Raw genomic sequence first — 57,671 nt, forward strand, 5'->3', positions numbered from 1 at the left:
AAGCCGATGGAGTAATTGCAGGTATTGTTGTAGATCCGACATTTACGCATATCGGACTCACACCAGGTACAGCTCATAAATACCGTGTGCGTGCTTTGACAGATACCAATACAAGTGCGTGGACAGCCGTACTGAGTCAAAATACGCTACCAGGTTCTGTTGCAGGACTAACAGTGAACTCTGTAACCAATGCGGCTATAGCGTTAAAATGGACAACTGTAACTGGAGCCACTGGATACGATCTTGAAATCGACGGTACGGTTGTCTCTGTCACCGGCGTTGCCTACACGAAGAGTGGTCTTGCAGCCAACAAAGATCACACCTTCCGCATCCGGTCGAAGAATGCTGCCGGTGTAGGAGCATGGAGTGATTTGATTAGCGGAACCACATTATTAAATACACCAGTTTTGAAAGCCGCATCGGAAGAAACGGCTATTAATCTGACATGGGCAGAAATCGCTGACGCTACGAAATATGAAGTAGAAGCCGATGGCGTGGTCGTGGGGACAGTGAGCGAACCTTCATACACGCACAGCAGTCTGCTCGCAGGGACAGCACATAAATATCGCGTACGGGCTTTGACCGACACCAACACAAGTGCATGGACAGCCATTTTGACGCAAAGCACATTGCCGACCTCTGTTACTGGGCTGACTATTAACACCGTAACGAATGCAGCAATAGCATTGAAATGGAATGCAGTAACCGGAGCAACGGGGTATGACCTGGAGATTGATGGCGCCGTAGTATCCACTACCGCCACTGCCTACAACAAGAGTGGTCTTACAGCAAATACAGACCACACCTTCCGTATTCGTTCCAAGAATGCCGCAGGCGTAGGAACATGGAGTGATTTGATTAGCGGAACCACGCAATTGAACACTCCTGTATTGAAAGCGACGTCCGAAGAAACGGCTATCAACCTGACGTGGGCAGAAATCGCCGACGCTATGAAATATGAAGTGGAAGCTGATGGCGTGGTAGTGGCGACAGTGAACGAACCTTCGTACACACATAGCGGCTTGCTCGCAGGAACAGCACATAAATATCGTGTACGTGCTTTGACGGATACCAATGTGAGTGCATGGACAGGCATTTTGACGCAAAGTACAATCCCAGCTTCCGTCAGTGGACTGACTATTAGCTCGGTAACGAATGCAGCAATAGCTTTAAAATGGAATACAGTAACTGGAGCGACAGGTTACGATTTGGAGATCGACGGAACAGTTGTCGCTGTTACTGGTGTTGCCTACACGAAGAGTGGTCTTGCAGCCAACACAGATCACACTTTCCGCATTCGCTCGAAGAATGCTGCAGGTGTAGGAACATGGAGTGATTTGATTAGCGGAGCTACGCAATTGAACACTCCTGTATTGAAAGCCACATCGGAAGAAACAGCTATTAACCTGACATGGGCAGAAATCACCGACGCTATGAAATATGAGGTGGAAGCTGATGGCGTTGTAGTAGCAACAGTGAACAACTCTTCATACACGCACATCAGCTTGCTGGCAGGAACAGCACATAAATATCGCGTACGTGCTCTGACCGATACCAATACAAGTGCGTGGACAGCCATTTTGACGCAAAGCACAATCCCGGCATCCGTGAGCGGATTGATTATTACCTCGGTAACAAATACAGCAATAGCTTTAAAATGGAATGCAGTAACTGGAGCAACGGGTTATGATCTGGAAATTGATGGTGTATTAGTATCCACTACAGCTGCTGGCTACACGAAGAGTGGTCTCGCAGCCAATACAGATCACACCTTCCGTATCCGCTCCAAGAATGCCGCAGGAGTAGGAACATGGAGTGATGTGATCAGCGGAACGACGCAATTGAACATCCCAGTGTTGAAAGCGACATCGGAAGAAACAGCTATTAACCTGACGTGGGCAGAAATCGCCGACGCTACGAAATATGAGGTAGAGGCCGATGGCGTGGTCGTGGGGATCGTGAACGAACCATCGTATACGCACAGCAGCTTGCTCGCAGGAACAGCGCATAAATATCGCGTACGTGCTCTGACCGATACCAACACAAGTGCGTGGACAGCCATTTTGACACAAAGTACAATTCCAGCATCCGTGAGCGGATTGACTATTAGCTCGGTAACGAATGCAGCAATAGCTTTGAAATGGAACGCAGTAACCGGAGCAACTGGTTACGATCTGGAGATCGACGGAACAGTTGTTGCTGTCACCGGAGTTGCCTACACGAAAAGTGGTCTTGCAGCCAATACAGATCACACTTTCCGCATACGCTCGAAGAATGCTGCAGGTGTAGGAACATGGAGTGATTTGATTAGCGGAACTACGCAATTGAACATTCCTGTATTGAAAGCGACATCGGAAGAAACGGCTATTAATCTGACATGGGCAGAAATCGCCGACGCTACCAAATATGAAGTAGAAGCTGATGGAGCAGTAGTAGCAACAGTGATCGAACCATCGTACACGCACAGCAGCTTGCTTGCAGGAACAGCACATAAATATCGCGTACGTGCTCTGACCGACACCAACACAAGTGCGTGGACAGCCATTTTGACGCAAAGCACGTTGCCTGCTTCCGTTAGTGGATTGACTATTAGCTCGGTAACGAATGTGGCGATTGCACTAAAATGGAACGCAGTAACTGGAGCTACCGGATATGATCTGGAGATTGATGGCACCGTAGTATCCACCACTGCTGCTGCCTACACGAAGAGTGGTCTTACAGCCAACACAGATCACACCTTCCGCATCCGTTCCAAGAATGCCGCGGGAGTAGGAGCATGGGGTGATTTAATCACCGGAACCACGCAATTGAATACCCCAGTGTTGAAAGCGACATCGGAAGAAACGGCTATTAATCTGACATGGGCAGAAATCGCCGACGCTACCAAATATGAAGTAGAAGCTGATGGCGTGGTCGTGGGGGCAGTGAACAACCCTTCATATACGCATAGCAGTCTGTTCGCAGGAACAGCACATAAATATCGTGTACGTGCGCTGACCGACACCAATACAAGTGCGTGGACAGCCATTTTGACGCAAAGCACATTGCCTGCTTCCGTTACTGGATTCACTATAAACTCCGTCACGAATGTGGCAATAGCTTTGAAATGGAACGCAGTAACTGGAGCAACTGGTTACGATCTTGAGATTGATGGCGGCGTAGTGTCGACAACTGCTGCTGCATACACGAAGAGTGGTCTTACAGCCAACACAGATCACACCTTCCGCATCCGGTCGAAGAATGCCGCTGGCGTAGGAACATGGAGTGATTTGATTAAAGGAACAACACAATTGAGCACCCCAGTATTGAAAGGGGCCCCAGACAGTACGGGTATTGTATTAACATGGGATGCAGTCATTGGTGCCTCTTCGTATGAAATTGAAGCAGATGGTCAAATCGTAGCGACAATAAATGATATAACCTTTATTCATTCTGATTTGCTTCCATCAAGCCTTCATAAATATCGCATTCGTGCACTGAATGATCAAAATATGAGTGCATGGACTTCTGTACTAAGCATCAAAACATTGAATTAAGGATCTAGATCAGGGGTATAGGTTGCGCATACATGCACCCTATACCCCTTTTTTATTCGCAAAGAGGCTATGGACTTGAAGTGAGAAAATAAGGTAATGTATAGTTATTATCCATTTCGGAATAGGAAGTTTGAGAGGGGCGTTTTAGCGATGAATCTGGGTAATTGTCCGCGTTGTGGCAAATTATATGCGTTGAATTTTCGGGATGTATGCTCGAACTGTATCAAGGAAATTGAACTGGAATACCAGACTTGTGTGGATTATCTACGCGAAAACAAGGGCACTAACATACAGGAACTGTCTGATGCAACAGACGTTTCAATTAAAAATATTACCAAGTTCATTCGTGAGGGACGGATTTCCATCGAAAACGCCCCCAATATGATGTATCCTTGTGAAGTGTGCGGAACCCTGATCCGTGATGGCCATATGTGCGACTCTTGCCGGAATCGTTTGACGAAAGATTTGGCTGGAGCGGCTCGAGAAGTAGGTCAGAAGGATAACGGCAGCATAGGCGGACGAACCTATAATGCTGTCGACAAACTACGGGATCTATAGGAACGAGGGCTTAAATACAAGTTTTGCTATAACAAATGTTTTGGAACGTACCGATAAACTTATTAAAGATTATCGGTTTTTTTTATTATCCTAATCGTTCGACAATATAAAGATAATGTGAAAAATCTTAAGGTGGAAGGAAGTGCAATTCGTATGAAAATCAATGAACCGAGTAGAATTGGTGCAATCAATTCATATCAGAGGAACGTTGAATCCAATCAGCAGGCTGATGCCAAAAAGAGCCGCCGTAAGGACGAGGTATCCATTTCTCCGGAGGCGATGAAGATGCTTGAGGAACAAGGTCGTACACAGGATGCAGGACGATTACAACGGATACAGGAACTGAAAGAACAGGTAAGTTCGGGAACTTACCAGGTAGACAGCAGTAAACTTGCTGACAAGTTACTGCCGTACTTTAAGTCTACCGGGGAACAATAGGAGGCAACCATGGCGTTAGCTCAACTTTTTAATGTTCTAGATCAACTTGATGCTGCTCATCAGACCATGTTGCATTGGGGAAAATCCAAAAGAACTGCAATAATGAATAATCAAGTCAGTGAGCTGATTCAAATCAATAATCAGGAATCAAGGGTCCTTAAGGAGATACTTCGCCTAGAAGAAGAGCGAGTTAATTGCTGTCACTTGTTTTTACAAGAGAAAGGGATTAAATCCGCTCTGAACTTAAACCTTACAGAATTATCACGTTTGGTATTTGATCCGAAGGATAAGGAAATCTTGCTTGGGAAGCAACAGCAGTTGGCTAATTCATTATCAGAGCTTAAGGCATTAAATGATATGAACCAAACCCTTGTTGAGCAATCACTTCAATTTTTGGATTATTCTATGAATCTGTTTAGTGGAGTTCCTGATCAAGAAGTAACTTACCAACCTCCTGCTGGAAAACAAGTCGGAGGAAGTCGCATAGGAATGTTTGATACTCGCGCGTAGAGCGCATAAGGGGGAAGTATATTTCGATGGTATCTACATTTCACTCCATTGAAACGGCGAAGAGGAGTTTGTTTACTCATACAACTGCCTTAAGTACGACTGGACATAACATCGCAAACGCAAACACGCCGGGATACTCTAGACAACGTGTTAATATGAATGCTTCTATATCAATAGATGCACTGGGAATGAATCGTTCTATGGCCCCGGGACAACTCGGTACAGGGGTGGAGTTCAATTCAATCACTAGAATAAGAGAAGCGTTTTTAGATACTCAATATAGAGGAGAAGCAAATGCCTCTGGTAGTTGGAATATCCAATCTGATTCTCTTAGTAAACTTGAGGGCATATTTAATGAACCATCAGACACAGGCATTCGAACAGTAATGGATCAATTTTGGAAATCGTGGTCGGAGCTAAGCAAAGATCCTGAAAATGAGACAACACGTAAAATTGTGAAGGAAACGGCAGTAGCCATGACCGATGCTTTCAACTATATGAGTCGCCAATTAGATAGCCTCAGTCAGGATTTAACAACGAACGTTGGAGTAAAAGCGAACGAGGTTCAGAACTATCTCACATCTATTGCTGATTTAAATGATTCTATTAGAAAGCTGGAGTCCTTGGGTGATAACGCGAATGATTTGAGAGATCAAAGGGACCTGTTTACTGACAAATTGTCACAAATTGTGAATATTACTGTTCAAGAAACTGACCAAGGGTACACGATTTCCATGGGGGCCCAACAATTAGTCAATGGAACAGCAGTTACGCAGGTAGACAGTGCCTTCTTAGAGAATGCATACAATGCAGGCGGAATTACTGGCGGTGAAGTCTATGGTATGTTGTATTCACGCGATGTATATGTTGCGGATTATCAGCAACAACTTAACAATATGGCTAACACGCTTGCTAATGGTGATGTACAGGTTACCCTTCCTAAAGGTTCCGTTCTTCCCCCAGGAGTGACTGTAGCTGGAGTAACCGGTAGAAACGTTACCGAAGACACCGTTGTTACAGTTAAAGGACTTAATGGCCTACATCAATTGGGATATACTTTGGATGGGACTACAAAGGGTGGTTTGCCGTTTTTTGAAGCTCAAGGTGGAGGGGCAATCACAGCAGGTAATATTCGTTTAAATGCGCAAATTGAGGAGAATCCGAAATTGATTGCTTCTTCAATGCGTACAGTAGGTACAGAACCTAATGAACAGGTTGTGGCTGGTAGTAACTCACTTGCGCTTTTAATTTCAAATTTAAAAGATCTTAAATTCCAATCACCTGGGGGAACTCAAACAGGAACAATTGATTCTTTGTATAGTTCTCTGGTGGGTCAGTTAGGTGTGCAAGGTCAAGAGGCATCGCGTCAGACAGAGAACGCATCACTTTTGTTACAACAGGTAGACAGCAGACGCCAATCGGTAAGTGGTGTATCCCTGGATGAAGAAATGTCCGATATGATTAAATTCCAACATGCCTATAATGCATCTGCACGTTTTATGACCACATTTGATGAAATGCTCGACAAATTAATTAATTCAACTGGCGTAGTTGGCCGCTAATATATGAAGAAAGGGGTAGTGAGTCGTGCTTAGAGTAACCTCAAATATGATCAGTTCCCAACTCATGCATAACTTGAACCGTAATACGGTACGTATGAGTGAGACGCAAAATCAATTGGCTACAGGACGCAAACTGAACAAGCCCTCCGATGACCCTGTAGGTATTACGTATTCTCTCCGGTACCGTACTGAATTATCAGCTAATGATCAATACTCTCGAAATGTGAATGATACTTTATCCTGGTTGGATCACAGTGACCAGATGTTAGATCAGACAGGTAATATTATTCACAGACTCAAGGAGTTAAACGTACAAGCCGCCAGTTCTACTAATCCTCAATCTGCACTAGATAGTATAAAAACAGAAGTCATGCAATTAAAAGAGCAGTTAATCGATATCGGAAACAGCAAATTGAATGGCAAATATGTCTTCAATGGTCAATCTTATACGCAAAAACCTTACGACTTCGTTAAGGATGCTAATGGTAATTCGATAACGACAGATGTTCTACCTACAGATAATAACAACATTATTTATTCGGTTGGGGAAAGTGTACAAATGGGCATTAACGTTACGGGATCTGCTATTTTTGGCTCAACAGGTGATACATCCGAGGATGATCAATTGTTCACAACAATCGATCGTTTAACGGAAGCACTTACGAATGGGGACTTCGAAGCAATCGGCGCTCAATTGGACAAGTTCGACAGTCGATTGGAGAAAATCACAACGATTCGAGCTGAACTTGGTGCCAAAACCAACCGGGTAGAACTGATGCAAAGTCGTCTCCAAGACTTGGGTATCAATCTGACAGATCTGCAGGCCAAGACGGAAGATGCTGACTATGCAGAATTAATTATGAATTCTTCAATCCAAGAGAACATATATAATGCGACTCTGTCAGCCGGTGCTAAAATCATTACGCCTTCACTTGCCGATTTCTTAAGATAGGAGGTGCATCTTGAGTATACCTCAGATACAAATCCATCAGCAGCCATCTATTTTAAGTATTGTAGCTGAACTAGGAAGCTATTCGATTGAACAGCCGCGTGCGGAACAGACAATCCGTTCCACCCCTGCGCAGCTGAATATTCAGAAGCCTGTTTCGACGCTTGAAGTGAATCAAGAAAGCGCCTGGAAGGCATATAATGGTGGGGCTACACTTGAGATGAATCAGCGGATCTATTCTCAATTGTCATCGATCTTTCTGCAGGGAATCGCTAGACGAATGCAGGAAGGACATCAAATGGCATCCATTCATATTCCGGGAAACACCATTTCCAACATCAAAGGGAAGTCTTGGGATAAGGATGGTTTTGTAGAATTTCGGGGTCCGGCTTCTTTTGATAATGTAGATATTCGCTTTGATCTTCAGAAAGCAGAATATCAATATGTAGAGGGCTCGTTAGAGATAGACGTTCAGGTGAGGCGTCCTGAAGTTGAATATACCCGAGGCAGATTGGACATCGCAGTACAACAATACGCTAAGGTAGAGATTACACCACCGAGTTTTGAGCAGTGGATGGGTTAGGGTTGGAATATATTGAAGCTGTAGAGGTATAATGAATGCCATCTATAGCTTTTTTTCATTTAATAAGAGAGTGGGGGATGATGATGGTCGTAGAGACTACTTCATCGGTTACAGAGGATTTTTCGGAGAATCTGATTTTTCATTTTACTAAAGGCATTCCCGGGTTTGATCAAGTTAAGGATTTTGCATTTATTCCTTTTCCGGAAGGGCCATTTGCTTATTTACAGTCCGTTGAACACGAAGATATATCGTTGGTTATAGCAGACCCGTTCGTATTTTATCCGAATTATCAATTTGAGCTGGCAGATCATGTTGTGGAAGAGTTGTCTTTGCAATCCAATTTACTTGTGCGTTGTGTGGTAACGATGAACAAGGATGTGGGCAAGTCAACGTTAAACTTGTTAGCGCCTATCGTACTTAATCTGGAAATGCGATCAGGTAGGCAAGTTATACTTCAGCAATCCCCATATCAAACCCGACATCCGTTATGGAGAGAAGCAGAAGAACAGCGGAGTATGGCTGATAAGGATGGTGAATAGTATGCTAGTCCTGTCCCGAAAGAAAGGCGAATCCATAATCATTCAGGATGAGATTGAAATAACTGTCTTAAGTGTTGAAGGAGATAACATTCGAATTGGAATTAAAGCACCCAAGGATATCGAGATATTCCGTAAGGAAGTGTATCTGGCTATTGAAGAAGCGAATCGTGAATCGGCAGCTCAACAAGTGGATCAGATTGAAACATTGATGAGACATTACAGAGAGCCAAAATAAATTTTCTAAAAAACTATATTTACTATAAAGTCAGAGTCATATTCGGTCGATATATATATTAGACGCTAGTTCGGAGGGGCGGCCGACCTTAACGAATCAAGCTAACCACATGGATGTGGACATTTATTAATTTCAAGGAGGAAATTCTAATGATTATCAACCACAATATCGCGGCTTTGAACACGCACCGTCAACTGGGTGCAAACACAGGTGCTTCTTCTAAAAACTTGGAAAAATTGTCTTCCGGTCTTCGTATCAACCGTGCAGGGGATGATGCTGCTGGTCTGGCAATCTCCGAAAAAATGCGTGGTCAAATCCGTGGTTTGGATATGGCTCAAAAGAACGCTCAAGACGGTATCTCCCTGATTCAAACAGCTGAAGGTGCATTGACTGAAACTCACAGCATCCTGCAACGTATGCGTGAATTGGCTGTTCAAGCTTCTTCCGATACTAACGAAGGTGTTGACCGTCAAAAACTTCAATCCGAAGTTGACGAATTGTCCAAAGAAATCAAACGTATCTCTACAGATACTGAGTTCAATAACCAAAAAGTATTGGATGGTTCTTTCGCAGATAAAACTTTCCACATTGGTGCTAACTCTGGCCAAAGTATTAAGCTGACAGTTAATAATATGAGTAATGATTCATTAGCAGTAAATGGTGTTACGAGTAAAGAAACAACATCAGATGAATTAGGTGTAGTATTCACAAGTTATGAGGGTGCAGCTGTTGAAGTTAAGACAACAGGATTATTGACAGGTACTACAAAAGATGATTTCGTTAAAGAAACTACTGCTAAATTTAATGCTGCTGGCGAACTTGAGCTTACTTTGAGACAAGGTCCTGGTACTGGAACTGCTGCTGGTGATATTTTAGCTACCCGTGATGAAATTGCATCAGCAATTCAAAAAGCATTTTCTTCAGCAGGTAAGGACATCACGGTGAAATCCGATGGAAAGAATACAGATATCGCTGTTGCTGATGTAACAGTAGATTTATCAGATCTTAAAGTTGATGATACTAAAGGTATCCGTATTTCTACTCAAGGAAATGCTGACAAAGCAATTACTACAATTAACAATGCTTTGAATACAGTATCCGAAGAGCGTTCTAAACTGGGTGCGAACCAAAACCGTTTAGAGCACACAATCAATAACTTGGGTGCAACTTCCGAGAACTTGTCAGCTGCTGAATCCCGTATTCGTGACGTTGACATGGCGAAAGAAATGATGTCGTTCACGAAGAACAACATCCTTACACAAGCTGCTCAAGCGATGTTGGCTCAAGCGAACCAACAACCACAAGGCGTTCTGCAATTGCTTCGTTAATATCTATTATTATTTTATCCAAGAACTGCTGGGCCATATGGGCCAGCAGTTCTTTTTTTATTAAAAAGGGTAAAGCCAAAGCTACTAAAAGCCGATATATATAATATTGGAATAAACGAGTGGGAGGTCTGAAGAATATGAATCCTGATGTGTCTTTCACAGGTGGTTCTGTGAATCAGAGAAGTAGTTCCACATATACATCTTCTTCATCAAGTAATGCGTCACTCACATCTCAGATAATTAATCAGCAGCAGATGGATCAACTGGAGAAACAGGGTCATAAAATCCCTGTAGGCGAAGCTCAGTTAATAAAGGCCATTGATCGTGCACTAAAAGCATTAGAAGGCCCTGAAACAGCCTTTGAAGTTGCAGTACATAAAGAAACGCACTCGATTATGGTTAAGGTGCTAAATAAGGAAACTGGTGAGATAATTCGTGAAATTCCACCAGAGAAAACGTTGGATCTGGTAGCTAAGATGATGGAGTTTGCTGGGATTATTATAGATGAAAAAATATAAATTATAGAGGAGAGTTAATATTATGAGAGTTTCTGGATTAACGTCAGGTATGGATACCGACACTCTGGTCAAACAAATGATGACAGCTGCGAGGGCTCCCCTTGATAAGCTGTCACAACAAAAACAGACATTGGAATGGAAACGCGACAGCTATCGCACAATTAACAGCCAATTGGTAGATTTTCGTAACAACAAGTTGAATAAATACCGTATTTCAACGGAAGTGAATGCATACAAATCAGAAGTAACGGGGGATACGGCAGCTATATCGGTGAAAGCATCTCCAACAGCGAGCCAGGTTCCCATGACTATAACAGTGGCTAGTGTAGCAACCCAGAGATCGCTTGAGAGCAGTGAAACACTAGGTGCAGGAATAACCAAAAATTCTAAGTTAAGTGATCTAGGGGCAGGTGGTACTTTTACATTGAGTGTAAAGAGTTCTGCGACTGCTAGTCCTAAAGAAATTACTTTCTCCAACACGGATTCCATTGATGCGGTGATCAAAAAAATAAATGCAGATACCAGTATTAATGCAACTGCTTCATTTGATGAAGCGAGTGGGAAAATCACACTTAAATCCAAAGAATATGGAAATTCTGATTTTTCATTTTCAGGTTCATTAACGGATGCGTTTAATATGAGTACAAGTGTTGCAACAGGTGGGAAACAAGCTGATGTAACAATTAACGGTAAACAGATGAAATTGAATACTAATACGCTGCGAATGAATGGTGTAGACATTACGATTCTTGCTAAAACAGAGACAGATAAACCAGCGATTGTGAACACTAAAGTTGACTCTACTAAAATGGTTGAGACGATTAAGTCATTTATTAGTGATTATAACAGCGTATTAAATACATTAAACTCTAAACTATCCGAAGAGCGCTACAGAGATTTTGCTCCGCTTACTGATGAGCAAAAGAAAGATATGAAAGAAGATGATGTCACTAGGTGGGAAGCAAAGGCAAAGAGTGGCCTGTTAAAAGGGGATGAAATTCTTAATCAAACCGTAACCAACTTAAGGAATTCTGTTGTTTTTGCTAAAAGTACTTCGGGTATAACTTTGAGCTCGATTGGAATCACTACAGGGCAGTGGTTTGAAGGTGGGGCTCTTAGTATCTCAGATGAAGCCAAATTAACCAAGGCCATAGAAGAAAATCCAGATGAGGTAATGGAGTTATTTACCGGATCTGCAGATGGTACTGCTACTAAAGGTCTGTTCAATGAAATGTATGATAAAGTGAATATTACACTAGGACAAATGGCTAGTCGTGCAGGAACTTCGAAGTATTCGACAGATATCGGTGTATCTTTTAATGAAGACAGCAATATGGGTAAAGAACTGAGTGATTTGAAAAGCCGAATGTCTGCTATGACTAAGAAACTTACAGACCTGGAAACTCGATATTATAGCCAGTTTACAGCTATGGAGCAGGCCATTAACAAAATGAACTCTCAATCGTCAAGTCTGGCTAGTTTTGCAGGTCAATAAGATTAACAGGAGTGAATAGAAATGATATCATCCCCTTATGAAAAGTATAGACAATCCGCCGTGCAGACCGCACCTTCTCAACTGTTGATTATGCTCTATGATGGTGCAATTCGTTTTGTAAAAGGTGGGATAGAAGGTATTACTGGACAAGAAGTGCAAAAATCCAATGAATTTTTCAAGAAAGCTCAGGATATTGTAAGTGAGTTGCGAGCCTCTCTGGACTATTCTTATGATGTATCTCATAATTTGTCATCCTTATACGAATATGTGAATTACTTGTTAATTGAAGCTAACATCAAAAAGAATGTTCAACCAGCTGAAGAAGCTTTGGGATACTTAGTGGAATTAAGAGAAACATGGTCCCAAGCGGCAAAATTAACTACAGGGAATGCAGACCATGTTACTGGATGAACAAATTGGTGAGTTGGAGTTAATGACATTAAATGTAGTTAGACAAATTCCGCAGATTTCGTATCAAGAACTTGAGGAATTTGTCGAAGGGCGACAGGGACTGGTCGACGGCATAGGAGATTTATTGAATGATAATTCTTTGTCTGATTCTCAGAAGAAACGCATAGACCATATACTGCAATACGATTCATTAATTCTAAATCAAATGTCTCTGCTCAAAAGTGAGTCGGAAGAATGGTTAATGCAAAGGGGGCAGGCCAAGGCTCAACGCCATGCATATGAATTGTCATACACCCCGGATAGTATATTGATGGATCAAAAAAAATAAGTGGGATATTATCAATTACTCCTTAAAACACAAGGACTACCTTAACTTGAATTTCTAGTTTATTATTAGAACTTATCAAGATTAAAGGGGTCCTTTATGTTTTAATGACAGTATGTGCTTGCTCAGTGTAAATTCATAATTTAAATTCTAAGCTTCTGCACAAATATTTTGGATTAATCTCAAAAAAATTTGTTATAAGATCCCACCTTGCCTGATCGCATCCCCACTATGACTCCCCAGACCACCTTTCGATCCAAATGCCACTGCCACTCCATTAACGGCTTGCTAGGATCACCAAAAAACTAACACCCTCTCATATAATCATAGAATTCCTTAGAACGCCTAGTAGCAATAGTTCGTAATTCAGCAATTTGGCACCGTTTTCTTGATCTAAACTTCCAGCGCAACTTCAACATCAATTCCGTAAAGTTTATTCATTTTTTATTCAATGACGGAGCTATTTTGTCTAATAGATTGTTATCAGATAAATCTGTTCATCTTCTACTGGATAATGAAAGGATAGCGTACGCGAACCGTATTTGTAGATCATGTCATATCCGCCTTCTGCTTCATTTAAATATTCCTTCTGTGGTTTACCTAGCCACAACTTCACCGTTTCGGGATAGAGATTACGTTGCTCTGCGAACAGGTTGAAGACCATGATTCTAGATCTGTTGTCCAGTTCGTGCAGGTAAGAGTCAAAACCGATTGCGTATTGCGAATAAACGTAATATGCTCCCCATTCGCCGTTCTCCTTGAATTTAGCGTTTTTTAATGTATTGAGCATGGACTTGTGGGTCATGCCCAGCTTGATATTGGGCTGATTCGGCAGAATACCTTTTACAGCAGATGTCTTCAGACTTTCGAGATAGGCTTTATCTCCGATTCCTGAGTTAGGCCATGTTGGTTGATCAAAATTAAGATAACGAGTGTCACTTAAACGCAATTCTAATTTACTAATGTTGAGTTTGAAGGTTTCTATTTCATATTTAAACACAGTGTTATTGTAGAACTTGAACTGCATCCGTGCGTCAGACAACATCCGTATGCCGTTATCGCGGCCAGCAGGATAGAAATTATTTATTTTTTTGCCTTTGTTATCTACGAATTTTAACGGTTGCAATACACCTGATCGAATAATAAACGGTTTAGCCAAATTAAAGTTGGATGACCCCCACTCCGTGATGAACAGCATATCTGGTGTAAGTTTTTCCTTACTCTTAATGGTGTAATGCCAGGTTTGGGGTAAGGTAATAGAATGAAGGTCGAGGTCCGCGGACTGAACTGTGCCGTAGGAGGCCCCTTTTTTTAACAATGCTGCGCGATAAGTGCCTGTATATGTAGGGTCACCAGGATTGTTGTTAGTCCAAAAGTCTTCCTCTGTTAGGGTGGAGCTTTTTTCATCTTGAGCAAAAATAAAGATCGTATATTGCGTTTGGTAGGCATCACGAAGTGTGAAGGATAACCGACTGATTTCTTTCAATTCCTCTGCAGGTATCCGATTCCCTTGAGCATTTGTTTGCGATGGAGCCAATACCAATATCCCGGAAAAAAAGATAGTTAGTAGAATTATAGCAATCCATTTTTGGTTCCGAAGTGAGTGAATCATTTCTACAATCTCTCCTTGTTAAATGAAATATAATTGTTTCGGTGGATATACTAAATTTTAACATGCCGATCTAACCTTTCACCATTATAATATGTAAACTTTTCTCGTAGCGGGTAGCTGAAGAGTCGGGTGATATAGAAATCCTATTTAAGAACCAATCTTATCTTGAAAATAGCCGAAATTAAACTTATCACTAGTTTAATAACCTGATATATTAACAATAAACCAACGTTCAACACAATCTCCAATTAATCTACAAAAAATTCCAAGAAAACATTTACTTTACCAATTGACAATGGATAAGATTAGGTGATATCATCTGAGTTGTGGGCAAGGGTCTTTGACACAACCTCACTTCATTTGATGACGAAGGGAATGTTAGTGCATGCAAGGTAAAGTAAAATGGTTCAACGCAGAAAAAGGTTACGGTTTCATTGAAACTGAAGACGGCGGCGACGTATTCGTACATTTCTCCGCAATTCAATCCGAAGGATTCAAAACTTTGGAAGAAGGTCAATCCGTAGAATTCGACATCGTCGAAGGCGCGCGTGGACCGCAAGCAGCTAACGTAATCAAATTATAATCATCCGGACAATCCGACCTACATATATGGTTAGATGGTTACCAATTGAATTAACGCTAGCATCAGACTCCGGTTTTTCCGGGGTCTTTTTTTGTTTGCGCCTAGCCAAGGTGTAAAAAGAAACATTTATCTAGGACAAGAGAGAGCCTCCCCTCGAAACGATGAGCAAAGGCTTTGTAACGTGTGAGCCCTTGGAAGTTTAGAGGATAAAGAGAAAGTTGAGTCTGGAACTAGAGAACCCTCCCTCGTGGGTTTCATGCGCTATACGACAAGGGTTACCTAGTAAATGTTCTTAGGGGAGTATGGAAACAGGTCAAGTCGAGTGGTGGTAGTCGTGGCATTTATGGAGTGACGCTAAGCTATTAGAAAATGACTAAATGATGAAATGAATCTGTATTGACACAGGAAGAAGAACATCATAAAGCAGTTTGAAACCTCATGCGCAGTTTTATGAAGGGAAGCTAGAAAAATAGAAAAGTAAAACAGAGGGCTTATCCTTGCAATGAAATTTCAGTCTCCTATTCTACTACTAACAAATCTCAAGAACTATACATCAAGACTATTTGGATAAAATGATTTCAACATGATTTTATAGTACCTCTTGTTTTTAATAGTTATATCATGCTACTTGAGGTACTTTATGAGCTCATTCTGGAATCAGACTTGGTATTATTTTTATCAGTGCACAAAACTGAAAGGTCTATGGGGTAAATATGCAAATTTGACGCTGAGTAGCTGGATAAGGCTTGTAAATAGTGAGGTTTTGTGGGAAAGAATACTAGTTTCCTTCCTGAACCATTATTAAAAGTTAAAATATAGTAGAATAATTCTATTAACATATGGTAGTATAGATCTAGTTTGATAGTTAATTAGACTCATATAACAGATTGTTAGATTTCTATTAATCAGCTAACAACCTGTTAAAACGATTTTGGATGGATAATACATAAGACTTTAGGAGGACAACATGAGTAAAAAGAAGAAACTACGTGGAGCAGTTGTTAGTGCTTTAAGTTTGACTATGGCATTGTCTTCGCTTAGTCCTGTATCTGCACAATCTGTAAATGATGTACAAGGGCACTGGGCAGAGCAACAAATTCAAAGCTGGATTGAGAATGGTAGCTTGAAAGGTTATCAAGATGGTTCAGTAAAACCGAATAATTCTATTACGCGCGCCGAATTCATTACATTGGTTAATCGCATGTTTGGATTCACAGACCCAAGCGCAGCTAATTTTAAAGATTTGTCCCCGTCCAACTGGGCATATAACGATGTAGCAAAAGCAGTTAATGCTGGTTATGTGAAAGGGTACTCGGATAACACCTTCCACCCTGGTTCCAACGTAAGTCGTCAGGAAGCTGCAACAATGATTTCAAATATTCTTGGATTGAACACTAGCAACACCGAAGAGATCAGCCAATTCAAGGATGCAAGCAAAATCCCTGCATGGAGCCAAGGGAGCATTGCGGCAGTAATTGAGAAAGAAATCATGAAGGGTTATCCAGATGGTACGTTCCAAGCCCAGAAACAGTTAACACGTGCAGAAGCGGTAGTACTTATTGACTCTGCCATGAGTAACCGGACAGTTACTGCAGAAACTGTAACTATTGATCAAGCGGGAACTTATGGTAGTTCGCAAGAGACGAAGATTGTCAATGGCGATGTGATTATCAATGTGCCGGGCGTAACTTTGGAGAACTACGAAATCAAAGGGAACTTGTTGCTCGCAGCAGGTATTGGCAGTGGAGACGTAACAATTAGAAACGTAAAAGTTCACGGCACCACCAACGTCGAGGGTGGCGGTGAGAACTCTATTCATTTCGTGGATTCAGTGCTGGTCAACATTTTAGTTAATAAAAAGGATGGTACAGTTCGTCTAGTAGCTGAAGGTACCACTAAAGCCCAGAAGGTTATTGTTCAATCATCAGCTAAATTGGAAGAGAGCGATCTGAACGGTGAAGGTTTCACCGATGTTGAATTGGCCAAACAACTGCCAGCCAACGCAACAGTACAATTGAACGGTAAATTTGACGACGTTGATATCTTTAGCGCATCCGTATCCGTGAAATTGCTCAGTGGTTCGATTCAGGATGTAACAGTTGATGCTGCAGCTGCTAACAATACAATCCAATTGAGCAGTGGTGCGCAAGTTGTAAACTTGGTATTGAACGCCATCTCTAAACTACTGGGTGCTTCCAATATTACAACAGTAACACTTAATTCTGGTTCTCAAAATTCTACTTTTGATGCAAGACCGAGCAATGTCCAGGGTGACCAGAAAGGTAGCATTATTGTAAACACACCATCTACTACAACTACAACTTCATCATCAAGTGGTGGATCTTCTAGTGGTGGATCTGGGGGTGGTTCCACAGGTGGAGGCGGTGACCAAACGAAGGTGACATATACAGTGACTTTCAACCTCAACGGAGGAAATGGCAATGCTCCAACTGCAGCTACAGTGGAAACAGGTAAAACAGTGACTTTGCCAGCTGAACCTACAAGAGATGGTTATGCTTTTGCAGGCTGGAACACAGTAGCGGATGGAAGTGGAGCACCTGTGGACGGTACAACTGTGATCAACGGGAACACTACGGCATATGCACAGTGGTATTTAGCCGCACCAGCGAACGGATTAAAAACGCTTAACGTTGCGAGAGTAACCGAAACTGGAGCGAAGTTCCTAGCAGCAGGTTTAGTTAATGAGAGTGGTGCCGAAGTGCCAAGCACCCTGGGAGACATCAAAGATTATATCGAAGATAAGTATGATGTATTATTCAATGCAGAAGCCATTTCGGTTGTAGATGGAAAAATCTCCATTACAGGAAGTGTGTTGAGTCCAGCGGATTGGGCCAAAGTGAAGGCGAACGGCAATAAAACCATTCCGTACCGCATTACATTGTTGGAGGACGGCACGAAAGTCAAAGCCGCTAAAATTGCAATGTATCAGGATGGAAATGCTGTGATTGAGTCCTTCCAGTCAGAAGAAGTAACGCAATATACCGTGAGCTTTGATCTGAACGGAGCAAATGGTACAGCCTCAACTGCAGCTACTGTGGAAGCAGGTAAAACAGTGACTTTGCCAGTTGCACCTTCAAGAGAAGGGTATACTTTTGCAGGTTGGAACACAGGATTGGATGGAACTGGAACACCTGTGGACGGTACAACCGTGATCAACGGGAACACTACGGCATATGCACAATGGCATTTAGCTGCACCAGCGAACGGATTAAAAACGCTTAACGTTGCCAGAGTAACCGCAACTGGAGCGAAGTTCTTAGCAGCAGGTTTAGTTAATGAGAGTGGTGCCGAAGTGCCAAGCACCCTGGGAGACATCAAAGATTATATCGAAGATAAGTATGATGTATTATTCAATGCAGAAGCCATTTCGGTTGTAGATGGAAAAATCTCCATTACAGGAAGTGTGTTGAGTCCAGCGGATTGGGCCAAAGTGAAGGCGAACGGCAATAAAACCATTCCGTACCGCATTACATTGTTGGAGGACGGCACGAAAGTCAAAGCCGCTAAAATTGCAATGTATCAGGATGGAAATGCTGTGATTGAGTCCTTCCAGTCAGAGTAGGACAATTATAAGCACTGCAGTAGTAGAAGGCAAAAGCTAAAGAAGCGAAATTTTTAGTGTTTAATATAGTTCGGAAAATATATTACTGTGTAGCCTTATGGAGAGAGAACATCCATAGGGCTATTTTTCTATGAAGTATACCCTAATAGATTGAAGGAGCTCGGAAACGGTTAATTACATCATCAAGCGCCTAATAAGATCATCCATGTTAATTAACGATTATGCCTCAAAATGGTGAAATATCGCGAAATATGGCGGCAAGCCTATGCTGGCTGATGTGGCTTGAACAGATGTCATTATTCGGTCACCGGGAGTTTTTACATGGCGCTTACATTCGTGTTATAATGAAGTGGCAAAGGAAAAGGAGGAGTGCCCTATGAATTTAAGTATTCGAGGTCAACAAATCGAGGTTACCGATGCTTTGAAGGATTATGTCGACAAAAAGTTGAGTAGACTCGAGAAGTATTTCGATGCACCCCTTAACTCTGACGGTGCTGTTACCCTGAGCACGACGAGAGGCTTGCATACAGTAGAGGTGACGATCCCTTTGAAAGGCATTGTGCTCCGCGCCGAGGATGAGAGCGACGATATGTACGCTTCCATTGACTCCGTGGTGGACAAGCTGGAACGTCAGATCCGTAAACACAAAACGAAAATTAACCGTAAGTTCCGCCAGGAAGGCAGCCTGAAAACGCTCTTCGTCGAAGATCCGACAGGTACAGTGGCTACCGCTGAACTGGATACGGAGACCGAAGATGATGACCTGGAAGTGGTGCGGACGAAACGGTTTATGTTGAAACCAATGGACGTGGAAGAGGCTATCCTCCAAATGAACATGGTCGGCCACAATTTCTTCGTATTCTCCAACATTGAGAACGAAGAAGTCAGCGTTGTGTACAAACGGAACGATGGTAAATACGGTTTGATTGAACAAGGTTAAACTAATGAATTGAAATGAAAAATGATTCCTTATTGATAACGAATGAAGACAGGGATACTTTGGATTCCTGTAATGGATTAAACTAACAAGAGCCTCCATCCTTTATGGGATGGGGCTCTTTTGCGCGTACTGGGGCTGGAAAAAAGTCGCTAAAGTAAGTTTGTGAAACTATTTCCCATGCTACTGCGTCTAATAGTATAGTAGGAATGAGACAAATCTATGCAAAGTGAATGCAAAATTATAAGTACTCACGGAGAAGTCGTTAAAACATATTCTTTTTCTCTATATTGATATTTTCATCCAAATTTACCATCAAAATTCGTTAACATGCCTTATCTAACTGGAAAATGAAACGATAGAATCCAGGGCTTCCGCTAACGACTATGATTTTTTGCAATTAAACTCCATCGAAGAGGCTTCAGAAGTTCAAAGAAGTGTGCCGTGGCGTGTTGCGGCGACCCTTACAAACTGTTACAATTTATGCAAGAGAATCATTGTCCTGATGAGGAATTGTCAACGAATGATCGCTAATCATAATCAATGACAGGCACAGCACCATGAACATGATTCATAAGGCTCGGTATTCGGCTTATTTCTAATAACCGGATCCGGTTGAATACCGAATCAGCTTCATGAGGGAACCTTGGCAAGCCTGGAGTTGATTCATTTATATTATTTTTTATATCGTTTGTCACCCCCGGGCAAGTGGATGCATATCCATCCGATGGTGTCGCGTGGCGGCAGCAGGGGGTCTATTCTGTTTTGCACGAAAGGGGTATACCATGCTAGGACTTGTCAAAAAGATCTTCGGCGACATGAACGAACGTGATGTTAAACGTCTGATGAAGACAGTCGATGTGATCAATAAACTGGAACCACAATTTCAGGCTCTGTCTGATGAACAACTGAAATCCAAAACGGATGAATTCCGTGCCCGCATTGAAAAGGGAGAGACAACAGATGAACTTCTTCCTGAAGCATTTGCAACCGTACGTGAGGCATCTCGCCGTGTACTGGGCAAACGTCACTATGACGTACAGATGCTCGGAGGCATTGCCCTGCATGAAGGCCGGATTTCAGAGATGAAGACGGGTGAAGGTAAGACACTGGTAGGAACACTCCCGGTATACCTGAATGCATTGACGTCCAAAGGTGTACACGTGGTAACAGTCAATGATTATTTGGCTCAACGGGATAGCCAGGAAATGGGACAAATCTATGAATTCATGGGCATGACGGTAGGGGTTAACCTGAGCGGTATGGACCATGCTTTGAAACAACATGCTTATGCATGTGATATTACGTACGGTACCAATAATGAATTCGGCTTTGACTATCTGCGTGACAACATGGTGTTGTACAAAGAGCAGATGGTACAACGTCCATTGTTCTTCTGTATCATTGATGAAGTGGACTCCATTCTGGTCGATGAGGCACGTACACCTCTGATCATTTCCGGACAAGCTCAGAAATCGACAGATCTGTACTATGCAGCTGACCGTTTCGTGAAACGTCTGGTTCCAGAAGAAGACTTTACGGTGGACATCAAGGTGAAATCCGTAGCGCTGACTGAAGCTGGTGTGGCAAAAGCTGAGAAAGCATTTGGTATCGAAAACTTGTATGATCATGCCAACGTTACGCTCAACCATCACATCGTACAGGGATTGAAAGCCAATGTAATCATGCGTCGTGATGTTGACTATGTGGTGAGTGATGAAGAAGTACTGATCGTCGATGAATTCACAGGCCGTCTGATGGCTGGACGTCGTTATAGCGATGGATTGCACCAAGCGATCGAAGCCAAAGAAGGCATTGAAGTACAGAACGAGAGCATGACTCTTGCTACAATTACATTCCAGAACTATTTCCGGATGTACCGCAAGCTCGCGGGAATGACGGGTACAGCGAAGACCGAGGAAGAAGAATTCAAAAAAATCTACGGTCTCGAAGTATTGCAGATTCCAACCAACCGTCCGAACAAACGGGATGATATGGCTGATGTGGTGTACAAGAGCATCGATGGCAAGTTCAACGCGGTTGTGGAAGAAATCGTTGCACGTCACAGCAAGAACCAACCGGTTCTGGTTGGTACGGTCTCCATCGAAAACTCCGAGCGTATTTCTGATATGCTGAAACGCCGTGGTGTCCGTCACCAGGTATTGAATGCCAAATATCACGCTGAGGAAGCTGAGATCATCACAGGAGCCGGACAAGCGGGTGCAGTAACAATTGCAACCAACATGGCTGGACGGGGTACAGATATTATCCTGGGCGAAGGTGTAGCTGAAGTGGGCGGCCTTCATATCATCGGTACAGAGCGTCATGAATCTCGCCGGATTGATAACCAGCTGCGTGGACGTGCTGGACGTCAGGGTGACCCGGGTTCTACACAGTTCTACCTGTCACTGGGTGATGAACTGATGAGACGTTTCGGAGCAGACAATGTACTGAACATGATGGAGCGTCTTGGTTTTGAAGAAGACCAACCGATTGAGAGCCGGATGATTACCCGTGCGGTAGAGTCGGCACAAAAACGGGTTGAAGGTAATAACTTTGACGTACGTAAAGTCGTTCTCCAATATGATGATGTCATGAACCAACAACGTGAAATTATATATAAACAGCGCCGCGAGGTGCTTGAGTCCGAGAATATTAAACAGATCGTTATGGATATGATCAAGCCTTCCATTGAACGTATTGTAGAAGCTCATTGCAGTGATGACATTCCGGAAAACTGGGAACTGCAGGAAGTTGCCGACTACATGAACAGCAAATTGCTGGATGAAGGCTCTGTAACGAAAGATGATCTGTGGGGCAAAGAAGCAGAAGAGATTATCGACTACCTGTTTGAGAAAGTTCAGAACAAGTACAATGCACGAGAAGAGCGAATCGGTGAAGAGATGGTTCGTGAGTTCGAGAAAGTGGTTGTGCTTCGCGCAGTAGATAGCAAATGGATGGATCATATTGATGCGATGGATCAATTGCGTCAAGGTATCCACCTTCGTGCCTACGGCGGTACAGATCCACTGCGTGAGTACCAGTTTGAAGGCTTCGAAATGTTCCATCAGATGATCGCTTCGATTCAGGAAGAAGTGGCAACTTATGTGATGAGAGCACAAATCGAGAGCAATCAGGAGCGTCAAGCAGTTGTTGACGAAAGTCAGATCTCGACAAGCGGCGAACCTACGGAGAAACGTCCGGTAAAAGTGTCTGACCAAATCGGACGTAACGATGCTTGTCCATGTGGCAGCGGCAAAAAGTTTAAACACTGCCACGGTCAAGAGTAGACTCTCTTATATTACCCTGTGTATAAGTTGGATCTGAATTTTTTACACCATAACGGAGAGTGCGGAAGCAATCTGGAGAAGCTACGTGTTCGCCTTTATCACCGGATTTTTCCCTTGTGAGAGGGAATCGAGAAAATCTGGGGATAAGAGCGATCGGAAGATGCTACTGCAATTGGAGTGGTAAGGTGTAACGAATGCTGGATCAACTTAAATAGAATGACATGAACGGCTCCTTGCAGCCGGGTATTCCAAATGATCAAGTGAAGGATGCATAACCTGTAATTGGTGCATAGTTATAACTATGTGACCAAGAGCATGGAGAAGAGGATTGCCGACATAAAGGTAACCTAGACTCCAAGGTGAAGCATCGGAAACTTGATCTGGAGGAATGCCCTGGATGCGGGGAGCTTATCTTAATGAAAAGAGGAATTGCACATGATCGATCCAAGCGTGAAGCAGGACCTGCGTGAAATAGGCAAGAAACTAACAAATCTTAGGGGGTCTCTTTGACTTAGATCTTAAGCAAGAGATGATCGAAAACTTCGAAGTGAAGATGTCCGCCCCGGATTTCTGGGATGATAATGATAAGGCACAATCTTTAATCGCTGAGCTGAACGCGGTAAAGGGATCTGTGGATCAATACACCAAGCTGCAGCAAGATTATGACGATGCGGTCATGATGTCAGAACTGGCTGACGAAGAAGGCGATGATGATCTGGCTGTGGAGATCGGCAACAGCGTGACAGCCATCGTAAGCAAGGTAGAAGCGTTCGAGCTACAGCTTCTCCTGAATCAGCCGTATGACAAGATGAATGCGATTCTGGAGCTTCACCCGGGTGCTGGTGGTACCGAGTCACAGGACTGGGGACAGATGCTGATGCGGATGTATACACGCTGGGCTGAGAAACGTGGCTTCAAGGTTGAGGTGCTGGATTATCTGGCAGGAGATGAAGCAGGCATCAAGAGTGTCACGTTATCCATCAAGGGGCATAACGCTTATGGGTATCTGAAAGCCGAAAAGGGTGTCCACCGATTGGTGCGGATCTCACCTTTTGACTCCTCAGGACGCAGACATACTTCCTTCGTATCCTGTGATGTGGTTCCTGAGATTGATGACACCATTGAATTGGACATTCGGACAGAAGACCTCAAAATCGATACGTACCGTGCGAGCGGCGCGGGTGGACAGCATATCAATACCACCGACTCAGCCGTACGGATTACTCACCTTCCAACAGGTGTGGTTGTAACGTGTCAGAATGAACGGTCACAGATTAAGAACCGTGAACGAGCGATGACGATGCTTCGTTCCAAATTGTATGAACGTAAAATTGAAGAACAAAAACAACAGCTGGACGAAATCCGAGGAGAACAGTCGGATATTGCGTGGGGTAGCCAGATTCGGTCCTATGTGTTCCATCCCTATAGTATGGTAAAGGATCACCGTACGAGCGTGGAGACTGGAAACACAGGAGCAGTAATGGATGGCGACCTCGATGGATTCATCGATGGTTATTTGCGCAGCCAGATTAAAGTAGATACCGATTAATCAAAAGTTCTTGTATAGACCCGATACGTGTAGGCGTATGCTGGGTGTATACAGGGGCTTTTTTTTGAGCATATATACAAAAAAGGAGAGCAAGATGACATGCAACAGCAACAACCGTTACACAATAACCGCAAGAAGAGGCTAACCACGCTCATTCCCCTGAACGGCCCATGGAGAAACGTTGTAGATACCGTATCCATTATTTTAGGTTCGTTTTTGATTGCCGTGGCCTTTAATTTATTTTTACTTCCGAATCAGATTGCTTCAGGTGGGGTATCCGGGTTATCGATATTGGGCAAACATTGGCTGGGACTTGAGCCGGCATACACCCAGTGGGCTATTAATATTCCGCTTCTGATCGCTGGTTTTCTCCTGATTGGCAAGCAGTATGGTATACGTTCTGTACTCGGCAGCGTTGTACTGCCACTGTTTGTATATCTTACGAAAGACTGGGCCATTCCAACAACGAATCCACTGCTCGGTTCTCTCTATGGAGGAATTGGGGTTGGTCTCGGGATTGGAATTGTATACCGAGGTAGAGGTTCAACAGGGGGCATGAGTATTCTGGCCAGAATCGTTCAGAAATACAGCGGACTGAGTTACTCTCTTTGCGTTGTGATGATGGATGCTACGGTCATTATTATGGCAGCCTTTGTATTGTCATTGGAGCAGTCACTCTTTGCTCTGATCGGGTTATACGTTACAGGAAAAGTCATTGATGCCGTCGAGATGGGGCTTGGTAACTCCAAGGTAGCTTATATTATTTCCAACCAGACCGAACCGATTACGAAGGTGATTCTGGATGATCTGGATCGCGGACTGACGAAGCTGGAGGCAAAAGGTGGTTACACCGATGATCAGCGAACCGTACTGATGGTGGTCGTTGGACAGAATGAGGTGCCTAGACTGAAAGCTTTAATTCGGTCCGTGGACCCGGGGGCTTTTGTCATTATTAGCAATGCGCATGAAGTACTGGGCGAAGGCTTTAAGCGTGGGGAATTGTAAGGTACAGCGAGTAGGGCACTCTATAAATCAAACTTAACACATTCACATGATAACGGAGAGCACTCTAGAGGTCATTCGTTTAACTTATAAGAAAGTAAATATATAATCTAAAAAAGCAGGTACTCCTCCACCAGAAATAGCTGGAAAGGAAGTACCTGCTTTTTGTTTTGTCTTTTGGAACGAAAATCACTGTACTACTTACTGTATCTGTTATAACTACTGTATTTACAGAATCGGAGACAGCAGACGAGAAATCGCTTCTTTAAATTTGATCTTCACACTGCGTTTATTGTATTCCTCCAGCGTCATCTCACGGGATACAAGAAGATCATGCTCAAACGTCTGCACAAGAGTAGTCGCAATCGCCTCGTCATACATAAATGCATTTACCTCAAAGTTCAATCGGAAGCTGCGGTAATCAATATTAGCGGTTCCCACGGATGCGACCATACTGTCGATAATGAGCGTTTTGGCATGAATAAAGCCGTTATCGTAGATGAACACGGTTGCTCCCACCTTTAACAACTCACCGATATAAGATAGCGTAGCCCAATATACGAAGGCGTGATCCGGTTTATTTGGAATCATAATGCGAACATCGATTCCTGACAGGCACGCAAGACGAATGGCTTCGAATACACTGGCATCTGGAATAAAATAAGGTGTTTGGATCAGAATCGAATGTTTGGCTCCATTAATCATTTTCAGATAACTGTTCTTGATATGCTCTGTCTCTGCATCCGGTCCGCTGGATACAATCTGCATAGCAGTTGTTCCTGTGCCCTCAATATGAGGGAAATGCGCCGGAACATATGGGGTATCGTGCTGCTTAGACGCTTCATTCCAATCGAGAAGAAAACGGGTCTGAAGAGCATGAACAGCATTACCCTGAATACGCAAATGAGTATCGCGCCAGTAACCGAACTTGGAATTCAAGCCGAGGTATTCATCGCCTACATTAAACCCGCCTGTATATCCAAGGTTGCCATCAATGATGACGATTTTGCGGTGATTTCGGTAGTTCATACGCAGGTTGATCAGACTGAATTTGGATGGGAAAAAGACTTCAACCAACCCGCCTGCTTCGCGCAATTCTTTGAAAAAGCGTTTGGATACCCGCCGTGATCCCAACGCGTCATACAGCAGACGAACTTTGACACCTTCTTGCGCTTTACGAATAAGTGCATCCCGGATTCTTTTACCGAGTCGGTCTCCTCTATAAATGTAATATTGCACATGAACATGATCTTTCGCTGCCTCAATATCATCGAGCAACCGCTGAAATTTGTCTGTTCCGTCGGTAATAATCTCGACCGCATTGTCTTCCGTCAACAGAGCATCGTTTTGCTTCAGGTTCATATATATCATGTCCTGACTACTCTCTGTCGCTTGATTACGGAAAGGTGTTCTATTATCTTGCAGCTGTGCAAGCTGGGCAGCAATACGTTCTTCAAGCCCAAGCTTCTTGCGCTCTTTCCACTGGAAAAGTCGGTAGCGCGTCAGGTTTTGCCCTGTTAATAAGTAGAGTACAAACCCGAACACCGGAATAAAGTTCAAGACGAGCAGCCAAGCCCAGGATGCACTGGCATCCTTTCGTTCGAAGAAAACGACCGCTGCAGCGAAAATAATATTCAGGCCCAGGAGTACAACAAGTAAAATGGATTCGATATGCACTGTAGTCCCCCATGTCTCATAATGACCATCATGAATCCATTCATAAACCCTTCATCGTGTAGATTGATTATGAATTAGACCCTGGTTGTAATGTTTCCTATAATACGTATTTTAGCAGAAGTATACGGGTTCGTCCGCAGATGTTGGAAAGATATGTTCGGAAGCGATGAGAATCCATGTAAAATTGATGATAGAGTGTTGTATTTATATAACTAGAGTCGTATAATAATACACAAATATGCATAGAAGCGACGGAATTGCTGTATGAAAGCTCATTGGGAGCAGGAGAACAGTATAAGTAGCGCATACGACAAGATTGGGGGAGCGAGAGTGAATAACAAATTAAAAGTGGCAATCGTCGGTTCCACCGGCTACGGCGGGGTGGAGCTGATTCGTTTTTTCCAGAACCATCCGCAGGTTGAAATTACTTCGGTAATCTCTTCATCCAGCAGTGGTGAGTCCATCGCAGATGGATTCCCGCATTTGACGGACGTGATTCAGAGGCCACTCGACGGCGTAGACCCGGCTGAGATCGCAAGTCGTGCAGATCTGGTGTTCACAGCAACCCCGTCTGGTGTAAGCGCAAAGCTCGTTCCGAGTCTGCTTGAAGCAGGTCTTAGAGTCATTGATCTGTCTGGAGATTTCAGACTTAAGGACGGAACGGTGTATGAAGAGTGGTATAAACATCCAGCACCATCTGCTTCATTGCTGGAACAGGCGGTATACGGCATGGCAGAGGTGTATGGCGACGAAGTGAAGGGCAAGAACTTTATTTCCAACCCAGGTTGCTACCCAACGGCTACGTTACTCGGATTGATTCCAGCTGTTGAGGCGGGATGGATTGACCCTTCCAGTATCATCATTGATGCCAAATCCGGCGTATCGGGTGCGGGACGGGGAACAAGTCTGACGAATCATTATGCAGAAATGAATGAGAATTTTAAAGCATATAAACTGAACAAACATCAGCATATTCCTGAAATTGAGCAAGTGCTGGGGAATATCACTGGCACTCCAGTCACAGTAACGTTCACAACTCAACTGGTGCCGATGACGCGTGGAATCATGAGTACGATGTATGCCAATCTAACTGGTGAACACAGTGACCGTGAAATCGTTGATCTGTACCGCAAATATTATGAGAATCGCCGGTTTGTGCGTGTACGTGAGCCGGGGATCTGGCCTTCAACGAAGGAAGTGTACGGATCGAACTATTGTGATATCGGATTTGCGGCTGACCCTCGTACAGGTCGTTTGACGATTATTTCGGTCATCGACAACCTGGTGAAAGGTGCATCCGGGCAAGCCATTCAAAATATGAACCTGATGATGGGATGGGAGGAGAACCTCGGGCTGAACATGACACCGGTATATCCATAAGGTTTGAATCATTGGGAGAGTGTCTTGACGCAATTCCGAAACCACGTGGGGAAGACGGATCAGGCAAAGCAAGCGGACAATCGGCATGCAGCCGAACGCATAACGGGGGATAACATATGGGAACAAATGTGGAGCAAAAGGCTTTTACAATAGTTGAGAACGGAACGATTGTAACCCCGCACGGGTTCACTGCTGGTGGACTGCACTGCGGATTGAAAAAAACGTCTCGTAACGATATCGGAGCGATCCGCTGTGACGTGCCGGCAACAGCAGCTGCGGTGTATACAACGAACGTGTTCCAGGCCGCACCTCTGAAAGTCACACGTGAGAGCTTGAGCAATGGACGCCTTCAGGCAGTCATCGTGAACAGCGGGAATGCCAATGCATGTACTGGACAACAAGGTGAAGAGGATGCCTACGCCATGCGTACGGCGGCCGCACGTGAATTGGGGGTAGCAGAAGAGGATGTTGCTGTCGCTTCCACGGGTGTTATCGGTGAATTACTGAAGATGGACGCTGTACACTCGGGAATTACCGCACTTCCGGCACGTTTGGGCAAGGAAGCAGAAGAAGCGGAGCATTTTTCCCAAGCTATTCTGACAACCGATTTGGTGAAAAAAGAAGCCTGCGTCTCCGTTGAGGTGAACGGCAAAACGATTACGATTGCAGGTGCCGCCAAGGGATCGGGGATGATTCATCCGAATATGGCGACCATGCTGGCCTTTATGACTTCTGATGCGGTCATCGGTGCAGAAGCGTTGCAGCGCCTGCTGCGTCAGGCGACCAATCATACATTTAACATGATTACAGTGGATGGAGATACGAGCACGAACGACATGCTGGTAGCAATGTCCAGTGGTCTGGCAGGTAACGAAGAACTGACTATGGAACATCCGGATTGGGAAGCTTTTGCTGCCGGATTTACTTATGTATGTGAGGTGCTTGCCAAAGCCATTGCGCGCGATGGCGAAGGAGCAACCAAGCTGGTAGAAGTACAGGTAACGGGTGCAGTAAGTGATGAATCTGCGCAAGCTATTGCAAAGACCGTCATTGGGTCCAGCCTGGTGAAATCCGCGATGTTTGGCGCTGATGCCAACTGGGGACGGATTATTGCAGCCGTAGGGCGCGCTGGACAGCCAGTGAACCCGGAGACGGTTGATATCCGTCTGGGAGATATCTCTGTTCTTGCTCAATCCCGTCCAGTCGTATTTGACGAAGAAGCGGCGCTGGCCTACTTGCAGACCGATACCGTACGTATTGTGGTCGATCTGCACCACGGCGAGGGAACATCCATCGCCTGGGGCTGTGACCTGACGTATGACTATGTACGAATTAACGCGGCATACCGCACGTAATATTTTGTGGTTAGTTTTAGTTAATCTAGCAGCTTCATTATTGAAAAGCTGCTTTACAAAAATATGTAGAACATCTATAAGGATTAAACTTTTTGAGTTTGATCATTGACGGGGATAGTGAAAAAGTCGGAATCAATTCTGTAGAAGCGTAGCGTTCGCCTTTGTCTCCAAGTTTTTCCCTTAGAGAAGGGGAATCCAAAAAACTTGGAGACAACAGCGATCGAAAGAACGATCCGAATTTGTAACGGCTATTCCCGTCTAATCTGGATTTATTAAGTGTTAGACCTTTTAGAATATTTGAACGAAAGGAGTGCCCTCATGAATTCAACATTGCAAAATGAGAGTATCGGAACAGAGGCTGGTGCTGAGAAGCAGACGTTTGTAATGAAATGCGGAGGCAGCACGCTGGCGGCGTTGCCTGAATCCTTTTTTGCAGATCTGCGTGATTTGCAGTCCAAGGGAACACAGCCTGTCATCGTACATGGCGGCGGTCCTGCGATCTCGGATAATTTGGCGAAGCTGGGCATTGAGACCGAGTTTGTGAACGGATTGCGTAAAACAACGGAACCCGTGCTGGACGTCGTAGAGATGGTTCTTGCGGGAAGTATTAACAAACAGATCGTCCGCCTGATCCAACGAGTTGGTGGACACGCGCTGGGATTGTCGGGTGTGGACGGTGGTCTGATCCAGGCAAAACCGGTTAGCAACCATGCAGAGATTGGTTGGGTAGGTGACGTAACAGGCGTTAATGCGGAGATTATTCAAGGCATCGTAAACATGGGATATATGCCAGTTATCGCGCCAGTTGGTGTGGATGCCTCTGGCCAGCGTTATAACATCAACGCAGATACAGCCGCAGGTGCGGTAGCTTCCCATCTCGGAGTGAGTCGGATGATCGTAGTGACCGATGTCCCTGGCATTATGAAGAATGTAGGTGGCGAGAAAAAAGTGCTGCCATCCGTCTCTGTACAGGAGATCGAGGATATGATCCAAACCGGAGAAATCTATGGCGGCATGATTCCAAAGGTACGTGCAGCCATCGCTTGTATTCACGGCAAAGTGCGTGAAGTCATCATCGTAGATGGAAGCGAACCACAGATTCTGAGCCGTGTGCTTGGCGGAGAAACCATCGGAACCCGAATTATCCGTATGCAATAATTATTCTCAGTGGGCTAGTGTCTTCATGGTCTTATAGTAAATAAAAAAATATGTGCATCGCTTTTTTATATAAGAAATCTAATATTACACACACAATAACGTAGGGTGCAGAACCAATCTGAAGAATAAAAATGCATAACGTAGAGGACAGAAATAACCTGAAGAAGCGAAGCGTGCGCCTTTATCCCCGGATTTTCCCCTTTAAGGATCAATCAAAAAAATCCGGGGATAACAGCGATCGAAAGGTTGTTCTGTCATCGAAGTGGATTATGCGTACGTTCAAAAGATGGTCCTGCAATCGGAGTGGTCTAGTGTAAATTATAGCTCTTATATGATTGCCGTTGCACCAACCAATAGGAGTGATAGGTGATGGCAAAAGGCAATGAACAGCCAGGTTCTGGCACAGCAGTAGCGGGCGTAGCAGCGACAGGTGCAGCGGCACAGACGGAAAGCTCTCTTTTCCAAACGTATGCCCGTTATCCAATCAGTTTGGTCAAAGGTAAAGGCAGCTGGCTGTGGGATGATCAAGGCAATCGTTATCTTGATTTCATGTGCGGGTTGGCTGTAACGAGTCTGGGCCATGCACCGGAGAAAGTCGGAGCCAAGCTGAAAGCTCAGATTGATGAGCTGTGGCATGTATCCAACCTGTTCCAGATTCCCGGTCAGGAAAAAGCAGCGGCTTTGTTGACTGCAAATACGTGCGCAGACGCTGTATTCTTCTGTAACAGTGGTGCAGAAGCGAATGAAGCGGCAATCAAACTGGCGCGTCGCTATCACCAGAAGGTAAAAGGCACAGGTCGGTACGAAGTCATTACATTTGCCCAATCCTTCCACGGACGGACACTCGCAACCTTGACAGCAACGGGGCAGGATAAGGTGAAAGAAGGATTTTTGCCATTGCCAGCCGGATTCGTAACCGTACCATTGCATGACACAGCGGCTCTCGAAGCGGCAATCGGACCCAATACAGCAGCGATCATGCTGGAGATGGTGCAAGCCGAGGGCGGCGTGCATCCGGTCAAACCAGATTTTGTCCACCACGTTCGCAAACTGTGTGAAGAGCATGGATTGCTGCTGATTGTAGACGAAGTACAGACCGGAATGGGACGTACAGGCAAACTGTTCGCGCATGAGCATTATGGCATTGAGCCGGACATTTTCACGGTAGCCAAAGGTATTGGTAGTGGATTCCCTGTAGGTGCGATGCTGGGTAAAGGTTATTTGAAGGATGCGTTTACTGCGGGCAGTCATGCAACAACGTTTGGCGGTACACCGCTTGCTTCTTCTGTGGTTATTGCAACGATTGAAACCATGCTCGAAGATCATTTGCCAGAGCGTGCAGCTGAAATGGGCGAATACCTGATGAACTCTCTGCGGGAGCGTTTGGCTGGTAATTCGTTTGTAAAAGAAGTTCGGGGTCTTGGTCTACTTGTTGGAATCGAATGTGCTGAAGCGGTAGGCGACATCGTGCTTGCTGGTCAGAAACGAGGCATTCTCTTTGTTTCCGCAGGACCGAATGTCATTCGTCTGCTTCCAAACTTGTATGTGAGCAAGGAAGAGATCGATGAGGCAGTATCCTTGGTAGCTACGTTGATTGAAGAGCATGTTGCGGCGAAGAACGCTTAATAAGGCTTTATACAACCTTTCTGACTCGGGGCCTTCATGGGCCTCGAAGCGGAACTAAATGATGAATCATGAATCCCTGTAGCCGCGCGGTAAACTAGCGGAAGATGAAAGTGAGTAGTCGGATGGCAAGATATCAACCTTCTACACTTTTCTGCCCATGCGGGTGCAGGGAACCGGAAATAAGGAGGACAACACTAACATGACACAAGCGCAACAGACGGAAAAGGTACAGAAGGTCGATCTTAGAGGCCGAGATTTCATTGAATTTACAGATTATACAGCGGAGGAAATTCGCTATTTGCTGGACCTTGCGATTGAGATTAAAGGCAAACAGAAAAACGGTGTGCCGTATCAGCCACTTCAAGGCAAAACGATCGGACTCATTTTTGAAAAATCATCTACACGTACCCGTGTATCTTTTGAAGTCGGTATGTTCCAACTGGGCGGACACGCGCTCTTCCTGAGCAAAAATGATATCCAACTCGGTCGCGGGGAAACGACACATGATACAGCCAAAGTCCTGTCACGTTACCTGGACGGCATCATGATTCGTACCTTTGGACACCATAATGTGACTGAACTGGCACAACATGCGGATATTCCGGTTATTAACGGACTGAGCGATGCAGCACATCCGTGCCAAGTACTCGCAGACTTCCAAACTGTGCTGGAGCACAAAGGCAAGCTGGAAGGTCTGAAAATGGCTTATGTCGGAGACGGCAATAACATGGCTCATTCCCTTATGCTTGGTGCAGCGAAGATGGGTATGCATGTTGCAGTAGCGACTCCGGAAGGCTATGAGCCTGACAGCGCAGTTGTAGAGCAGGCGCGCAGCATTGCACAGGAGAGCGGCTCACAGGTGACTGTAACGTACAGTGCTCAGGAAGCTGTGAAAGATGCGGATATCGTGTATACGGATGTATGGGCGAGCATGGGTTTTGAAGAGGAACAGAAGATTCGTGAACAAGCATTCGCTGCGTATCAGGTCGATGAGGAACTGATGAAAGGCGCGAAGCCGGATTATATGTTCCTGCACTGCCTGCCAGCTCACCGTGGAGAAGAAGTGAGTGCTGGAGTGATTGACGGGCCAAACTCCCTGATCTTTGATCAGGCGGAGAACCGACTGCATGCGCAGAAAGCATTGATGGCTGCGTTAATGAGCGAATAGATGCTGTTTGCCTGAATGGGTTGATTTTAGGCGCAGATTTCGCGATGATAGATAAAAGTTTATAGCAACTGAACTTGGGGAGGACCACTGAACATGGCTAAGGAAAAAATCGTACTCGCTTATTCCGGCGGGTTGGACACATCTGTAATTTTGAAATGGTTGAAAGAAACATATGATGCGGAGATTATCGCATTTACGGCGGATATCGGACAAAAGGATGAACTGGACGGCCTTGAGGAGAAAGCTCTCGCTACAGGCGCTTCCAAAGTGTATATTGATGATCTGCGCGACGAGTTCGCCAAAGATTTCATCTATCCAATGTTCCAAGCAGGCGCCCTTTATGAAGGACAGTATCTGCTTGGCACAAGTATCGCACGTCCACTGATCGCTAAACGTATGGTGGATATCGCTCGTGCAGAAGGCGCTACTGCGATTGCTCACGGCGCTACGGGTAAAGGGAATGATCAGGTTCGTTTTGAGTTGAACGCAGCTGCGTTGACACCAGACATTCAAGTCATCGCGCCTTGGCGTCTGGAAGAATTCCGCAATCAGTTCCCTGGACGTGCCGAGATGATCGCTTACGCAGAAAAACACGGCATTCCGGTAACCGCATCGGCGGCTAAACCATACTCCACAGACCGTAACCTGCTGCATATCAGCTATGAGAGCGGCGTGCTCGAAGATCCTTGGTTCGATCCAAGTGCGGACGAGAACAAAGACATGTTCCTGCTTAGCAGTGCACCTGAAGATGCGCCGGATCAAGCGGAATATGTTGAACTTGAATTCGAACAAGGTGACTGTGTTGCACTGAATGGTGAGCGCCTGAGCCCACTGCAAGTGATGGAGCAACTGAATGAACTTGGTGGCAAACATGGTATCGGCCGTGTGGACATGGTAGAGAACCGCTTCGTTGGCATGAAGAGCCGTGGCGTATACGAGACACCAGGTGGAACAATTCTGTTCACTGCTCACCGCAAAATGGAATCCATCACGATGGATCGCGAAGTCATGAATTTGCGTGATAGCCTGATCACACGTTACAGCACACTCGTTTACAACGGCTTCTGGTTCGCACCAGAACGTCTGGCGTTGCAAGCGCTGGTGACTGAAAGCCAGAAAAATGTAACAGGTACCGTTCGTGTGAAATTGTATAAAGGCAACATCATCGGCGCAGGTGTGAAAAGCCCTGTCAGCCTGTACAACCCGGACATTGCCACGATGGAAGCTGATCCAACACAAGCCTACGATCAAGGGGATGCAACGGGCTTTATCCGCCTGAATGCATTACGTTTGAAAGTAAATTCCGGTGTGGAACAAAACAAAAACTAATTTCATTATGCATATACAGCATCACGATAATAACTGACAAGGCGGGCCGTTCTTGCACATCTGGCAGGAGCGGCTTTGTCCATGAGCGAAAGGGGAGTACTCACTGTGAGCAAGCTGTGGGGAGGACGTTTTACCAAACAAACCAATCACCTGGTTGAGGAATATACAGCGTCAATCAACTTTGACAAAGCATTGGCCGAGGAAGATATTCAAGGAAGTCTGGCTCATGTCACGATGTTGGGCAAATGTGGAATTCTGCCAGCAGAGGATGTGGAGACGATTAAGGAAGGTTTAATCACTGTTCTGCATAAAATCCGTGCAGGCGAAGTGGAATTTTCCGTATCTGATGAAGACATCCACATGAATATTGAGAAAAACCTGATCGATACCATCGGCCCTGTAGGTGGCAAATTACATACGGGACGCAGCCGGAATGACCAAGTGGCAACCGATATGCACTTGTACTTGCGTGAGCGCGTAGTTGGATTTGTTGGCATGCTGCACTCGTTGCAGGAAGCGCTGATCGGACAAGCCAAAGATAATCTTGATACGATTGTACCGGGATATACGCATCTTCAACGTGCACAACCGATTCTGTTCGCTCATCACCTGATGGCGTATGTATCGATGTTCCAACGGGATGCAGAGCGTCTTATGGACAGCTACAAACGCATTAACGTTTTGCCACTGGGTGCAGGTGCGCTTGCAGGCACAACGTTCCCAATTGACCGTCATTTTGTGGCGGAACAACTGGGCTTCGATGGTGTATATGAGAACAGTCTGGACGCGGTCAGCGACCGTGACTTTATTGTAGAGTTCCTGGCAGCCGCTTCGCTGATCATGACTCACTTGTCCCGTCTGAGCGAAGAGTTGGTACTTTGGAGCAGCACGGAGTTTGGATTTGTTGAATTGGATGATGCATTCTGCACGGGCAGCAGCATTATGCCGCAGAAGAAAAATCCAGACGTTCCGGAACTTGTTCGTGGTAAAACAGGACGTGTGTACGGCAACCTGATCGGTTTGCTGACCGTGCTGAAATCTCTGCCGCTCGCTTACAACAAAGACATGCAGGAAGACAAGGAAGGCATGTTTGACACGGTAGCGACGCTTGAGGGTGCACTTCAATTGTTCGCTCCGATGATTGCTACGATGACGGTCAACAAGGGTCGGATGCGTCAAGCAGTCAATCAGGATTTCTCCAACGCTACAGATATTGCGGACTTCCTCGTGGGCGAAGGTTTGCCATTCCGCCAAGCGCATGAAGTTATCGGTAAGACGGTATTGTATTGTATCCAGAACGGTAAGTATCTGCTGGATCTGACCATCGATGAATTCCGTCAGTTCTCTCCGTTGTTCGATGAGCGTATTTACGACGTGCTGCAACCAGAAGCGGTTGTAAATGCTCGTAACGTATACGGCGGAACAGCTTCCAATCAGGTGGCTGAGGCGATTGGACGGAGTGAAAAGGTGCTTGAAATTACAGAGCAATGGATCACCAATCGGGGATAATGCCACAGTTACTAGAATGAAATAAAGATATACAACGCAAAAGCAGGCCGAGAATTTCTTCTCAAGGCCTGCTTTTTTGTGTGTTACAACGATCTAGAATGTTCAACTCAACATTTACACGATAACAGCGATCGGAAGGTTGTTCTGTCATTGGAGTGCCAGTGTTCGCTATTCACGTTCACGCAAAGGCAACCATTTCAGCACATTCTGGATCTTCTCGTCCCAATATCCCCAGTCATGTCCACCGGGTTCTTCCTCGTACGTCAGTTGGAAATCGGTCTGTGCACAAGCTTTACGGAACGCTTGATTCTCGTCATACAGGAAGTCCTCTGTCCCACAGCATTGGTAGAGCAAAGGTTTTGGACCCTGAATTGCTTTGCTTTCTTCGAGCAGATGCAGCAAGTCATTCTCCGAGCCTTTAATCTCTGCTCCGAAAATCCGCTTGAACTCAGCATCACTTAATGCCTTAACAATTCGGTTATCCATATGCGCTACCATGTCGAGCGCTCCGGATAAACTTGCCGCAGCGGCGTATTGCTCCGGTTTGTGAAGTGCCAGCTTGAATGCCCCGTAGCCACCCATGGACAATCCGGCAACAAAGTTATCCTCACGTTTGTGTGATAGCGGGAAAAAGGAACGTGCAAGTGCAGGCAGCTCTTCACTGATGAATGTCCAGTAGCGTCCACCTTCCGCCATATCCGTATAGAAGCTGCGATGGACCTGAGGCATTACAACAGCAATACCAAGGTCCGCAACATATCGTTCGATGGATGTACGACGCAGCCAGATGGAGTCATCATCCGATAGCCCGTGCAGCAGATACAGCGTGGGATGTAACCCCAGACCGGATACGTTCTCCATTCCAATCTGATTGTGGGTCTGTTGTGGCAGGATGACATGCATGCTGGTGCTTAGACCAAGCGTGTCAGAGTAAAAGTCGCATTTAATAAGTGCCATGTATAGGAGAAACCCCTTTCATAAGTCCATTAACGATGTGTCCTGACCCGATTCAATAGGATGGGATCAGAATCCATAATGGTTCCATAGTATCTATAATAAACAGGTTATACGCAAAGCCTTTTCATTGCAATAATAAGAAATTCACCACTAGTTATTCATCTTCTTTACAGCGTAACAATGTTATGTTACACTCTTTTCAACACAAAGGGGGACCATATATGACGGATGATTTGATCTCCAAAAAAGATTTGCTGGACCTGACGGGTATCTCCTACGGCCAGTTGTACCGCTGGAAACGGAAGAATCTCATTCCGGAGGAATGGTTTATTCGGAAGTCGTCCTATACGGGACAAGAAACTTTTTTTCCAAAACAACAGATTTTACTGCGGATTGACAAGATTCTCAATATGAAAGACGGCTTGTCACTGGATGAACTGGCAGACGTGTTTTCACCAACGCTGGGTGAAGTGGAAATGTCCGCTCAGGAGCTCTTAGAGCGAAACATTGTTTCGAACATTTCGCTTGAGCTGTTGAAAGAAGCGGGTCGGGAGCGGCCGCTGTATGCTTTGGAGCAGATCATGATGCTTTATGTACTCGATAAGCTGCTAATGAGCGGAGATATTACCCGGCAGGAGGGTACGCTGCTGATCGATGTCATGTCCGAGCATTATTATCGTTTCACAGGCAAACCAAGCGAGCTGGTGCTTATTCGCAAGATGGGTGTCCCTTCATTCATGCTGGTAACAGCAGGAACAGAGCTTTATTTTGATAATGGTGTGAAGGTCGTTCTCAGGCAGTCGATGGGGACGTTCATGGAAGAGTTAAAACTCAAATTGGGATAAGGAGAGGATCATATATGGAGGAACGTAATTTGCGCAATGATCTGAACGTAGCGGGCATGAGCCAAACGGCAGGCGGGAATTTTCACCGGGTATCTATCGATGGCATGGCTAAAGTAAACGGGAACCTGGACTGTACCTCCATGAATGTGAATGGAACATTGAAGATGCACGGTGCTTTGAGCTCAGAGAGTGCAACGATCAACGGCATGTGCACGCTGAACGGCCCCTTGATTAGTTCTCGTGTTCGTGTGGATGGCTTAACAACCATTAACGGAGACCTCCGAAGCCCTGAGCTCGAAGTCAACGGGAAGTGTACTGTTCGTGGACGGGTTGATGGGGAACGGATTGATATTGGTGGCGTGATCGATATTGAAGGCGACGTACAATGTGAGTCTTTGAACGTACAGGGCAATATTAAAATTAGTGGCTTTCTGAATGCGGGAACGGTAGAGATCAGGCTGCATACATCTTCTTCGGCGAGAGAGATTGGCGGGGAACGCATTGATATTCGGCGTAAGGAACAGACTGGTTTTTGGAAAAGTATTGGCCTGGGCGGTACTCCGTCCTTCAAGTCATCCTTGATTGAGGGGGATGAAATCGTGCTGGAAGATACCGAGGCTGATATTGTTCGTGGCAGCAAGGTTCATATCGGTCGTGGCTGTAACATCAGGTTGGTTGAATATTCGGGTGAACTAGAGGTTGATCCAGATGCCAAGGTGGGCAGCAGTCAGCGGATTTAAATTTTAATATGAAAAGAAAGGGATGTGATCGATTTGAACAACCATTTTGCTGGTTCATTGGATAAAAAACATGACATTAGCATCATCGGCGATGGCAGTTCTTCTGGCGGTGTGTACGGCAAGGTCAAGGTAGTGGGGGATTCCTCATTTAATGATAATCTGATCTGTGATCAATTCAAATGCACCGGCACATCCGTCATATACGGATCTCTGGAATCAACGGATATCAAAATTACAGGAACCCTTACCCTGAAAGAGCGGGCTACTGCCGGCGACGAAGATCAGGAAGGCAATTATGCTTCTAACCTGTATGCAAAAGCTGAACATATGAAAGTAGTAGGCGAGCTTCATGTGTCAGGCGATTGTCAGGTGGAGAATATGAAGTTGAATGGCCGTTTTACGATAACGGGTATGCTCAGTGCCGAAAGTATGACACTTAAAATTATGGGTCCATCCGAGGTCAAGGAAATGGGCGGTTCCATCATATCAGTAAAGAATTCGCGGGGAAAACTGCTGGAAGGTTTGTTCACTGGTAACAAGTCTATTCTCAAGACCGATCTGATCGAAGGCGACGAAATTGAACTTGAGAACACGGAGGCCGAGATTGTACGAGGAGATAAAATAAAAATTGGCCCAGGCTGCCGAATTGGTACAGTGGAATACCGCTCTTCTCTGCAAATTCATCCGCAATCGGAAGTTTTGGTGCAAAGCAATCGGTCCTTGGACTGATTATCCGCCGTAACTTTTCGGATATACTAATTCAGTCATATGAATCGGATGTGAATGGGAGAGATTGAGTAGAATGGCTACACGTAAAAATAATATTGGATTGGTGCTGGCAGGGTTACTGCTAAGCATACTGATGGCTTCGATGGACAATACCATCGTGGCAACAGCTATGGGCGACATTGTCGGGAAGCTGGGTGGGCTCGACAAGTTCGTATGGGTGACCTCCGCTTACATGGTGGCCGAGATGGCCGGTATGCCAATCTTCGGTAAGTTATCCGATATGTACGGACGGAAGAAGTTTTTTGTTTTCGGAATACTGGTATTTATGCTCGGATCCGCATTATGTGGAACGGCAACATCAATCGTTGAGCTGACGATGTACAGAGCTATTCAAGGTATTGGTGCAGGTGCTCTGGTGCCGATTGCCTTTACGATCATGTTTGATGTGGTCGCACCGGAATCACGGGGTAAATTGGGCGGTTTGTTCGGAGCTGTGTTTGGTTTATCCAGCGTATTTGGTCCGCTGCTGGGTGCTTACATCACGCAGTATGCGACATGGGAATGGGTATTTTATATCAACCTGCCGCTTGGTTTGATTGCGTTTGTGTTTATTTCATTTTTCTACAAGGAATCTCATCAGCATCAATCCCAACAGATTGACTGGCTTGGTGCTATCACACTGATTGGTGCGGTAGTCTGTCTCATCTTCGGGCTTGAACTGGGCGGCAAAACGTATGCCTGGGGCTCATGGCAGATTCTCGGTTTGTTTGCCGGATTTGTGGTGCTAGCACTGCTCTTCCTGTTTGCAGAAACGAGAGCCAAGGAGCCCATTATCTCCTTCGGCATGTTCCGCAACCGGGTGTACTGGTCCAGTAACGTTATTGGCATGTTCAGTGGTGCGGCGTTTATTACCGCATCCGTGTACATTCCAATCTTCATCCAGGGGGTACTCGGTGGCAAAGCGACCAACTCTGGTCTTGTGTTATTGCCTATGATGTTGGGGTCCGTTGTGACGGCTTCCATGGGTGGGGTACTGATGACCAAAATCAAGTATCGCAACATTATGATTCCTACGCTGGCGTTGCTGGTGGTTGGTCTTGGATTGCTGACAACGCTGGATGAAACCTCATCTCTATGGACGATACGTATATTCATGGTGATGATTGGTCTCGGTGTCGGGGCATCATTCTCGGTGCTCAGCAATGCAGCCATGAACGCGTTTGAACCGCAAAGACGCGGAGCAGCAAGCTCTACACTTAACTTCCTGCGTTCACTTGGGATGACGATGGGCATTACGATCTTTGGTATCGTGCAGAGCCAGGTATTTACGCGCAAAATGAATGATGCCCTTGCCGGATCAGCGGCGGAAGCGGGTGGTGCTGGTGCTCCTGCAGGCGGCGTGCCTCAGGGAGTGGATCTGAGTGATCCGCATGCGCTGCTATCGCCAGAGCTGAGAAAAGCGATTCCGCCTCAGGTGCTGGATACCATTACGCATGCGTTGTCTTCATCCATCGTGCAGCTCTTTGCCTGGGCTGCGATCCCGGCTGCACTCGCGTTGATTGCTGCTTTCTTCATGGGTAATGAGAAGATGGTTATCGGTGAGGAGCAGAAAGAGTACACAGGCGGACATTAAAAGGTTTCAGTCTAATCAATACACAATATGTATCTGTAAAACAAACGAAAGACACATCTCTCGAAGGACCCCGAATGGGGAACAGGAGATGTGTCTTTTTCTATTTGTTATTACTTTTGCTAAATTGAGCGTATCTATTTGCACTCATGTGAAAGTAAGATTAAGGCTGCTTCGTGTCGCTGATGCCATCCTCTACAACTGATGGCTCTTTGGGATCAGGCAGGTTAGTATGACCAGAGCGGGCAATCAGGCGATTCTGGGCTTTGTATGTGTCACGTGTAATGGTTTTGGATTCGACAATTTTACCATTTACCTTTTTGGTGCGCAGCGTCTCCACAATATATCCGGGTTGACCGTTTTGGAGCACCTGTTGAGCGCCGTCAGGCAGCACATTACTCGATACATATTTGACGGGAGCACTTAATGTCTCAATTGTACGGGATTCCAGGGCATAACTGACGTTCTCCGGGAAGGTCCCGAAAAATTTGACCGTTAAGCTTCCACCTTCCACTTTGGCATGAATGAGCAGAGACTTGCCGGTATTGTTTTTGAACCGAAAATTGATGGAACCTGAGGCGAACGTAGCATCCAGCCCCTTCGGCAAATATTTGACGGGCAGGGAGTGATTGCGGCGTTCTACGATGTCCAGTCCGGTCAACAGGGCTGCGTTGTAAACGGTGCTCGATACTTGGCAGATACCGCCCCCAATGCCGGGGGTCAGCTGCCCATTCACGATGACCGGTGCTTCCCGGAAACCATAGTCTTCCTCGGCCTTCTTAATGACCTTTTCATAATCAAAAGTACCATTTGGCGGCAAAATCATGCCGTTAACGGCTTGCGCTGCTGCGCTGACGTTATGTATCCGGCCTGCACTGCTGTTTCCAAGGCCAGTGGAGAACTGAATGATCTTCCGGTCAATTCCCTCTTGGCGCAGCGAATCGAGAGTCACTTCGGGTTGCAGCGTATACAACGGCAGCTGAATCAACAGCGGGTTTGGCTTCGTATCATGGTCCAGTGGAGCGAAATCGCGGTGCAGTTTAGCCTGCATCAGGCTCGCGAGTTCATCCCAGGCGATCCGGCGGACGCCCTTTTCCGGGATGTACTGGACCTTGTCACTTGCGGTAATGCGGCGAACAGCGTTCGCGGGTGTACCGAAGGTTTCCTTTTCCCAGGCAGGGGTAAGCTGCTCTCTCAGTGATTTTGAATTGTACGTCAGCTTCAGGGACCACTCCTTGATGAAATGATATCGGGCGTAAGCGCGTTCCCACAGATTGCCTTCATCCAATTGCTGCACAGCTGTCCGGAAGTCATCAGCACTGTAGCTTGCGCCTGTCTGGGCGGCGGTGAACATCATTGTTTTTGGTGTAGGATCGTCAACCTCCAGGGTGATCGGCCATGCTTCCATTTGTTTTAATCGTTCATCCAGTGCCGGTAGAACTTCCTTGCGATTCACGCCCTCAACCGACCACTCCGCAACACGTACCCCTTCCGGTAGGGCGGGTTGGTTCACGTACATATACAGCAATCCATAGGACGCGGAACCGAGTAATAGGATGGAGAACAGTGCAATGACCATCAAATGTATTTTTTTCATATCCGTACGCTCCTTTGTACTTCTGTTGTTCCGCATTTCGTAACACTTTCCATATATATGATCCAATGATGGAAAACTTTCGGGTACTCAATAGGTAACAAATTTGTTACAATAAAATTCATATGAATCCATGCTTCACCATCGAAAAAGGGGCGAAATGGATTTTCCCTGATGAAATTCAGGTCTTTTTAAAGGAAATGCCAAGATTGTGTCGAAATGATAATGGCTAACTATGCAACGGGAAGTGATGATGTGATAGAAATGCAGGACGTGTGGAAGACCTACGCCAATGGTACCCACGCATTACAAGGGGTGTCGGTGAAGATCGACCGCAATGAATTTGTCTATATCGTCGGTCCGTCCGGCGCAGGCAAATCGACATTTATGAAATTGATGTACAGGGAAGAAGTTCCGACCAAAGGACAAATATCCATTAACGGATTTAATATCGGAAAGTTAAAGCCACGCAAAATTCCTTACGTACGCCGGAATATCGGCGTTGTGTTCCAGGATTTCAGGTTGCTGCCACGGATGACGGCATTTGAGAATGTGGCATTTGCCATGGAAGTTATTGAAGCACCGAAGCGTCACATTAAGAAACGAGTGATGGAAGTGCTTGATCTGGTTGGATTGCGCAGCAAGGCGAATCGTGAACCTTCACAGTTGTCGGGTGGGGAACAGCAGCGTATTGCCATCGCACGTGCCATCGTGAACAATCCGTCTGTTATTATTGCGGACGAGCCTACGGGTAACCTTGATCCGGAGACGTCATGGGGCATTATGCAGCTGCTGGATGAAATTAATTTCCGCGGAACCACTATTGTTATGGCGACCCACAACAAGGATATCGTTAATACGATGCGTAAACGGGTTATTGCGATTGAACGGGGACAGATTGTACGGGATCAGATGAGAGGGGAATACGGTTATGAATTTTAGTACTCTCTTGCGCCATTTACGGGAGGGATTCAAAAACGTATTCCGCAACGGCTGGATGTCCGTGGCCTCCATCATGTCCATTATCGTGTCATTGCTCATTCTGGGCGTGTTCATGCTGCTGGTGCTTAATGTGAATTCCATGGCCAACCAGGTGGACAGTCAGGTCGAGATCAGTACGTTTCTTGAGCTGAACGTGGATGAGAACCTGCGTAACACGCTGGAGCAGGAAATCAGTGCGATGCCTGAAGTCAGTGAAATTCGTTTTGTTTCCAAAGAAGAGGGACTCAAGGAGTTCCGTGAACGTCTCGGAGAAAGTGCAGACAATGTGCTGAGCGGTTTCGATGTGGATAACAATCCACTGCCGGAGACCATTGAAGTAGAGGTCATTGAACCGGAAACCGTCACTTTTGTGGCGCAAAAAATCGAAGCATTGAACGATAAACACCCGGAGAAGCCGATCATGAAAGTGAACTACGGCAAGGAAACGGTGGAAGTATTGTTCAAATTTACGAAGCTTGTCCGTAATATCGGATTTATTTTTGTTGGGGGACTGGGGTTAATGTCCATGTTCCTGATCTCGAATACGATTCGCGTAACGATTCTGGCCCGGCGCCGGGAGATCGGTATTATGAAACTGGTTGGTGCAACCAACACGTTCATTCGTTGGCCTTTCTTTGTCGAAGGGGCATTGATTGGATTGATCGGTTCGGCGATTACGGTAGCAGTACTGTTCTTCGGTTACAGCCGCCTGATGGCCACGATTGGTCAGGATGTATTTATGCAGATGCTTAATTTGATTCCACTCGGTGATATTTGGTTGCTGTTTGGAACACTGTTGATCGGACTCGGTGTGCTGGTTGGTATTTTGGGAAGCACATTGTCCATCCGCAAATCTCTTAACGTTTAATCGAAAAAGAATGGCAAAGCAGGTTCACAACTGAACACTGTTTGACGATATGTAGTAAAGACGGAGTCTTTAGTGTAAAGAAAGCAAAGAACATGTTGTTCACCACCTGTGCAGGTTGCTTTCTTGTGAATTCATAGGATGGGGGATCACATTTTGAAAAAAACAGCTTCGCTGCTGGCTCTAACGTTATTGGCCAGTTTGACGCTTCAACCTTCTGACGGATATGCCAAGAGTAGCATTAGCGACATTGATCAGCAGATTCAGCAACTGGAGAGCAAGGCGGCTTCGGCCAAAAAGGAGCAGCAAAAGGCTGCCAGCAACAAAAAGGAAGCCCAGCATTACAAGAACAAGACCAATGCTTACTTGAAAGTCGTCATGGAGCAGATCAATGTGGTTAGTGATGAGCTGGCAAACGTATCCTTGCAGATTGAAAATACGGAAGAGGATCTCCGGACAACGAAAAAAGATCTGCAAGCTGCAGAAGAACGTATCGTTGCAAGAGAGAAATTACTTGAATCACGTGTACGGCTGATGTATACAGATGGTGCCGTTTCTTATCTCGATGTGTTGTTAACTTCCACAAGCTTCACTGATTTCCTGACTCGTGCCGATTCACTGAAAACGATTGTGGATCAGGATCAGCATCTGCTGGATGAACACAAAAAGGACAAGCAGCTCGTCGTGGACAAAAAAGCAGAACTCGATGTGCAATATGCAGAAGCCAAGAGCCTGTATGCGCAGAAGAAACAGCGTAAGTCCCAATTGAATGAGAAGGAACAGGAGAAGCAAGTGCTTCTCGCTTCCTATGATGCTAAAATTGAAGAGTCTGAAGAGCTGACGCAAGAACAGGAAGATGTATTGATGCAGATTGCCAGCAAGCGTTCGGCCCTTCTGCAAGAGAAAAATAAATTGCGTGAGCAACAAGCGGCGGCGGCCGCCAAAGCAAAAGCAGCAGCTGCTGCACGTGCCGCGGCTGCTGCGAAGGCGCCGACCAAGGTCAGCTCCAACAGCAGTAGCAGCACATACTCCAGTGGTAACGGCATCTTTGGGATGCCAGTATCAGGTGCGCGTGTATCTTCCGGTTTTGGGCCTCGTATTCACCCGATCACGGGCGAAGTAGGTAAAATGCATGCAGGTGTAGACTTTGCTGTTGCTCAAGGAACGTCCGTTCATGCCGCTTCAGGCGGGATCGTCATCATGGCTGAATGGTATAGTGGATATGGTTACACCGTCATTGTTGACCACGGAGGCGGATTATGGACGCTATACGGTCATTTACGTGAAGGCGGATTTAAGGTTAGCAAGGGTGACACGGTAAGCCGTGGCGATATAATTGCTGAATCAGGCAGTACAGGCAACTCCACTGGACCGCATTTGCATTTTGAAGTACGTGATAATGGAACAGCAGTGAATCCATCTAACTATTTGTAGTTTTTAGCCAACAGTTGGAATGGAACAAACATATTCCGTACAAGCTAGGCATATACTAAGCTGGCATGTTCAGGGAATGATTCACGGAACGATTGAATTTGACACGCTTCAATACTAAAGGCGGTGACAAACGGATGATGAAGAAAAGATCGGCCCTGCTGCTTGTCATTGTAGCCCTTCTCGGAGGAAGCCTGCTTACGTTGGTGCTGATGAGCTCTCCTGGCCTGGCACAGACGACACCTGGCGAAGGATTGCTCGCAAGCGTTACTGGCAGTTCGCAGCAGAAGAACGATTTGAAGAAGATTGAAACCGCGATGGATTTGATCTCAAGCAACTACTATAAAGACGTGGATCAAACCAAACTGATTGATGGTGCGATCAACGGCATGATGGAATCCCTTGGTGATCCGTACTCCAACTATATGGGGCAGGAAACAGCAGCCCAGTTCGAGGAGTCGATTGAAGGTTCATTTACCGGAATCGGCGCAGAGGTATCCTCACAGGACGGGAATGTCGTAGTGGTATCACCGATCAAAGGATCACCTGCCGAGAAAGCGGGTATTCGCGCGAAAGACATGATCATGTCCGTGAATGGTGAATCTCTGCAAGGTTTGGAACTGAACAAAGCCGTTAACAAAATCAGAGGTCCAAAAGGCAGTGAAGCGAAGGTACAGGTTAAACGTGCCGGATCTTCCGAACTGATTGACTTCGTCATTGTACGTGATGACATTGATCTGGAGACGGTGTACGCCCACATGGAGGATAACGGTGTTGGTGTTATTACGATCACCCAATTCTCGCTGAACACAGGAGATCGCTTCAAAGAAGAACTGGCGAAGCTGGAGAAGCAGAACATGAAGGGCCTGATCATTGATGTTCGTAATGACCCGGGTGGTGTTTTGCAGGTCGTTATTGATATTGCAGAGCAATTTGTTCCGAAAGGCAAAGTTATTGTTCAAGTCGAAGACAAGAACGGTAAAAAGGAACAAAGCAAATCGAACGGATCAGGTAAATCGTACCCAATTACGGTATTGATGAACAAAGGAAGCGCGAGTGCCTCGGAAATTTTGGCTGGTGCATTGCAACAGTCGGCAGGCGCAACGCTGGTTGGAGAAAACTCCTTTGGTAAAGGAACCGTACAAACGAGTTATGACAAGCAGATGGGTGATGGCAGTCTGCTGAAAATCACCATCGCGAAATGGCTGACTCCGAACGGAGACTGGATTCACGAAAAAGGGATCAAACCGGATATTGCGGTGAACCAGCCGGATTACTTCTCGGTGGCACCAATCAACAAAGAAAAATTACCTTTGAAATACGACAGCAATAGCACGGATGTGAAAAGTGCGCAGACGATGCTGAGAGGACTTGACTTTAAGCCGGATCGTGTAGATGGATACTATGACCAGAAGACAGAAGAAGCGGTCAAAGCATTCCAGAAACAAAAAGGCATTCAGGCAACTGGCCAGATTGACGAGAAAACCGCGGAATCACTGGAAGCGGCTCTGATTGAACGCATTGCCAATCCTCAATATGATGCACAGCTGAAGCGCGCGATCGAAAATGTCTCAAAGGATATTTCGTCCGCAGTGTCGAAGCCATAAAGAAGGCTGATTTTCAGCCTTCTTTTTTTCTGAACCGGCTGAAGGAGAGGGGTGACCGTCCACAATGGAATGGGCTTGGCCATGGTTGACCACATTAGGAGAAGCATTGTTGCAGTTGTTTATTCAGCCGTTTTATTATATTGCGGTAATCTTGATTGCTCTCGTTTATCATCGTCAACTCTTACAGGAACGTAAATTGTTCCACGTTCGTCTGCAAAGCTCGATAACACAGACCATTCGTGCAATACTTGGAGGTATTGTGATTGGTGCAATGGTCTCAATCGTGTCGCTGTTTCTTGGGGCACATCTTACACTGAGCAGCCTGATCTGTATATGGGCAGCTACGTTATTTCTGGCATTATTCCGTATCCGATACTTATGTTTTGCTTATGCTGCAGGTTTGCTTGGCGTGTTGCAGTTTGGTTTAAATCTGGCTTCGGGCTGGCAGCCGGCAGGATGGATGGGAAGTGTCACTGAAGCATTACGTGCGCTGGATATGCCTGCACTGCTTGTGCTCGCAGCAGTATTACATATCGGTGAAGCACTGATGGTACGTATGCAAGGGGTATCCATGGCATCGCCTTTGCTCTTCGAAGGTAAACGCGGCAAGCTCGTTGGAGGATACCAGTTACAGCATTTCTGGCCGATTCCGTTACTGATTCTTGTTCCAGTTACGGGCGGGGCCGAATTGCCATGGACCGCTTTGATCAGCGGAGGAAATGGCTACATGTTGGTTGCGCTACCGATTATGCTGGGATTCGGAGAAGTTACGCAAAGTATGCTCCCCGGGGAAAAAGTCCAGATTTCCGCAAAACGATTGCTGCTATATGGGACAGGGCTACTTGTGCTCAGTCTCTTGGCTGCATGGTGGTCTCCACTCATGGTTGTTGCAGCCTTGGCTGCTTTCATTGGGCATGAGTTCCTGGTGTGGTACAGTGGCTTCGAGGAGCAAAACCGCAGCCCGCTGTTTGTACACCCTGAGCACGGCCTGAAGGTGCTGGGTGTCATTCCTGATAGTCCCGCGGAAGAACTGGGGATTGAGGCTGGGGAGACCTTGTACAAGGTGAATGGCGTATTGGTGCATTCGCCGGAGCAATTACATCGCGCTTTGCGTATGAATCCGGCCTTTTGTAAGCTAGAGGTACGCAATCATCAGGGTGAGAGCAAGTTCATGCAACGGGCGATCTATGAAGGAGAGCATCATCAGCTCGGGGTGCTCATGGCCCCGGACAATCATGAAGCCTGGGCGCTCCGCTTACGTCCGCTAACTCTATTTCATATCGTAAGTCTCAAGTTGTTCGCACGACGTCGGAAAGATCAGCTTAATGTTGAGGCTCCACTAGCATTGCCACCCGCCCCGGCGGGGGAGCAAAGATCTGTAGAGATGTAATGAAGAAAGGGTATTTCCTCCGCCATATTAGGCGAGGGAAATACCCTTTTTGCTACTTTTTCAACATGAAAATGGCGATTTGAGTCCGGTCGCGCAAACTAAGCTTACCGAGAATATCCGTAACATAGTTTTTGACCGTGCCTTCACTTAAAAATAGCTTCGCGGCAATTTCTTTATTGGACAGCCCTTCTGATATAGCCTCCGCAACAGCCAGTTCCATACGGGTTAGTCCGTAAGAGCCAATGGGTTCATGTGTCTGAGGCGCTGCAGTAGGACGAAGTAGACTCGCGAGCTTACGAGCAATATCAGGATGAATCAACATATCCCCGTTATGTACAGTCTTGATGCCCTGAATGATCCGGTCAGGTGGCACATTTTTGAGTAAATAACCGCTGGCTCCGTTTTGCAAAGCCTGGATAATATACTCATCATCGTCAAACGTAGTAAGCATCAGTACACGCACGTCAGGGAAACGTGTTTTAATGATTCGGGTACCTTCAACTCCATCACAATCTGGCATGCGAATATCCATAAGTACAACGTCGGCAATTGTTCCGGACTCCAGCAGTTCCAGAGCTTCCCGGCCGTTTGAAGCTGTACCTGTAACGGTAATGCCGGGATCGAGTCCAAGCAGGACTTTGAGACTTTCACGGATAAAGGAATCATCATCCGCAAGCATCAGCCGAATGGACTGAGGGTGAACAGAATGGCTCGAGTTATTTAATTCATTCAGGTCAGACATGAGCAAATCACTTCCTTTTTCAGATCAGTTCAGCTTTGTTTGCCATGGGTAGGCGTGTAATCACCGTATAGGGATAGTCCGACTTGATCTCAAGTTTCCCACCAACCAACTGTGTGCGTAGGCGCATACCTTCGAGCCCCATGCCGAGTCCTGTAGACTCTATCTTTACGCCCGGGTTAGCACGAGATCTTTCATGTCTTGCTTTCGTTTGTTCCTTGGTGGAAAGGGTATGGATCTTCCCATCGTTGCTGATAGACATACAGATTTCTCTTTCTCCAAATTCCAGTTCCACTGTAATCGTAGTGGCATTTCCATGACGGAGGGCATTGGTCAGGGCCTCTTTTGCATTTTTGTACAAAACGATTTGCATACTGGGATAGAGTACATGTGAATGACCACGCACTTCGTAACGCGTTTTAACACCCGTTTCCCTTCCAACGTCTTCAAGCAGACGATCTAGCGCGTAGGCATCGGATATATATGAGTCAGGTCGCAATTTGTGAAGCGTGGTTCGCATGTCATCCATACTGGCGGCCAATTGATCCCGAATTTGTCTCACCATTTCCGTGCCCTGTTCTGGGTGTATAGGGAGGGTGAGGAGGGCTGCCTCAGACATCATTTTGGTGCGAATTAGGCGATGACCAATATCATCATGAAGCTGTCTGGATATCCGGGTACGTTCCTCAACCTGTGCCGCTCCTTCAAGTTGCTTTGTGAATTGCAGCAATTGTTCGCGTGCCTCCTGAAGCTCGTAATGTTTACTGCGCAGCTCATCGTACACCTGTTCAAGCTGCCCACGGCTGCTCGCGCTTCTAGAACCCTGCCAAGAGAGTGTTGCGGTGATGAGCAGGAGCAAGTTACCTGCAACCCGAGCCATTGTCTCTTGGGTGAAGCTAAAAGGAATGGCCGTGTTATTGTGAAGTGTAAGCCATGCATGAAGCTCCTGTGGTGGGGCGTAATACCAATGTAACGCGGTATTGCTGGCGATAAGCTGAATGGCGAGCATTAACCACCGTTGGGTCCTATCCAGTCTGTACATGTACACATAAAGCGCAGATAAGGAGAGGAAAAACATAAATGGGCCATATAGAGCGATCAGCCAGCAGCTGAAGAGGATTTCGGCCGCAAGCAGCAGACGCTGCATACCTGAACGGGAGAAGTCTTTCCACACCGCGAGTCCTAGGGCAATGATAATATACAGAGTATAGCTATCTTCTTTTTCCAGGGGTAGCACCAGAATGTACAGAACCGCAGGAACTATGAGTAAACCGTATTGTAGCAACCGCATCGGCATATGTCAGAGACATCCTTTATTTTAGAAGTGAAGGTATACCTTCCGGTTATGTATGTCGATTATATCATAGGCAGTTTTCCCATCCGAAGATGACTTAAGTCACCTTTGTTTCATGACCTTTCGTACCTTCGCAGAAGATCACAATTCGTTACAATACAGATATGAAAATCCAGTCGCAGGAAGCTGGACGGAAGAGGAGTGTATAATCTATGACTATGCTTGAAGTGGATCACGTCGTGAAACGATACGGTAGCAAGCTGTCAGTGGATCATTTAAATCTGAGTGTCGGTAAAGGTGAAATTTTTGGATTGCTTGGACCCAATGGTGCAGGGAAAAGTACCACCATTAGCATGATTGCCGGTCTTTTAAATATGGATCAGGGTGAAATTCGGTTGGATGGCATATCGGTCAAGGAACGGCCACTTGAAGTGAAACGCAAAATCGGACTGGTACCACAGGATCTGGCTCTATATGAAACGATGACCGCTGCAGAGAATGTAACTTTTTTTGCCCGACTATATGGACTCCGTGGAAAAATGCTTAAAGAAAGAGTGCAGGAATCCCTCGAATTTGTAGGTTTGCAGGACAAAGCGAAGGATGCCCCGTCCACTTTCTCTGGCGGTATGAAACGCAGGCTGAACATTGCGTGTGCCATTATGCATCGACCGGATTTAATCATTATGGATGAACCAACAGTGGGCATTGACCCGCAATCGCGGAATCATATTTTGGAGTCGGTCCGTACGCTTAACCAGATGGGATCAACCATCATTTATACAAGTCACTACATGGAGGAAGTTGCTGCAATCAGTCACCGGGTAGCGATTATGGATCAGGGGCATATCATCGCCTGCGGCACCGAAGCAGAACTGAGAGAACGGGTTGCATCTGAGGAAAAAATAGTGCTCACCACTTCGGGCATTGGTCACGACGTTGTGGAGGAGTTGAAACTTCACCCCCGTGTGCGGGCGGTAGAAGTATCAGACGATACATTGACCATTACGCTGCCTTCTGCACAGCAGGATCTACAGGATATGCTCTTCATTTGCAGCAAACATGAAATCTCCATTCAAACGCTCAAGGTCGAAGAGCCTGATCTGGAAACGCTCTTCCTCAATCTGACCGGACGTACGCTTCGGGACTAGGAGGATCTCAGATGAACATATGGCATATTTGCATCTTTGAGTTGAGAAGGATTCTGAGAATTCGCTCCGTTCTGCTGAATCTGTTTATTCTGCCGCTGCTGCTCATCTTTATATTGGGTACTGCACTTTCTAGTACAATGGGTACCGCAAAAGAAGCCATTCCTGACTCGGTGAGAGTAGGGATCATTCAAACAGAAGAGAATTCCGGTTCGGGATTGATCAGCGAAGCTTTAAATAAATTTGTGACATCTCCGGTGGTAGCCGAGATGATGAAGGTACAGAACATTTCTACGGAAAAAGAGGCTGTAAGTGCACTGCGACGTGGTGATCTGGATTTTGCCGTAATCGTCCCATCAGATCTGGAGGAGCAGATCATGAAAGGGGAAGAGGCAAGGTTGCAATGGATATTGGGGAAAGATGGCACGCTCAATGTTGTAGGTGAGACTTTGTTTACGCGGTTCACAGATGAACTAAACATACAAGTAGCTGCGGCGAAAGTGTTAGGTCCTGACGCAGTAGCTGCAATGGCTGAGCATTCACAGACCAATAGCGCGAACTCTTCATATATAGCCGTAAGCAGTCCCGGAGAAGTGGGCACCTCTTATAGCGCTTCACAATATTATGCGGCTTCCATGCTCGCCATGTTCATGCTTTACTCGGGTTTGACAACCAGCAACAGCCTGTTTGGTGAAAGGGACAAAAAAACGCTAACTCGCTTACAGGCAGCTCCAATAGGCAATGGGGTCATTTTTGCAGGGAAAATTGCAGGCAACAGCCTAATTGCTTTCTTGCAGGCCATCATCATCGTACTGGTGACGAATTGGTTATATGGTGTGAACTGGGGCACACATCCAGGGTTGATTGTTCTGATCTGTCTGCTGATTACGCTGGCTTCCATGACTCTTGGCGTGATTGTTGCCCTGCTTTTCAAGAATTCCGCATCAGCAAGTGCCGCTCTTCAAGGCATCATTATTGCCATGACATTTATTAGCGGTGGATTTACACCCATTGCCGTTGGTTTTGTACAGCGAATAAGCGAATTTACGGTAAACCACTGGGCTTTGCAAAGTTTTCTGCGGATGATGCTGAACGCCCCCTTAAGTGAGATTATGTACAGCATCATGATGCTTGGTTCGGTATGTGCGGTAATGGTGGCGGCAGCGGGACTGATCTATAGAAAGGCGGGATATCGCTATGAATAGCCTGAATATTGCCTGGCTGATGATCCGGCGCACGATATTGCGAAAACGGGGTTTCATCACGTTCTTTCTTCTTCCTTGCCTTGTCGTCACAGGTACAATTGCGCTGTTTGGGAGCGAGGAGGGAACACGTGCCGTCATTCCTTATGTAAACGAGGATCAGGGTGCAGCAGGCAGATGGATATTGGATGAGCTGGGCCGCAAAGAGGAATATCTGCTCAAACCCATGAACAACGTTGCGGAAGTTAAGGAAGCCATTGCGCAGCAAAGGGGGAGTTCAGGACTCATTATCCCGGCGCATTACACGGACAATTTACTGCAAGACAAACAACCTGAAGTTCAGCTAGTGGAACTTCGTGTCAGTGAAAGCTCCTATACTTTGAGGGCTGCGGTTGAAGGTTTGGCAGCGGGATTGAGACAATCTGCTTCGGCAGTATTGGCAGCGACAGATGCGGCATCGGGTGAGACTCCTGATCCAACTCTGGCCCAAGCAAAATTTAAAGAATTGTTACTTGAACTAGGCAAACATCAAATTTCGGGTGAAGCAACTGAGCTGAAGATTTATCCAAAACCGGGTTTGAACAACGTGACCGGATTTACGATTATGTTCATGATGGGTCTGCTGACCAGTACAGTTGCTGTTATTATGGAAGACCGCAGGCAGCGGACGATGGCAAGAGTCTACACGGCTCCGGTCCGCGCCTATGAAATCGCACTGGGCAATTTTCTGGGGAGTTTTGCGATCGGATTAATCCAAATTGTTTTGGTACTGGGGATTAGCAGATGGGTGCTTCATTATGATGCGGGGATTCCATTTGTCATCCATCTGCTTATTTTGGCCGCATTTATGCTGGTCTCCATGGGGATTGCGAGTACGGTTGCCGGCTTGATTCGTGAATCCAAAAATGCAACCATGCTGAATTCTCTGATTATCACACCGACGTGTATGATTGGTGGCTGTTTCTGGCCGCTGTCGATCATGCCGGATTACATGCAAAAACTCGCTAATTTTGTTCCGCAGAAATGGGCGATTCAAGCAGTGGAAACGATCTCTGCTGGCGGTACGTTGTCGGACATTGCCCTACCGCTGCTGATTCTGTTTGGCATGGCAGCCATTTTGCTGACGGTCGGTTCTGCGATTCTTCGTCCCAGCGAGCCAGGCGTAGATGCGTAAAGTGTGAATCGTTTGTATGATGAAGGTAATCACATCGTGTGCCATTGCTGTAAAACGAAGGGAAAAATTGATCCGCCTTTTTTGCAATAAAAGTATAGAAGTAAAAACAAAAAGCACGTTCTGCTGAATCGAATTCAGTAAGAACGTGCTTTTTATAATAGAGCAAGGATACTTCATACGAAATGTTTGAGATTAAGGCTGGAGTTGACGCAAGACGGTGATTTCCACACGTCTATTTTTTTGCCGCCCTGCTGCGGTGGTATTATCCCCAGTTGGGCGCGTATCCGCGTATCCAGCATATTGAAATCCGTCAGGGTCAAGCTTTTCTTTGTCGAGAAAAAAACGCAATACAGACAGTGCACGTTCCCCGGAAAGCTCCCAATTATCTTTATAGGTAGCGTTTGCTCCGACAGGAACGTTATCCGTATGCCCTTCAATGCTAACAACGGTGCTCAAATCGCGGAACAGACTTGCCAATTTGCTCAGTGTGGGTGCAGCATCACTTTTGAGTGCCGCCTTTCCCTGATCAAACAGGAAGCGGTCGCTGAGTGTGATAGAGATGCCTTGCGGCTTGTCCGCAACAAAAATTTGATTTTCCAGTTTATTGTCTTCGATATACTGGGTAATCACATTGAACAAATTTTGCAGCTCCTGCTCCTGTGATCTGAATTGCTCTTCACGCTCCGTAAGTGGCTGATCGTCATCAGCTGGCTTACTTGTCTCGGAGCCGGAAGAGGGTCCTTTGCCTTCTCCGGGGTCTTCGCCCTGAATCTGGGAAGGCGGATTCTTGGTAATAGCTTGTCCAGCTGTACCACCAATACCTTCACCTTGATCGAGCAGGGAGTTGGATTGGTTGAAAGTATTTTGCAACGATTGAGTAACCACATCGTATTTACCAGAATCCAGATGGCTCATGGCATACATGATCACAAAAAAGATCAGCAGCAGAGTAATGAGATCGGCATAGGTAATCATCCAGCGATCTCGATGATCTCCAGGTTCACGTTTTCCGCGCCGTTTACTGCGCCGACTCATCCAATCCCTCCTTCACTACAGGACGTGTAATCTGGCGGTGAGTAAGTGTGAAGGACTCCAGCCGTTTACGCACAAGCTGAGGGTTTTCCCCGTTCTGGATGGATAATACGCCTTCGAGCAGCATTTCCATCGTCTGAATTTCGTCTGCTCCACGGGATTTAATTTTGGAAGCAATGGGTAAAAAGATAAGATTGGCACTGGCGACCCCGTAGAGGGTTGCGGTAAAGGCAACAGCAATCGCTGGGCCGAGTCCAGTAGGATCGGTCAGGCTGCCGAGTACCTGAATAAGTCCCATCACGGTACCAATGATACCCATCGTTGGAGCATAACCGCCTGCTGATTCAAAAATTTTGGCATAACCTTCATATTTTTGTTCGACGGAATCAATCTCCATCTCCATGATCTGGCGAACAACATCCTGATCTGTGCCATCGACAACCATCTGAATACCATCTTGCAAAAATGGATGCGGATGGTCCATTACTTTTCGTTCCAGTGCAAGCACGCCTGAGCGGCGAGCGATTGAAGACATATCTACAAGTTCTTCAACCCACTGGCTTGTGTCATTGTTGTTACGCCCAAAGGCCATGCGGAGGGCAGCAGGAATCGTACGCAGCCGATGTGCAGGGAAACTGGCAACAACTGCGGCAATCGTTCCACCAAATACAATTAGAGCAGCCGTCTTTTGCATCAGACCGGATAATTGGCCACCTTCCCATAAAAAACCACTAATGACTGCGGCAATCCCGGCAATAATGCCGATAAGTGTCGCAATATCCATAAATTAACCCACTCCTATCTTTAGTTCGCGATTGCATCACTTGCACAGACGAGGTATAATTATACGGGAACAAATATTCCTATTACTATAAGTTTTCCCATATGTAAATTCGGGGAACTTCGACAATATATAGTGACTATTATTTTAGACGATAGGGTGAGATACGGCAATGAGCGATATTATAATGAGCGACAAAACGTTCGAAATCGAATCAGAGTTTTCTCCCCAAGGTGATCAGCCTGCAGCCATTGAAGAATTGGTGAAGGGCGTTCAGGAGGGGAAGAGATATCAGACATTGCTGGGTGCAACCGGTACGGGTAAGACGTTCACCATTGCACAGACGATTGCCAAGCTGCAACGTCCCACACTGATTATTGCCCACAATAAAACGCTGGCAGCTCAGCTTGCAAGTGAGTTCAAAGACTTTTTTCCAAATAACATGGTTGAGTATTTTGTCAGTTACTACGATTACTTTCAGCCAGAGGCCTATATTCCTTCCTCGGATACGTACATCGAGAAGGATTCAAGTATCAATGAAGAGATCGATAAGTTACGCCATGCGGCTACGAGTTCATTGTTTGAACGCAGAGATGTCATTATTGTAGCGAGTGTATCCTGCATCTATGGTTTGGGTTCGCCGCACTCCTATTCCAGCATGCTTCTGTCCCTGCGGGTAGGGATGGAGAAACCGCGCAATCAGATTTTGTCGCGTCTGGTGGAGATTCAGTATCAGCGAAATGACATTAACTTTGTGCGTGGTACGTTCCGCGTTCGCGGTGACGTTATC

General features: G+C 45.8%; 48 protein-coding genes (2 of these 48 cut by a window edge). 40 read left to right on the forward strand and 8 right to left on the reverse strand.

What is annotated here, in order from left to right; all coding sequences use genetic code 11:
• From AC4PM4_RS11725 to AC4PM4_RS11790, 14 genes are all read left to right on the forward strand, one after another.
• Positions 1-3,536, forward strand: partial view of a fibronectin type III domain-containing protein gene (locus tag AC4PM4_RS11725; RefSeq protein ID WP_491613658.1) — the 3' portion only. 1,456 nt of this gene lie to the left of the window's left edge; 3,536 of the gene's 4,992 nt are visible here — the last part of the coding sequence; the start codon falls outside the window, past its left edge; it ends in the stop codon at positions 3,534-3,536.
• Between the two features lie 150 nt (positions 3,537-3,686).
• The gene (locus tag AC4PM4_RS11730; RefSeq protein ID WP_090808887.1) at positions 3,687-4,094 is read left to right on the forward strand and encodes a TIGR03826 family flagellar region protein; all 408 of its coding nucleotides are present in this window, start codon (positions 3,687-3,689) and stop codon (positions 4,092-4,094) included.
• A gap of 153 nt (positions 4,095-4,247) precedes the next feature.
• Positions 4,248-4,532, forward strand: coding sequence for a flagellar biosynthesis anti-sigma factor FlgM (gene flgM, locus AC4PM4_RS11735; RefSeq protein ID WP_090808885.1), 285 nt, complete (start codon positions 4,248-4,250; stop codon positions 4,530-4,532).
• A gap of 9 nt (positions 4,533-4,541) precedes the next feature.
• Positions 4,542-5,042, forward strand: a complete 501-nt coding sequence (locus tag AC4PM4_RS11740) for a flagellar protein FlgN (protein ID WP_090808883.1) — start codon at positions 4,542-4,544, stop codon at positions 5,040-5,042.
• A 26-nt stretch (positions 5,043-5,068) separates the two neighbouring features.
• Positions 5,069-6,604 carry a flagellar hook-associated protein FlgK gene (flgK, locus tag AC4PM4_RS11745; protein ID WP_090808882.1) on the forward strand — a complete coding sequence of 512 codons (1,536 nt, stop codon included), beginning with the start codon at positions 5,069-5,071 and terminating at the stop codon, positions 6,602-6,604.
• 25 nt (positions 6,605-6,629) lie between these two features.
• A complete protein-coding gene (flgL, locus tag AC4PM4_RS11750) occupies positions 6,630-7,556 on the forward strand; it encodes a flagellar hook-associated protein FlgL (protein ID WP_090808880.1) in 927 nt (308 codons plus the stop codon).
• A gap of 10 nt (positions 7,557-7,566) precedes the next feature.
• Positions 7,567-8,136 carry a DUF6470 family protein gene (locus AC4PM4_RS11755; RefSeq protein ID WP_090808879.1) on the forward strand — a complete coding sequence of 190 codons (570 nt, stop codon included), beginning with the start codon at positions 7,567-7,569 and terminating at the stop codon, positions 8,134-8,136.
• 77 nt (positions 8,137-8,213) lie between these two features.
• Positions 8,214-8,675 (forward strand): flagellar assembly protein FliW, encoded by a 462-nt coding sequence (locus AC4PM4_RS11760; protein ID WP_256337974.1) that lies wholly within the window; start codon positions 8,214-8,216, stop codon positions 8,673-8,675.
• A 1-nt stretch (position 8,676) separates the two neighbouring features.
• A complete protein-coding gene (csrA, locus tag AC4PM4_RS11765; protein ID WP_491613688.1) occupies positions 8,677-8,910 on the forward strand; it encodes a carbon storage regulator CsrA in 234 nt (77 codons plus the stop codon).
• Between the two features lie 149 nt (positions 8,911-9,059).
• Entirely contained in the window at positions 9,060-10,238 is a 1,179-nt protein-coding gene (locus AC4PM4_RS11770) for a flagellin N-terminal helical domain-containing protein (RefSeq protein ID WP_491613659.1), read from the forward strand.
• 137 nt (positions 10,239-10,375) lie between these two features.
• Complete coding sequence (locus tag AC4PM4_RS11775) at positions 10,376-10,756, forward strand: flagellar protein FlaG (protein WP_310854934.1); 381 nt, start codon at positions 10,376-10,378, stop codon at positions 10,754-10,756.
• A gap of 22 nt (positions 10,757-10,778) precedes the next feature.
• Positions 10,779-12,251, forward strand: a complete 1,473-nt coding sequence (gene fliD, locus AC4PM4_RS11780; RefSeq protein ID WP_491613660.1) for a flagellar filament capping protein FliD — start codon at positions 10,779-10,781, stop codon at positions 12,249-12,251.
• A 21-nt stretch (positions 12,252-12,272) separates the two neighbouring features.
• Positions 12,273-12,662: a flagellar export chaperone FliS gene (fliS, locus tag AC4PM4_RS11785; protein WP_465117808.1), complete on the forward strand. Its 390-nt coding sequence runs from the start codon at positions 12,273-12,275 to the stop codon at positions 12,660-12,662.
• Positions 12,649-12,990 (forward strand): hypothetical protein, encoded by a 342-nt coding sequence (locus AC4PM4_RS11790; RefSeq protein WP_465117807.1) that lies wholly within the window; start codon positions 12,649-12,651, stop codon positions 12,988-12,990. The genes fliS and AC4PM4_RS11790 overlap by 14 nt, the downstream gene beginning before the upstream one ends.
• A gap of 466 nt (positions 12,991-13,456) precedes the next feature.
• Here the strand turns inward: AC4PM4_RS11790 and AC4PM4_RS11795 are convergent, their stop codons facing one another.
• A complete protein-coding gene (locus AC4PM4_RS11795) occupies positions 13,457-14,524 on the reverse strand; it encodes a hypothetical protein (protein ID WP_491613661.1) in 1,068 nt (355 codons plus the stop codon).
• A 460-nt stretch (positions 14,525-14,984) separates the two neighbouring features.
• Here AC4PM4_RS11795 and AC4PM4_RS11800 point away from each other — a divergent pair, with 460 nt between their 5' ends.
• The 6 genes from AC4PM4_RS11800 (at position 14,985) to AC4PM4_RS11825 (ending at position 25,546) form a co-directional block, all read left to right on the forward strand.
• Complete coding sequence (locus AC4PM4_RS11800; protein WP_024631599.1) at positions 14,985-15,182, forward strand: cold shock domain-containing protein; 198 nt, start codon at positions 14,985-14,987, stop codon at positions 15,180-15,182.
• Between the two features lie 967 nt (positions 15,183-16,149).
• A complete protein-coding gene (locus AC4PM4_RS11805) occupies positions 16,150-18,765 on the forward strand; it encodes an S-layer homology domain-containing protein (protein WP_491613662.1) in 2,616 nt (871 codons plus the stop codon).
• Positions 18,766-19,141: 376 nt separating this feature from the next.
• Complete coding sequence (gene hpf / locus AC4PM4_RS11810) at positions 19,142-19,705, forward strand: ribosome hibernation-promoting factor, HPF/YfiA family (protein WP_072733587.1); 564 nt, start codon at positions 19,142-19,144, stop codon at positions 19,703-19,705.
• A gap of 782 nt (positions 19,706-20,487) precedes the next feature.
• Positions 20,488-22,992 carry a preprotein translocase subunit SecA gene (gene secA / locus AC4PM4_RS11815; RefSeq protein WP_063567525.1) on the forward strand — a complete coding sequence of 835 codons (2,505 nt, stop codon included), beginning with the start codon at positions 20,488-20,490 and terminating at the stop codon, positions 22,990-22,992.
• A 435-nt stretch (positions 22,993-23,427) separates the two neighbouring features.
• Positions 23,428-24,541, forward strand: a protein-coding gene (prfB, locus tag AC4PM4_RS11820; protein WP_491613663.1) for a peptide chain release factor 2 whose coding sequence is annotated in 2 segments (ribosomal slippage) — positions 23,428-23,499 and positions 23,501-24,541 — 1,113 coding nt in all. Because the reading frame shifts where the segments join, the coding sequence is not laid out codon by codon here.
• 99 nt (positions 24,542-24,640) lie between these two features.
• The gene (locus AC4PM4_RS11825; RefSeq protein ID WP_091001264.1) at positions 24,641-25,546 is read left to right on the forward strand and encodes a YitT family protein; all 906 of its coding nucleotides are present in this window, start codon (positions 24,641-24,643) and stop codon (positions 25,544-25,546) included.
• A 225-nt stretch (positions 25,547-25,771) separates the two neighbouring features.
• On the opposite strand, the gene cls is transcribed toward AC4PM4_RS11825, so the two are convergent.
• Positions 25,772-27,220, reverse strand: coding sequence for a cardiolipin synthase (cls, locus tag AC4PM4_RS11830; protein WP_063567522.1), 1,449 nt, complete (start codon positions 27,218-27,220; stop codon positions 25,772-25,774).
• A 330-nt stretch (positions 27,221-27,550) separates the two neighbouring features.
• Here cls and argC point away from each other — a divergent pair, with 330 nt between their 5' ends.
• The 7 genes from argC to argH all read left to right on the forward strand — a co-directional run bounded on the left by argC (position 27,551) and on the right by argH (position 36,745).
• Positions 27,551-28,600, forward strand: a complete 1,050-nt coding sequence (gene argC, locus AC4PM4_RS11835; RefSeq protein WP_491613664.1) for an N-acetyl-gamma-glutamyl-phosphate reductase — start codon at positions 27,551-27,553, stop codon at positions 28,598-28,600.
• Between the two features lie 116 nt (positions 28,601-28,716).
• A complete protein-coding gene (gene argJ / locus AC4PM4_RS11840; RefSeq protein WP_491613665.1) occupies positions 28,717-29,955 on the forward strand; it encodes a bifunctional glutamate N-acetyltransferase/amino-acid acetyltransferase ArgJ in 1,239 nt (412 codons plus the stop codon).
• Positions 29,956-30,273: 318 nt separating this feature from the next.
• On the forward strand, positions 30,274-31,113 hold the full coding sequence (gene argB / locus AC4PM4_RS11845) for an acetylglutamate kinase (RefSeq protein WP_099859214.1): 840 nt from the start codon (positions 30,274-30,276) through the stop codon (positions 31,111-31,113).
• 369 nt (positions 31,114-31,482) lie between these two features.
• Complete coding sequence (gene argD / locus AC4PM4_RS11850; RefSeq protein WP_072733581.1) at positions 31,483-32,739, forward strand: acetylornithine transaminase; 1,257 nt, start codon at positions 31,483-31,485, stop codon at positions 32,737-32,739.
• 199 nt (positions 32,740-32,938) lie between these two features.
• Complete coding sequence (gene argF, locus AC4PM4_RS11855) at positions 32,939-33,907, forward strand: ornithine carbamoyltransferase (protein ID WP_072733580.1); 969 nt, start codon at positions 32,939-32,941, stop codon at positions 33,905-33,907.
• A gap of 93 nt (positions 33,908-34,000) precedes the next feature.
• Positions 34,001-35,236, forward strand: a complete 1,236-nt coding sequence (locus tag AC4PM4_RS11860; RefSeq protein WP_063567516.1) for an argininosuccinate synthase — start codon at positions 34,001-34,003, stop codon at positions 35,234-35,236.
• A 105-nt stretch (positions 35,237-35,341) separates the two neighbouring features.
• Positions 35,342-36,745, forward strand: coding sequence for an argininosuccinate lyase (argH, locus tag AC4PM4_RS11865; protein ID WP_053779582.1), 1,404 nt, complete (start codon positions 35,342-35,344; stop codon positions 36,743-36,745).
• 168 nt (positions 36,746-36,913) lie between these two features.
• On the opposite strand, the gene AC4PM4_RS11870 is transcribed toward argH, so the two are convergent.
• On the reverse strand, positions 36,914-37,702 hold the full coding sequence (locus tag AC4PM4_RS11870; protein ID WP_491613666.1) for an alpha/beta hydrolase: 789 nt from the start codon (positions 37,700-37,702) through the stop codon (positions 36,914-36,916).
• A 221-nt stretch (positions 37,703-37,923) separates the two neighbouring features.
• On the opposite strand from AC4PM4_RS11870, the gene AC4PM4_RS11875 reads away from it, so the two are divergent.
• The 4 genes from AC4PM4_RS11875 (at position 37,924) to AC4PM4_RS11890 (ending at position 41,649) form a co-directional block, all read left to right on the forward strand.
• Positions 37,924-38,547 carry a YhbD family protein gene (locus AC4PM4_RS11875; RefSeq protein ID WP_090811888.1) on the forward strand — a complete coding sequence of 208 codons (624 nt, stop codon included), beginning with the start codon at positions 37,924-37,926 and terminating at the stop codon, positions 38,545-38,547.
• Positions 38,548-38,561: 14 nt separating this feature from the next.
• On the forward strand, positions 38,562-39,287 hold the full coding sequence (locus AC4PM4_RS11880; RefSeq protein WP_063567513.1) for a polymer-forming cytoskeletal protein: 726 nt from the start codon (positions 38,562-38,564) through the stop codon (positions 39,285-39,287).
• A gap of 57 nt (positions 39,288-39,344) precedes the next feature.
• Positions 39,345-40,016: a hypothetical protein gene (locus AC4PM4_RS11885; protein ID WP_491613667.1), complete on the forward strand. Its 672-nt coding sequence runs from the start codon at positions 39,345-39,347 to the stop codon at positions 40,014-40,016.
• Between the two features lie 73 nt (positions 40,017-40,089).
• Positions 40,090-41,649 carry an MDR family MFS transporter gene (locus AC4PM4_RS11890; protein ID WP_491613668.1) on the forward strand — a complete coding sequence of 520 codons (1,560 nt, stop codon included), beginning with the start codon at positions 40,090-40,092 and terminating at the stop codon, positions 41,647-41,649.
• A gap of 160 nt (positions 41,650-41,809) precedes the next feature.
• Here AC4PM4_RS11890 and AC4PM4_RS11895 read toward each other — a convergent pair whose 3' ends face one another.
• Positions 41,810-43,243, reverse strand: coding sequence for a VanW family protein (locus AC4PM4_RS11895; protein WP_491613669.1), 1,434 nt, complete (start codon positions 43,241-43,243; stop codon positions 41,810-41,812).
• A gap of 252 nt (positions 43,244-43,495) precedes the next feature.
• Between AC4PM4_RS11895 and ftsE the strand changes: the two genes are divergently transcribed.
• The 5 genes from ftsE to AC4PM4_RS11920 all read left to right on the forward strand — a co-directional run bounded on the left by ftsE (position 43,496) and on the right by AC4PM4_RS11920 (position 49,514).
• A complete protein-coding gene (gene ftsE / locus AC4PM4_RS11900; protein WP_024631580.1) occupies positions 43,496-44,182 on the forward strand; it encodes a cell division ATP-binding protein FtsE in 687 nt (228 codons plus the stop codon).
• Positions 44,172-45,089 carry a permease-like cell division protein FtsX gene (ftsX, locus tag AC4PM4_RS11905; RefSeq protein ID WP_063567509.1) on the forward strand — a complete coding sequence of 306 codons (918 nt, stop codon included), beginning with the start codon at positions 44,172-44,174 and terminating at the stop codon, positions 45,087-45,089. The genes ftsE and ftsX overlap by 11 nt, the downstream gene beginning before the upstream one ends.
• A gap of 153 nt (positions 45,090-45,242) precedes the next feature.
• Positions 45,243-46,520: a murein hydrolase activator EnvC family protein gene (locus AC4PM4_RS11910; RefSeq protein WP_491613670.1), complete on the forward strand. Its 1,278-nt coding sequence runs from the start codon at positions 45,243-45,245 to the stop codon at positions 46,518-46,520.
• A gap of 134 nt (positions 46,521-46,654) precedes the next feature.
• Complete coding sequence (locus AC4PM4_RS11915; protein WP_063567507.1) at positions 46,655-48,124, forward strand: S41 family peptidase; 1,470 nt, start codon at positions 46,655-46,657, stop codon at positions 48,122-48,124.
• A gap of 64 nt (positions 48,125-48,188) precedes the next feature.
• Positions 48,189-49,514 carry a PDZ domain-containing protein gene (locus AC4PM4_RS11920; RefSeq protein ID WP_491613671.1) on the forward strand — a complete coding sequence of 442 codons (1,326 nt, stop codon included), beginning with the start codon at positions 48,189-48,191 and terminating at the stop codon, positions 49,512-49,514.
• A gap of 52 nt (positions 49,515-49,566) precedes the next feature.
• Here the strand turns inward: AC4PM4_RS11920 and AC4PM4_RS11925 are convergent, their stop codons facing one another.
• On the reverse strand, positions 49,567-50,256 hold the full coding sequence (locus tag AC4PM4_RS11925; RefSeq protein ID WP_072733572.1) for a response regulator transcription factor: 690 nt from the start codon (positions 50,254-50,256) through the stop codon (positions 49,567-49,569).
• A gap of 19 nt (positions 50,257-50,275) precedes the next feature.
• Positions 50,276-51,550, reverse strand: a complete 1,275-nt coding sequence (locus AC4PM4_RS11930) for a sensor histidine kinase (RefSeq protein WP_072733571.1) — start codon at positions 51,548-51,550, stop codon at positions 50,276-50,278.
• 209 nt (positions 51,551-51,759) lie between these two features.
• On the opposite strand from AC4PM4_RS11930, the gene AC4PM4_RS11935 reads away from it, so the two are divergent.
• Genes AC4PM4_RS11935 through AC4PM4_RS11945 form a run of 3 tightly spaced genes read left to right on the forward strand, consistent with a single transcriptional unit; the run spans position 51,760 to position 55,068 of the window.
• Entirely contained in the window at positions 51,760-52,695 is a 936-nt protein-coding gene (locus AC4PM4_RS11935) for an ABC transporter ATP-binding protein (protein WP_491613672.1), read from the forward strand.
• An 11-nt stretch (positions 52,696-52,706) separates the two neighbouring features.
• The gene (locus AC4PM4_RS11940) at positions 52,707-53,897 is read left to right on the forward strand and encodes an ABC transporter permease (protein WP_491613673.1); all 1,191 of its coding nucleotides are present in this window, start codon (positions 52,707-52,709) and stop codon (positions 53,895-53,897) included.
• A complete protein-coding gene (locus AC4PM4_RS11945; RefSeq protein WP_491613674.1) occupies positions 53,890-55,068 on the forward strand; it encodes an ABC transporter permease in 1,179 nt (392 codons plus the stop codon). Before AC4PM4_RS11940 ends, AC4PM4_RS11945 begins: the two co-directional genes overlap by 8 nt.
• A gap of 192 nt (positions 55,069-55,260) precedes the next feature.
• Here AC4PM4_RS11945 and AC4PM4_RS11950 read toward each other — a convergent pair whose 3' ends face one another.
• Both AC4PM4_RS11950 and AC4PM4_RS11955 read right to left on the reverse strand, forming a co-directional pair.
• Positions 55,261-56,103 (reverse strand): flagellar motor protein MotB, encoded by an 843-nt coding sequence (locus AC4PM4_RS11950; protein ID WP_491613675.1) that lies wholly within the window; start codon positions 56,101-56,103, stop codon positions 55,261-55,263.
• A complete protein-coding gene (locus tag AC4PM4_RS11955; RefSeq protein ID WP_063567500.1) occupies positions 56,087-56,884 on the reverse strand; it encodes a flagellar motor protein in 798 nt (265 codons plus the stop codon). Before AC4PM4_RS11955 ends, AC4PM4_RS11950 begins: the two co-directional genes overlap by 17 nt.
• Positions 56,885-57,053: 169 nt before the next feature.
• Between AC4PM4_RS11955 and uvrB the strand changes: the two genes are divergently transcribed.
• Positions 57,054-57,671: the beginning of an excinuclease ABC subunit UvrB gene (gene uvrB, locus AC4PM4_RS11960; protein WP_488732487.1), read on the forward strand. It continues 1,374 nt past the right edge of the window; only the first 618 of its 1,992 coding nucleotides appear in the window; its start codon is at positions 57,054-57,056; the stop codon falls past the right edge of the window.

The sequence above is a fragment of the Paenibacillus sp. MDV22-iso6 genome (assembly GCF_058408365.1).

Coding starts and splice junctions, on each gene's coding strand:
- AC4PM4_RS11730 (WP_090808887.1), top strand. CDS start 3,687: ATGAATCTGGGTAATTGTCCGCGTTGTGGCAAATTATATGCGTTGAAT.
- flgM (WP_090808885.1), top strand. CDS start 4,248: ATGAAAATCAATGAACCGAGTAGAATTGGTGCAATCAATTCATATCAG.
- AC4PM4_RS11740 (WP_090808883.1), top strand. CDS start 4,542: ATGGCGTTAGCTCAACTTTTTAATGTTCTAGATCAACTTGATGCTGCT.
- flgK (WP_090808882.1), top strand. CDS start 5,069: ATGGTATCTACATTTCACTCCATTGAAACGGCGAAGAGGAGTTTGTTT.
- AC4PM4_RS11760 (WP_256337974.1), top strand. CDS start 8,214: ATGATGATGGTCGTAGAGACTACTTCATCGGTTACAGAGGATTTTTCG.
- csrA (WP_491613688.1), top strand. CDS start 8,677: ATGCTAGTCCTGTCCCGAAAGAAAGGCGAATCCATAATCATTCAGGAT.
- AC4PM4_RS11770 (WP_491613659.1), top strand. CDS start 9,060: ATGATTATCAACCACAATATCGCGGCTTTGAACACGCACCGTCAACTG.
- AC4PM4_RS11775 (WP_310854934.1), top strand. CDS start 10,376: ATGAATCCTGATGTGTCTTTCACAGGTGGTTCTGTGAATCAGAGAAGT.
- fliD (WP_491613660.1), top strand. CDS start 10,779: ATGAGAGTTTCTGGATTAACGTCAGGTATGGATACCGACACTCTGGTC.
- fliS (WP_465117808.1), top strand. CDS start 12,273: ATGATATCATCCCCTTATGAAAAGTATAGACAATCCGCCGTGCAGACC.
- AC4PM4_RS11790 (WP_465117807.1), top strand. CDS start 12,649: ATGTTACTGGATGAACAAATTGGTGAGTTGGAGTTAATGACATTAAAT.
- AC4PM4_RS11800 (WP_024631599.1), top strand. CDS start 14,985: ATGCAAGGTAAAGTAAAATGGTTCAACGCAGAAAAAGGTTACGGTTTC.
- AC4PM4_RS11805 (WP_491613662.1), top strand. CDS start 16,150: ATGAGTAAAAAGAAGAAACTACGTGGAGCAGTTGTTAGTGCTTTAAGT.
- hpf (WP_072733587.1), top strand. CDS start 19,142: ATGAATTTAAGTATTCGAGGTCAACAAATCGAGGTTACCGATGCTTTG.
- secA (WP_063567525.1), top strand. CDS start 20,488: ATGCTAGGACTTGTCAAAAAGATCTTCGGCGACATGAACGAACGTGAT.
- AC4PM4_RS11825 (WP_091001264.1), top strand. CDS start 24,641: ATGCAACAGCAACAACCGTTACACAATAACCGCAAGAAGAGGCTAACC.
- argJ (WP_491613665.1), top strand. CDS start 28,717: ATGGGAACAAATGTGGAGCAAAAGGCTTTTACAATAGTTGAGAACGGA.
- argB (WP_099859214.1), top strand. CDS start 30,274: ATGAATTCAACATTGCAAAATGAGAGTATCGGAACAGAGGCTGGTGCT.
- argD (WP_072733581.1), top strand. CDS start 31,483: ATGGCAAAAGGCAATGAACAGCCAGGTTCTGGCACAGCAGTAGCGGGC.
- argF (WP_072733580.1), top strand. CDS start 32,939: ATGACACAAGCGCAACAGACGGAAAAGGTACAGAAGGTCGATCTTAGA.
- AC4PM4_RS11860 (WP_063567516.1), top strand. CDS start 34,001: ATGGCTAAGGAAAAAATCGTACTCGCTTATTCCGGCGGGTTGGACACA.
- AC4PM4_RS11870 (WP_491613666.1), bottom strand. CDS start 37,702: ATGGCACTTATTAAATGCGACTTTTACTCTGACACGCTTGGTCTAAGC.
- AC4PM4_RS11875 (WP_090811888.1), top strand. CDS start 37,924: ATGACGGATGATTTGATCTCCAAAAAAGATTTGCTGGACCTGACGGGT.
- AC4PM4_RS11880 (WP_063567513.1), top strand. CDS start 38,562: ATGGAGGAACGTAATTTGCGCAATGATCTGAACGTAGCGGGCATGAGC.
- AC4PM4_RS11890 (WP_491613668.1), top strand. CDS start 40,090: ATGGCTACACGTAAAAATAATATTGGATTGGTGCTGGCAGGGTTACTG.
- AC4PM4_RS11895 (WP_491613669.1), bottom strand. CDS start 43,243: ATGAAAAAAATACATTTGATGGTCATTGCACTGTTCTCCATCCTATTA.
- ftsX (WP_063567509.1), top strand. CDS start 44,172: ATGAATTTTAGTACTCTCTTGCGCCATTTACGGGAGGGATTCAAAAAC.
- AC4PM4_RS11915 (WP_063567507.1), top strand. CDS start 46,655: ATGATGAAGAAAAGATCGGCCCTGCTGCTTGTCATTGTAGCCCTTCTC.
- AC4PM4_RS11920 (WP_491613671.1), top strand. CDS start 48,189: ATGGAATGGGCTTGGCCATGGTTGACCACATTAGGAGAAGCATTGTTG.
- AC4PM4_RS11925 (WP_072733572.1), bottom strand. CDS start 50,256: ATGTCTGACCTGAATGAATTAAATAACTCGAGCCATTCTGTTCACCCT.
- AC4PM4_RS11930 (WP_072733571.1), bottom strand. CDS start 51,550: ATGCCGATGCGGTTGCTACAATACGGTTTACTCATAGTTCCTGCGGTT.
- AC4PM4_RS11935 (WP_491613672.1), top strand. CDS start 51,760: ATGACTATGCTTGAAGTGGATCACGTCGTGAAACGATACGGTAGCAAG.
- AC4PM4_RS11940 (WP_491613673.1), top strand. CDS start 52,707: ATGAACATATGGCATATTTGCATCTTTGAGTTGAGAAGGATTCTGAGA.
- AC4PM4_RS11945 (WP_491613674.1), top strand. CDS start 53,890: ATGAATAGCCTGAATATTGCCTGGCTGATGATCCGGCGCACGATATTG.
- AC4PM4_RS11950 (WP_491613675.1), bottom strand. CDS start 56,103: ATGAGTCGGCGCAGTAAACGGCGCGGAAAACGTGAACCTGGAGATCAT.
- AC4PM4_RS11955 (WP_063567500.1), bottom strand. CDS start 56,884: ATGGATATTGCGACACTTATCGGCATTATTGCCGGGATTGCCGCAGTC.